46 protein-coding genes and 1 other RNA gene are annotated in these 46,605 nt (G+C 35.3%); 39 read left to right on the top strand and 8 right to left on the bottom strand.

Features of this window, described 5'->3' with window-relative positions; translation table 11 throughout:
• Positions 1–685 precede the first annotated feature (685 nt).
• The gene (locus ACNSTQ_RS14640) at positions 686–2,236 is read left to right on the top strand and encodes an ATP-binding protein (RefSeq protein ID WP_418200553.1); all 1,551 of its coding nucleotides are present in this window, start codon (positions 686–688) and stop codon (positions 2,234–2,236) included.
• 12 nt (positions 2,237–2,248) lie between these two features.
• A complete protein-coding gene (locus tag ACNSTQ_RS14635) occupies positions 2,249–2,686 on the top strand; it encodes a hypothetical protein (protein ID WP_418200552.1) in 438 nt (145 codons plus the stop codon).
• 118 nt (positions 2,687–2,804) lie between these two features.
• Here the strand turns inward: ACNSTQ_RS14635 and ACNSTQ_RS14630 are convergent, their stop codons facing one another.
• Positions 2,805–3,293, bottom strand: coding sequence for a sigma-70 family RNA polymerase sigma factor (locus ACNSTQ_RS14630; RefSeq protein ID WP_418200551.1), 489 nt, complete (start codon positions 3,291–3,293; stop codon positions 2,805–2,807).
• A gap of 364 nt (positions 3,294–3,657) precedes the next feature.
• Complete coding sequence (locus tag ACNSTQ_RS14625) at positions 3,658–3,954, bottom strand: transposase (protein WP_418200550.1); 297 nt, start codon at positions 3,952–3,954, stop codon at positions 3,658–3,660.
• 636 nt (positions 3,955–4,590) lie between these two features.
• Here ACNSTQ_RS14625 and ACNSTQ_RS14620 point away from each other — a divergent pair.
• The 3 genes from ACNSTQ_RS14620 to ACNSTQ_RS14610 all read left to right on the top strand — a co-directional run bounded on the left by ACNSTQ_RS14620 (position 4,591) and on the right by ACNSTQ_RS14610 (position 9,012).
• Positions 4,591–5,664, top strand: coding sequence for a Y-family DNA polymerase (locus ACNSTQ_RS14620; RefSeq protein WP_418200549.1), 1,074 nt, complete (start codon positions 4,591–4,593; stop codon positions 5,662–5,664).
• Between the two features lie 155 nt (positions 5,665–5,819).
• On the top strand, positions 5,820–7,043 hold the full coding sequence (locus ACNSTQ_RS14615) for an SEC-C metal-binding domain-containing protein (protein ID WP_418200548.1): 1,224 nt from the start codon (positions 5,820–5,822) through the stop codon (positions 7,041–7,043).
• 340 nt (positions 7,044–7,383) lie between these two features.
• On the top strand, positions 7,384–9,012 hold the full coding sequence (locus tag ACNSTQ_RS14610) for a ribonuclease J (RefSeq protein WP_418200559.1): 1,629 nt from the start codon (positions 7,384–7,386) through the stop codon (positions 9,010–9,012).
• A gap of 351 nt (positions 9,013–9,363) precedes the next feature.
• On the opposite strand, the gene ffs is transcribed toward ACNSTQ_RS14610, so the two are convergent.
• Positions 9,364–9,629, bottom strand: an RNA gene (gene ffs, locus ACNSTQ_RS14605) — signal recognition particle sRNA large type.
• A gap of 404 nt (positions 9,630–10,033) precedes the next feature.
• Between ffs and ACNSTQ_RS14600 the strand changes: the two genes are divergently transcribed.
• From ACNSTQ_RS14600 to ACNSTQ_RS14580, 5 genes are all read left to right on the top strand, one after another.
• Complete coding sequence (locus ACNSTQ_RS14600; protein WP_418200547.1) at positions 10,034–11,542, top strand: long-chain-fatty-acid--CoA ligase; 1,509 nt, start codon at positions 10,034–10,036, stop codon at positions 11,540–11,542.
• A gap of 184 nt (positions 11,543–11,726) precedes the next feature.
• Positions 11,727–11,909: a hypothetical protein gene (locus ACNSTQ_RS14595; RefSeq protein WP_418200546.1), complete on the top strand. Its 183-nt coding sequence runs from the start codon at positions 11,727–11,729 to the stop codon at positions 11,907–11,909.
• Positions 11,910–11,985: 76 nt separating this feature from the next.
• Positions 11,986–12,609 (top strand): TetR/AcrR family transcriptional regulator, encoded by a 624-nt coding sequence (locus ACNSTQ_RS14590; protein WP_418200545.1) that lies wholly within the window; start codon positions 11,986–11,988, stop codon positions 12,607–12,609.
• A gap of 95 nt (positions 12,610–12,704) precedes the next feature.
• Positions 12,705–13,847, top strand: coding sequence for an acyl-CoA dehydrogenase (locus tag ACNSTQ_RS14585; protein ID WP_418200544.1), 1,143 nt, complete (start codon positions 12,705–12,707; stop codon positions 13,845–13,847).
• A 202-nt stretch (positions 13,848–14,049) separates the two neighbouring features.
• A complete protein-coding gene (locus ACNSTQ_RS14580) occupies positions 14,050–14,244 on the top strand; it encodes a hypothetical protein (RefSeq protein ID WP_418200543.1) in 195 nt (64 codons plus the stop codon).
• Positions 14,245–14,488: 244 nt separating this feature from the next.
• Here ACNSTQ_RS14580 and ACNSTQ_RS14575 read toward each other — a convergent pair whose 3' ends face one another.
• The 3 genes from ACNSTQ_RS14575 to ACNSTQ_RS14565 are packed head-to-tail and all read right to left on the bottom strand — an operon-like array spanning position 14,489 to position 18,222.
• Positions 14,489–15,598 carry a Ger(x)C family spore germination protein gene (locus tag ACNSTQ_RS14575; RefSeq protein WP_418200542.1) on the bottom strand — a complete coding sequence of 370 codons (1,110 nt, stop codon included), beginning with the start codon at positions 15,596–15,598 and terminating at the stop codon, positions 14,489–14,491.
• Between the two features lie 4 nt (positions 15,599–15,602).
• Positions 15,603–16,706: a GerAB/ArcD/ProY family transporter gene (locus tag ACNSTQ_RS14570; RefSeq protein WP_418200541.1), complete on the bottom strand. Its 1,104-nt coding sequence runs from the start codon at positions 16,704–16,706 to the stop codon at positions 15,603–15,605.
• Positions 16,696–18,222: a spore germination protein gene (locus ACNSTQ_RS14565; protein ID WP_418200540.1), complete on the bottom strand. Its 1,527-nt coding sequence runs from the start codon at positions 18,220–18,222 to the stop codon at positions 16,696–16,698. The genes ACNSTQ_RS14570 and ACNSTQ_RS14565 overlap by 11 nt, the downstream gene beginning before the upstream one ends.
• Before the next feature lie 264 nt (positions 18,223–18,486).
• On the opposite strand from ACNSTQ_RS14565, the gene ACNSTQ_RS14560 reads away from it, so the two are divergent.
• The 9 genes from ACNSTQ_RS14560 to ycaC all read left to right on the top strand — a co-directional run bounded on the left by ACNSTQ_RS14560 (position 18,487) and on the right by ycaC (position 27,325).
• Positions 18,487–20,280: a methyl-accepting chemotaxis protein gene (locus ACNSTQ_RS14560; protein ID WP_418200539.1), complete on the top strand. Its 1,794-nt coding sequence runs from the start codon at positions 18,487–18,489 to the stop codon at positions 20,278–20,280.
• 80 nt (positions 20,281–20,360) lie between these two features.
• Entirely contained in the window at positions 20,361–21,041 is a 681-nt protein-coding gene (locus tag ACNSTQ_RS14555; RefSeq protein ID WP_418200538.1) for a LuxR C-terminal-related transcriptional regulator, read from the top strand.
• A gap of 247 nt (positions 21,042–21,288) precedes the next feature.
• The gene (locus ACNSTQ_RS14550; RefSeq protein ID WP_418200537.1) at positions 21,289–22,008 is read left to right on the top strand and encodes an ATP-binding protein; all 720 of its coding nucleotides are present in this window, start codon (positions 21,289–21,291) and stop codon (positions 22,006–22,008) included.
• Between the two features lie 214 nt (positions 22,009–22,222).
• Positions 22,223–22,906, top strand: a complete 684-nt coding sequence (locus tag ACNSTQ_RS14545; protein WP_418200536.1) for a response regulator transcription factor — start codon at positions 22,223–22,225, stop codon at positions 22,904–22,906.
• A gap of 70 nt (positions 22,907–22,976) precedes the next feature.
• Positions 22,977–24,281, top strand: a complete 1,305-nt coding sequence (locus tag ACNSTQ_RS14540) for a protoglobin domain-containing protein (protein ID WP_418200535.1) — start codon at positions 22,977–22,979, stop codon at positions 24,279–24,281.
• 1 nt (position 24,282) lies between these two features.
• Positions 24,283–24,918 (top strand): hypothetical protein, encoded by a 636-nt coding sequence (locus ACNSTQ_RS14535; protein ID WP_418200534.1) that lies wholly within the window; start codon positions 24,283–24,285, stop codon positions 24,916–24,918.
• A gap of 169 nt (positions 24,919–25,087) precedes the next feature.
• Positions 25,088–25,288, top strand: a complete 201-nt coding sequence (locus ACNSTQ_RS14530; protein ID WP_418200533.1) for a YjfB family protein — start codon at positions 25,088–25,090, stop codon at positions 25,286–25,288.
• Between the two features lie 411 nt (positions 25,289–25,699).
• Entirely contained in the window at positions 25,700–25,894 is a 195-nt protein-coding gene (locus ACNSTQ_RS14525) for a GNAT family N-acetyltransferase (protein ID WP_418200558.1), read from the top strand.
• Between the two features lie 792 nt (positions 25,895–26,686).
• Positions 26,687–27,325 (top strand): isochorismate family cysteine hydrolase YcaC, encoded by a 639-nt coding sequence (gene ycaC, locus ACNSTQ_RS14520; protein WP_418200532.1) that lies wholly within the window; start codon positions 26,687–26,689, stop codon positions 27,323–27,325.
• A gap of 102 nt (positions 27,326–27,427) precedes the next feature.
• Here ycaC and ACNSTQ_RS14515 read toward each other — a convergent pair whose 3' ends face one another.
• Positions 27,428–27,892: a MarR family winged helix-turn-helix transcriptional regulator gene (locus ACNSTQ_RS14515; RefSeq protein ID WP_418200531.1), complete on the bottom strand. Its 465-nt coding sequence runs from the start codon at positions 27,890–27,892 to the stop codon at positions 27,428–27,430.
• Between the two features lie 116 nt (positions 27,893–28,008).
• Between ACNSTQ_RS14515 and ACNSTQ_RS14510 the strand changes: the two genes are divergently transcribed.
• The 4 genes from ACNSTQ_RS14510 to ACNSTQ_RS14495 are packed head-to-tail and all read left to right on the top strand — an operon-like array spanning position 28,009 to position 31,227.
• Entirely contained in the window at positions 28,009–28,986 is a 978-nt protein-coding gene (locus ACNSTQ_RS14510) for a ring-cleaving dioxygenase (RefSeq protein ID WP_418200530.1), read from the top strand.
• A 23-nt stretch (positions 28,987–29,009) separates the two neighbouring features.
• On the top strand, positions 29,010–29,633 hold the full coding sequence (locus tag ACNSTQ_RS14505; RefSeq protein ID WP_418200529.1) for an alpha/beta hydrolase: 624 nt from the start codon (positions 29,010–29,012) through the stop codon (positions 29,631–29,633).
• A 4-nt stretch (positions 29,634–29,637) separates the two neighbouring features.
• Complete coding sequence (locus tag ACNSTQ_RS14500) at positions 29,638–30,198, top strand: NADPH-dependent FMN reductase (protein ID WP_418200528.1); 561 nt, start codon at positions 29,638–29,640, stop codon at positions 30,196–30,198.
• 45 nt (positions 30,199–30,243) lie between these two features.
• Positions 30,244–31,227, top strand: a complete 984-nt coding sequence (locus ACNSTQ_RS14495; protein WP_418200527.1) for a ring-cleaving dioxygenase — start codon at positions 30,244–30,246, stop codon at positions 31,225–31,227.
• Between the two features lie 88 nt (positions 31,228–31,315).
• Here ACNSTQ_RS14495 and ACNSTQ_RS14490 read toward each other — a convergent pair whose 3' ends face one another.
• The gene (locus tag ACNSTQ_RS14490) at positions 31,316–32,209 is read right to left on the bottom strand and encodes a LysR family transcriptional regulator (protein ID WP_418200526.1); all 894 of its coding nucleotides are present in this window, start codon (positions 32,207–32,209) and stop codon (positions 31,316–31,318) included.
• A gap of 312 nt (positions 32,210–32,521) precedes the next feature.
• Between ACNSTQ_RS14490 and ACNSTQ_RS14485 the strand changes: the two genes are divergently transcribed.
• The 16 genes from ACNSTQ_RS14485 (at position 32,522) to ACNSTQ_RS14410 (ending at position 46,246) form a co-directional block, all read left to right on the top strand.
• Positions 32,522–33,238 carry an ATP-binding protein gene (locus ACNSTQ_RS14485; RefSeq protein WP_418200525.1) on the top strand — a complete coding sequence of 239 codons (717 nt, stop codon included), beginning with the start codon at positions 32,522–32,524 and terminating at the stop codon, positions 33,236–33,238.
• A 17-nt stretch (positions 33,239–33,255) separates the two neighbouring features.
• Positions 33,256–33,453 carry a hypothetical protein gene (locus ACNSTQ_RS14480; protein ID WP_418200524.1) on the top strand — a complete coding sequence of 66 codons (198 nt, stop codon included), beginning with the start codon at positions 33,256–33,258 and terminating at the stop codon, positions 33,451–33,453.
• Positions 33,450–34,145 carry a response regulator transcription factor gene (locus ACNSTQ_RS14475; protein WP_418200523.1) on the top strand — a complete coding sequence of 232 codons (696 nt, stop codon included), beginning with the start codon at positions 33,450–33,452 and terminating at the stop codon, positions 34,143–34,145. The genes ACNSTQ_RS14480 and ACNSTQ_RS14475 overlap by 4 nt, the downstream gene beginning before the upstream one ends.
• 41 nt (positions 34,146–34,186) lie before the next feature.
• Positions 34,187–34,759, top strand: a complete 573-nt coding sequence (locus ACNSTQ_RS14470; RefSeq protein ID WP_418200522.1) for a hypothetical protein — start codon at positions 34,187–34,189, stop codon at positions 34,757–34,759.
• 116 nt (positions 34,760–34,875) lie between these two features.
• Positions 34,876–35,964 carry a low temperature requirement protein A gene (locus ACNSTQ_RS14465; RefSeq protein WP_418200521.1) on the top strand — a complete coding sequence of 363 codons (1,089 nt, stop codon included), beginning with the start codon at positions 34,876–34,878 and terminating at the stop codon, positions 35,962–35,964.
• Positions 35,965–36,020: 56 nt separating this feature from the next.
• Entirely contained in the window at positions 36,021–36,572 is a 552-nt protein-coding gene (locus tag ACNSTQ_RS14460) for a DM13 domain-containing protein (protein WP_418200520.1), read from the top strand.
• A 433-nt stretch (positions 36,573–37,005) separates the two neighbouring features.
• Positions 37,006–37,494 carry a hypothetical protein gene (locus ACNSTQ_RS14455; protein ID WP_418200519.1) on the top strand — a complete coding sequence of 163 codons (489 nt, stop codon included), beginning with the start codon at positions 37,006–37,008 and terminating at the stop codon, positions 37,492–37,494.
• Complete coding sequence (locus ACNSTQ_RS14450; RefSeq protein ID WP_418200518.1) at positions 37,461–37,724, top strand: hypothetical protein; 264 nt, start codon at positions 37,461–37,463, stop codon at positions 37,722–37,724. The genes ACNSTQ_RS14455 and ACNSTQ_RS14450 overlap by 34 nt, the downstream gene beginning before the upstream one ends.
• 17 nt (positions 37,725–37,741) lie before the next feature.
• Positions 37,742–37,939: a hypothetical protein gene (locus tag ACNSTQ_RS14445; protein ID WP_418200517.1), complete on the top strand. Its 198-nt coding sequence runs from the start codon at positions 37,742–37,744 to the stop codon at positions 37,937–37,939.
• 122 nt (positions 37,940–38,061) lie between these two features.
• Positions 38,062–38,874: a cache domain-containing protein gene (locus ACNSTQ_RS14440; RefSeq protein ID WP_418200516.1), complete on the top strand. Its 813-nt coding sequence runs from the start codon at positions 38,062–38,064 to the stop codon at positions 38,872–38,874.
• A gap of 66 nt (positions 38,875–38,940) precedes the next feature.
• Positions 38,941–40,077 carry a methyl-accepting chemotaxis protein gene (locus tag ACNSTQ_RS14435; RefSeq protein ID WP_418200515.1) on the top strand — a complete coding sequence of 379 codons (1,137 nt, stop codon included), beginning with the start codon at positions 38,941–38,943 and terminating at the stop codon, positions 40,075–40,077.
• Positions 40,078–40,112: 35 nt separating this feature from the next.
• Positions 40,113–41,816, top strand: coding sequence for a HAMP domain-containing methyl-accepting chemotaxis protein (locus tag ACNSTQ_RS14430; RefSeq protein WP_418200514.1), 1,704 nt, complete (start codon positions 40,113–40,115; stop codon positions 41,814–41,816).
• 52 nt (positions 41,817–41,868) lie between these two features.
• Positions 41,869–42,069, top strand: coding sequence for a YjfB family protein (locus ACNSTQ_RS14425; RefSeq protein WP_418200513.1), 201 nt, complete (start codon positions 41,869–41,871; stop codon positions 42,067–42,069).
• A 399-nt stretch (positions 42,070–42,468) separates the two neighbouring features.
• The gene (locus tag ACNSTQ_RS14420) at positions 42,469–43,599 is read left to right on the top strand and encodes an endospore germination permease (RefSeq protein WP_418200512.1); all 1,131 of its coding nucleotides are present in this window, start codon (positions 42,469–42,471) and stop codon (positions 43,597–43,599) included.
• Entirely contained in the window at positions 43,596–45,071 is a 1,476-nt protein-coding gene (locus ACNSTQ_RS14415) for a spore germination protein (protein ID WP_418200511.1), read from the top strand. The genes ACNSTQ_RS14420 and ACNSTQ_RS14415 overlap by 4 nt, the downstream gene beginning before the upstream one ends.
• A gap of 2 nt (positions 45,072–45,073) precedes the next feature.
• Complete coding sequence (locus tag ACNSTQ_RS14410; protein WP_418200510.1) at positions 45,074–46,246, top strand: Ger(x)C family spore germination protein; 1,173 nt, start codon at positions 45,074–45,076, stop codon at positions 46,244–46,246.
• Positions 46,247–46,605: the final 359 nt, after the last annotated feature.

Below are 46,605 nucleotides of genomic sequence, written 5' to 3'. Positions count from 1 at the left end.
TAGATAATTGTGTAATTTCTTTCTCTGTAAATAGCTTTTTACTCATGATTCTCCATCTCCAAGTTATGTCTCAATTTGTAGTTCTTACATTATACAAAAAAGTACCCTACAGAGAGAGCACTTTTTTTAAGTGTCTACTCTATAGGGTACATTTTAGATCGTCATCGACATTGATTTATCCGGTCCTAGTAACCATAAAGATACTGTGTTGACAGTGTTTGAAACGGAAGGTGCTCAATTAAAGTTTTGTAAACAGAGGAGCGTTGCTATTTAAAATCGTGGTTCCATAAGCAGGGGATCCTTGGTTTACCAAACCATATCGAGGAAGAAAGTCATACGATTGACTCCGTTGCATCCGCTTTAGGAGCTTGGCATTGGAAGGATCCTGCATTTCAACCTCAATGGATCTATCCCGCAAACGTACCCTTGCATCCCTATGACTTTTGCTGTTAAAAAATAGACTAATTGTGGAAAAGGGCAAGAAAATCTAAATATTTTAAAATAGATACATATAATTACAATTTAATTATTATCGTGATATGATTAAGACTTGAATAATATTCAATTATGAAGTCTTCAAAAGAACATTGATATAGATACAGCACTCACTTGAGTTTTAAAAAATAATAGCTACTAGCGTTAGTAATTAATTATAATTCAACTTTAAAAGGACGGAAATAAAACTATGGTAAAAGATTATTTTGCTGAGGTCAAAAATCGTTGTCTTGAATTTCGCCTTAACCCGAATGAAATTCCTTCATTTGATAAAGTATCAACTGAAGAATTAACAGAAATTCAAGAGAAATATGCCGATACATTATCTGTCATTAAAGTATTTATTCATAAATTTCTAGAAAAAACAAAAGGTATTCCATTATTCGTGTCCGTGACAGATGACCATGGCACGATTATCGAATATATGGGCGATAAAAGCTTACAGAATACCGTTGTTGAAATGGCAGGACTGCAAAAAGGAATTCAGTTTACAGAAAAGAAAGCAGGAGTTAGTTCAGTCCTTGCTGCGATCGACCTTAGAAGGCCAGTTGGAGTGTTAGGAACAGATCACTACCACCATTTTCTTCATAATGCGGCTTGTTATAGTGTTCCGTTATATGTGAAAGAGAGATTAATAGGGACCGTTTCAATTATGACATTTTTGGATTTTGCCCACCCGATGATACTTACGACACTTGAAACCGTTGTTGATTCCATTCAAAGAGAACTAGATTTACGTGAAGAAAATCGCTACCTAGATCAAATGAATCAAATGATGTTAGAGCAATCCACTATTGGCTATATTGTTATTGACGAGAGCGGAAAAATTGTGAAGGTTAATGCAAAAGCTAATTCCCTATTATCGAATGTCCAAAAAGAGTGTCGCTACATTCAAGAAATTGAGCCGTTAAATGACCTCTATCATCAATTTAAAGAAGGTAAAATGATACAAGATTACGAGGTTGTCCTTCAAAATCATAAATATATCATTTGTTTAGTCGATTATTTTACATTTCTAGAAGGCAGTTTAATTCAGCTTCATGATATTACAGAGTACAAAAAAACAGAATCCTACATTCAAAATGCAGAAAAACTTTCGCTTGTTGGCCAATTAGCCGCAGGGGTTGCGCATGAAATCAAAAATCCTTTAACTACATTGAAGGGCTTTATTCAGCTAATGGCACAAAACCTTTACAAAGAAGCCTATACACCTGTCATGCTTAAAGAAATTGAGCGTATTAATGAAATTGCTAATGAATTTTTAGTACTATCAAGACCAACCGTACTCTCAAAAGAACGGTGTGACATTAGAAAATTGTTTGTAGAAATCGATGTTTTATTATCTAGTCTAGCCATCTCAAAAAATATAGAGTATATAGAGCACTTTAAAGAGATTCCTCGAATTTATTGTGACGGGAACCAATTAAAACAAGTGTTTATTAATCTATTTAAAAATAGTGTTGAAGCGGTAGATCACAATGGACAAATTGAATTGACACTCCAACCCTATGACTCACAAAATATTTTAATTCGTATAGAAGATAATGGCCCGGGGTTCCCTGAGCTAATACTTCATAATTTGGGCCAACCCTTTGTAACAACAAAAGAAAACGGAAATGGTCTAGGGATCATGGTGTGTAAACGAATTATTGAAACGCTTCATATGGGGCAGTTAAATATGTACAATAAAGAACACGGCGGAGCAGTTGTCGATATAATCCTTCCAGTGAGTGGGGAATAAGGAGTAAATACTATGAAACTCTACTCTTCTTTACTATTATTGATAGGTATTATTCTGTTAGGGGGCTGTCAATCACCCCAAGTAGAAACAATGGATTTATTAGATGAGAAAATAGGGACAATCGAGATAACCGAAACGATAGAAACGGGTGTAATTAATGAAGATGTCCTCGCAACGTTAGAAGACGAAAAATCGATAATGATTATTGAAAAAGCGATTCGGTCAGCCGTACAAAAAACTTCTAACGTAGACGTCGAGGAAACACTCCCTAATTTCAATCTCATTGTAAACTATAAAGAAGGGTATCCGAGTCACCCTATTCATATCTGGCTAGGGGAAGAGGATGAAGAAAGTACATTCACGTACATCTTTGGTGATATGGAAACCTACATGACTTCACCAGAACAGACGAATAAATTGCGACAAATCCTCTTGTCCATAGAGCAGTAATCAAAAAAAAGAAAAGCCCCTCACTTTGTTATCTTCGCAAAGTTGGGGCTTTCATCGTTTTCTGAATTCTTCTAGAAGATGTAAAACTCAAATACCCACGTTCCTAACCTATAAGAAATTAAGCAAGTTTTAATTTCAATTTTTTGATCGTAGCTTTCTTCCAGCTCCTTACTGTATGCACACTGACACTATATTCTTTTGCGATTTCAGCTGTCGTTTTTCCTTGTACGATCGACTCTTTTAACCAAGTCTGTTGTCGTTCTGAAAGAGTTTCAATGTAACATTCCATCATCTCAAGTTCGAGCCTTGAGGCTTTATGTTCATCAACAATATAATGAAAACCTTCATCTGTCAGTTGATGTCTAGCTGCATATGTTGTTTCATTCGATAATTCGGTCAGTAATCGCCCGCGAACCGTATGCATCGCAAATGTAGCAAAAGTACCTTTTTCAGGAACAAAACGCATGTACGCTTCCCATAAGGCGATCAGTCCAATTTGGTAATAATCATCATAATCTTTATAAATTTGGAGTTCTTTTAATTGTTTTCTTACAATCGGAGCATAACGCTCAACCACTTCATCTACAGTCCAATGGCTTTCTACCACATTCATTCTCCAATAGAAAACGCGCGTTCTCATCTATTCCGCCGGTACCTTTAATTTAAACGACAGCTAGAATACTGTCATACAGTGGAAATTTAGGTTTTACCGGTGAAAATTAAAAAAACGCCTAGCTAAAATTGAGAAATGGACAGTCGAAATTAAAGAATGGTAGGTTTTTATGATTGAATGGAGTTAAAAATGAATGAAAGAGATAAAGAAAATGCTAAGGATTGAAGCGATCGTACTAATAAACAACAAGCAATCACCAAAGAGGAAATTGATGACTGAAAATGATAGGAAAGGCCAGCCATGAGATACACTGTAATCTGCTAACTAACTTGCAGACCTTTCAAAAACAATAAACTTCTCATGATCGATTTATTTCCTTTAACATACCTAACACAATCACATAAACGAAATAAAGCCCTAAATAAGCACCGGATGTTAGAAATAAAGGATTTAGAAATAGCGCGTGAATGTTCGTCATAAAAACGGTATTATCTCTAAGAACCGTATAGATCGCAAAAGACGCGATATTCCCAAATGTCAATGCAGCAAGTAACGCGAAAGAATGATATAGAATGCGAACCTTTGCCCATTTATTTTGAAAAATCACCATGGCAATCGGCACAACCATACTTACAACTAATATAAGGACCTTCATAAAACGACCACCTCACATTTCATTCTGTACGAATCAACTTAAAAATAAACCAAACGAAACAAGGTGATGCTCACTGCTTTCAGCAAAAGCTTACCGCAGGAATGACATCTATGTGCATACCCTCTATAGTGAACTCAAACAAAGGGTGGTTCAATGTATGAAGCATCATAAACAGAAACTGGTTACTAGTAAAATATAAAAGTAATCTGGATAAATTCTTATCACTACCACTATGCTGGTGTTTCACTTGTTGTATAGCTACGTATTATCATCATGATAGCAACTGCTATCAATTAGCTATTCATTATGACAAAAAGCGACAGAACAAGGACCATCAATGGGACTGACAAAACATAAAATTGTACGATAAATAATGCACTTATTCTGCAGACCAGACAGGGAGTGGAATGAGTTTTCAAGTGGCTGACCCTTCGTCATCTAACGATTGATCAACTTTATTGTATAATAGAGATATCTTTTAGTTCGATAAATATTGTCCAGTTTTTATTTTATTGTCCGAATTCACCTTTTTATTTGCGAAAATGTGAACATTGCCTTCTTACATAGCAGCTAACTAAAATCATGAGCTCATAATGCAAACCTGAGATCACTAAATTTCGAAAGGAAGGGATAAACATGCCTGGTAACCGGACCATTGCTTTAATAGATATGAATGCGTTTTATGCTAGTTGCCATCAAGCAGAAGACCCTTCTCTTCGAAACCAGCCTGTGATCGTTGGTGGCAGTCCAACGAACAAGTACAAAGGAATGGTCATTGCAGCTAGCTATGAAGCGAAAAATAAAGGGGTCTATACGACGATGTCAGTTTATGAAGCGTTAAAAAAAGTCCCAGATGCGATTATCGTTGCACGAAATCATCCGTTGTACGCATCTTACTCGAGCAAAATTATGGAATTTTTAAGGTTAATCGGACCGACGGAAGTGGCTTCGGTCGATGAAGCGTATGTAGATTTGACAGAACGTGTAAAAAAAGGAACATCACCCTATACGATTGCAACTTATATCCAACGAACATTGTGGAAGAAATTGCATTTAGGCTGCAGCATCGGCATCAGTGATACGAAGTGTACAGCTAAGATGGCTGCAGATGTGAAAAAGCCATTCGGATACGTACATTTAGAGCGCCTGCAATTTTGTAGTTATTTTCATCCGCAAAAGCTAAGTAAACTCCATGGTTGTGGGAAGAAGACAGAAGAGAAGCTTAATAAATACGGGATTCACACCATTGGTGATCTAGCCCAAAGCGATCCTATGCAAATGAAGCTCATCCTAGGATTACGAGGAGAAGTCCTACGTAACAATGCATTAGGAATCGGTTCTGATATCGTCGATGCAGATCGTGAAAAAGGCGATAAAACGATTGGTAAAGAAAAAACATTTTCTCAACCTACGTCTGATGCCGATCAACTGCTCGGCATTGCTCGTCCCATGATCGAACTTCTTTGTCGGCGACTCCAGGAGAAAGAGTTACGTGCTAGTACAATTGCTATCGTTTATAAGATTGAGAGAGGTGGCGCGAGTCATTCGAAAAGCCTAACACTCTCTGACTCGACATCAGAACCGGATAAGGTGTATACGATCGTCGAAGATTTATATGACCGGCATTTGGTCGACATTCCTCTTTGGTTATTTGGCGTCCGTTTAAGTAACTTTGAAGATGCAAATTACGTACAATTAAGGCTTTTTTAATCATTCTACGCTTATACCAGCTGAAATGATTTGTGTGAAGAAACCTCTTTTTATGAACCAACTGCTTTAAAAACGACATTATGTTAAAATAAGAACGTAGCTTAATAGAAATACATGGTAAACCACAAAGTATGACTAGAAACTAAGGAGATTGTATGGAAAGTATGGATATTCAAACGAGAGAACATTTATCACCAATTCTAGAACAAGCGAAACCTGACAACGAGCAGCAACAAAAGCGTGCACAAAAACTTTGGAAGAAGACGGAACTCCCGAGCACATTACTGGACACATTAAACAATTTACCTAAAACGGAGCTTGATCCTATTCGTAAAAACCTCCAAGTGAAAAATGCTAGTTCATTAAAGAAATCTGAATTAGCCACACTTCTTGCTAACGAAATTCCTTCGATGTTTAGTGAAGCTGTATTCCCGTTAGATCAAGAACGTTACGATCTACTCCAACAAATTGTAAACGAGGGTGGATCGATACCAAGCCCGGACCTTTCTTTAGAAAAAATGGAATGGCTGAAGGAACGCAGTCTCGTATTTCCTGGTCTTTACAACAAGCAAAAAGTTTTATTTATGCCAACAGAACTAACGGATCTTTTTAACGAAATTAATGGAACAGAACTTGAGAAAACGATTCGCCGCAACACTGAATGGGTTCGACTTACTCAAGGATTGTTATATTATTATGGTGTGATGAGTGAGGATTTTATTATTGAAAAAATACAGAAACTCACTGGTCAGGCAGTTGATCCTGCCGAGTTTAACCATATCATTTCGTCTGCGAGCGATTACTATGGACAAGTTCAAATTACAGAGCACGGACTCCAAGACTACCGTGTAGTTGATCCGAATAGAGTAATTGAGGAACAAAGTAAAAATTCAGATCTCGACTTTTTTGATTTTACAAAAGGTCAACTACTTAGAGCAGGTAAGCCTGGATTCGTTCAAAAAAGCTCAGCGTTAAACGACTTGGTCAACCTTTTACTAAAACAACCGGAGATAACGGCTTTTACCGGAGAGCAATTAGCAGCACAAATTACTTACATGATCAACACAGACGTACAACTAACACTGATCGCTGAATATGTACAGAGCAAGGGTGACCTTCCTGAAAAGGTGGCACAAACATTACCAGAGTCATTGAAAGAGGTAAAAAACCAAACGCGCTTATGGGATTTAAAAGGACATACGATCAATGAAATTACACCACCAGAAGAGAAAAATATAAATCCTTTCCCTACATATACGTTAGAGTCACTGCAACAGAGATCAAATGACATCCATATTAAAAACTTAAAGAAAATCGGCCGTAACTCACCTTGCCCTTGTGGCAGCGGAAAGAAATATAAGAAGTGCTGTATGAAGTAAACCTTTAGAAGAGAAGCAGGCAGTCGATAAAATAGTTTCATATAACGCAAAATTAGTTAATAAAGAATTAATAAATATACGCATGGGTTTTCAGACGAAAATTCATGCTTTTTTTGCTATCATCGTTTGTGCTTCATAGTTTATTGGTTTTATTTTATGGATCGGCTTTAACATTCACCTCCATCTATCAGATAAAGCAAATATGATGTATCGCTTTTACTTAGATATTTCCTAACATGATAAACACCATTAAACTGGGTATACTACCATTAATATTATCGAATAGGGGGTATATAAATTGAGCGCTGAAACTGCATTATCTATTTATGCATTAGGTGGAATGAATGAGATCGGTAAAAATATGTATGTTGTTCAGTATGGAGACGACCTCATAGTCATTGACTGCGGGAATAAGTTCCCAGATGAAAGTCTATTAGGCATTGACTTAATCATTCCTGATATTTCGTACTTGGAAGAACATAAAGAAAAAGTACGCGCGTTAATTGTTACACATGGACATGAAGATCATATTGGCGGGATTCCATTTTTCTTAAAAAAATTGAATGTTCCTGTCTATGGCACTCGCTTTACACTCGGACTCATAGAATTAAAATTAAAAGAACATAAAATTCTTAGAGAAACTGAACTACATGAAATCAACTCGAATTCTAATCTCAACTTTGGAGAGATGAATGTAGAATTTTTCAGAGTAACTCATAGTATTCCAGATTGCTTAGGGATTCTTTTCCGTACACCTGAAGGAAATGTTGTACATACTGGAGACTTCAAATTTGATTTAACTCCTGCGAGCAATGAGCATTCAGACCTTCATAAAATGGCAGAAATTGGTCAAGAAGGTGTCCTGCTTTTATTATCAGAAAGTACGAATGCTGAGCGTTCTGGGTCAACACCTACTGAGCAATTGGTTGGGGAACATGTCCTAGAAGCGTTTATGAAAGCAGAACGTAAGGTAATCCTGTCGACATTTGCCTCCAATGTAAGTCGACTTCAACAAACAGTCGATGCCGCGATCAAAACAAACCGTAAAATTGCATTGCTTGGACGAAGTATGGTGAATGTCGTAGAAGTAGCGATGGAACGGGGCTATTTGAATATTCCGGACGGGATGCTCATTGATCCAAAGCAAATTAATGAATTACCACCTGAAAAAGTCGCAATGCTTTGTACCGGTAGTCAAGGGGAGCAGATGGCAGCATTATCTCGCTTATCAACGGGTGACTTTCGAGGTGTTGAACTATTGCCTGGCGATACCGTCATCTTAGCTGCAGGACCAATACCGGGAAATGAAAAAGCGGTAACAAAGATCGTAGATAATTTATTTACCCTTGGAGCAAATGTCATCTATGGACCTGGAAGTTCCTCTGGCATGCATGTTTCAGGGCACGGGTATCAAGAAGATTTAAAACTCATGTTAACCTTAATGAAACCAAAATATCTGATCCCAGTTCACGGGGAGTACCGGATGTTACATCACCACCGGTTATTAGCGGAAGCAGTTGGCGTAGAAGAAGGGAATACATTTATTTTAAAAAATGGCGATGTCGTTGATATTAAAGACGGTATCGCTAAGCACACCCGGAAAATTCCCACTGGTAATACGTATGTCGATGGAATTGGCGTCGGGGATGTGGGTGAAATCGTGCTTCGCGATCGCAGACAGCTTTCGGAAGACGGGATGCTTGTCATTGTGTTGACGATGAGTAAATCAGACAAAAAACTGATTTCTGGTCCAGATACAATTTCACGCGGCTTCGTGTTCGTCAAAAATTCAGAAGAACTATTAAAGGATGTAAATGGACTGATTAAGAGAACAATTAATAACATGGATGACTCCGATAAAAAAGAATGGGGCATCATCAAAAAGCATCTCAAAAAAGAAGTGGGGCAATACCTATTCAATCAAACCAAGAAGAAGCCAATGATCTTGCCGATTATTATTGAGGTTTAAAAAAATACGACAAAAACAGAAGGTTGACTAGTTTTTGTTTAATCTCGTATGACTACATCGTGCTAAGCCGCAAATTTAGTAGACAAATGAGGGAAACAGAGATTAACGTCAACCTTTTTTTCATTTAATAATTTAGCTTTGTTATTTTGTGATCACATGGAAAGTTCACAGTATGATTGCATGCACCTGGAACACTAAATACTGCAGTAGCCGTCAGGGCTTTAGGTTACTCAATTCTCCTGATTTTTCCCTCTACCGCTCACTATTCAGTACTTTTAGTTATTCGATACGCTTCATTTTCAATAAAACACTAAAAAGACCGCCCAAAAGGCAGTCTTTTGATTATGTAAATCGCAAACCTATTTACGAGCTAATCATCCATGCGTTACTTTTTCATCGGCTCAGAAAAAGTGACCTTTTACACAAGAAATAGGGTTCTCCTTATGGCTGCTTCTTTCCAGATCTGACCCGTTCGGAGATTATTCTTTGCAAAAGACTTTTTCCTCAACACCCAATCCAAAGCACTGACCACACATCATTAGACCTTCAATAGGAATTCGACCCTGCTATAGCGGATTGCAGGTTACAAGGCACCGCTACCTCCCCGTCTATTGCGATATGTTTCATGTGAATAACTATATCATACATTGAATCCAACACCTTGTATATGCCATATGTTTGGTAGAGAAGGAGGATTATACCAAATAATTTATACTTCTACAAAATCTTGTAACTAATCGATAAACTAATTATCCGATCGAGCTATACAGTCCAAAACACAAAACATTATAATAACAATTGATATGACCGTTCTTCGATGTACAATCCAGTTAATTGACGAAAATTAATATACTTCAAAAGATATTCAAATAAACTAAAATTCAGATTATTCGTTGACAAGTTAACTAAATGCCCATAAAATGAACCTAGACTGAACGCTAATTCAGTCTTCTTACCTAACCACGCGAGCAACACTTTAAAGTAGATATACATAAAATTAGGAATGAAAGGGAGAGGCCACATGAATCTTTATTCGAATCTAACAAACGCTTTAAACCTTAATCCAGACAAAGAAGCTTATATCTTTTTAAATGAGAGTACGACTTATCGTGAGTTGCACCAAAAAGTAAATCAATTTGCGCATAGCTTATCGCAACAAGGAATTCAAAAAGGCGATTCAGTTGCATTACTTTTAGGCAACACGCCTGAATTTGTAATCGCTTACTACGGAACGATTTGTGCAGGGGCTACAGTAGTACCTGTAAACCCAACGTTCACAGCTCGTGAAATCGAATATATTTTAACGAACAGTAAAGCTAAAGGTGTTATAGCAGACGCGAGTTTACATACACCATTAACAGAAGTAAGACAAAACGTTTCCTCGCTAGCATTTGTAGTTTACTCCAAACCAGTTGAAAGTGAACTAGCTTTTGCATCATTTATTGATAATGATGTCCAAAATTTTAACGGACCGGTTGTCGAAGAAGATGATGTAGCTGTTATTTTATATACATCTGGTACAACAGGATCTCCTAAAGGAGTTATGTTGACACATAAAAACTTACAATCGAATGCTGAAGCGGTTCGAGATCTTTTTGAAATGACAGCTGAAGATCGCGTCGTTACCGTATTACCGATTTTCCATGTATTTTGTATGACGGTTTGTTTCAATGCTCCTATTTTATCTGGCTCAACAATGATCTTATTACCAAAATTTAGCCCTCAAGAAGTAGTAGAAACGTTTGTAAAAGAACAAGCAACAGTCTTTGCTGGCGTTCCAACGATGTATAATTTCTTACTGCAAATCCCAACAACTAAAGAACAATTTAGTTCATTACGAATTTGTATTTCAGGTGGTTCTTCTTTACCTGTAGCCGTTTTAAACAAATTCAAAGAGCACACAGATATCCAAATCCAAGAAGGTTACGGTTTAAGTGAAGCAGCACCAGTTACGGCTTTCAATCCTTTAAGAGGGGTATGTAAACCAGGTTCAATCGGCGTAAACATTCCTTATGTTGAAAACAAAGTCGTTGATCCAGAAGGTGTTGAAGTGCCTCGTGGTGAGATAGGCGAACTGATAGTAAAAGGACCAAACGTAATGAAAGGTTACCTCGGTATGCCTGAAGAAACAGCTCGTACGATTAAAGACGGCTGGTTATATACTGGTGACATGGCGACAATGGATGAAGAAGGCTACATTTATATCGTCGACCGTAAAAAAGACATGATCATCGTTGGGGGCTATAATGTATATCCACGTGAAATTGAGGAAGTACTATATGACCATCCAGAAATCGTCGAAGTGGCTGTTATCGGAGTCCCAGATGAAAGTTACGGGGAATCCGTTAAAGCGTTTGTTGTTTCTAAAAATGAAACATTAACAGAAAGCGACTTAAAAAATTACTTAGCTGATAAACTCGTTAAATATAAACGACCGCAATTTATTGAATTTCTTTCAGAATTACCAAAAAACACAACTGGGAAGATCTTACGCAAAAACTTAAGAAACCTTGAGGAATCAACTATGTAATTGAACGAATACAAACAACGAATGGACCTTCCAAAGATCCATTCGTTGTTTTAGTTTATGGAACATATAGAAAAAAATAGTTAGTAGTTGACAAATACGGTGAATATTCTTAATATTAACATAAACCGACCGATTGATCGGTCGCGTGCAAAATACAAAATAATATTTGAGGTGAATGAACCATATGGATAGAGTAATTCAGCTCCTAGATGGCTCTATTAATGAGTTAAGTAAATTAGAGGAAGAATTGAAAAACTTGAATGAGGACGAACTAGGACAAATTGCCGCTTCGTATCCATTTAATGATTATTTCCATGAACTCGTCTCAAAATTAAATCGTTGGAAGAACGAGCTTGAACGTAATTGAATGTTTAAAGGGAAGTAGTAACCTAACACTACCAATCTTCTAAAAATAAAAGGTTACTTATAGGAGGAAGTAAGTTGTGTCGGAAAGTACAAAGAAGAGAATTATTGACTCAGCATTAACTTTATTTAAAGAAAAAGGTTTTCATGAAGTTTCTGTCCGGATGATAGCTAAAGAAGCTGGTGTTTCCAACGGTGGTTTCTATCATCACTTTCAATCCAAAGATGAGCTTTTATATCAAATAAATGATTTTATCCTTACCTATGTTATGGATACCGGAAAAGCTGCAGCTATTGAAAGAGAGAGCCCAATCGAAAAGTTGGAAGCAATGATTCGTGCGTTTATAACCGCTTTTGATGTTTATAATTTTGAAATATCAGTTATGTACCGTGAAACACATTACCTTGCTCCTGAGTATTTCGAGAAAATTAAGCTAAAACGAGACGAGTATCAAGATTATATTTTTACGATATTAGAAGAGGGTATAAAAGCTGGTGAAATTCGTTCAAACACCCCACTTTTACTAAACGGAATGGCGATGTTCGGAATGGTTAACTGGACGTATCAATGGTATGAAAAAAACCGCAGCATTTCCATCGATCAAATCGCCGATGTTTATATCGATTTTATAATGAATGCATTACTTACAAAAAAAGCAAAACAAAACCCAAGATATCAAGAGTATTTTCTTGATGATGAATAAGGTTTCAACGTTTTCACATAGATGAAGAATGTTAAAACAAATGGTATCTTTTAGAAATAGCCTAAAAAATAAAGGGTATGGGGAGAGAACAGAAGATGAATTTTCAATTATCAGATGAACAACAAATGATTAAAAAAATGGTACGTGACTTTGCTGAAAATGAAGTAGGTCCTACAGCACACGAACGTGATGAAGAAGAGCGTTTTGACCGTGAATTATTTAATAAAATGGCCGAACTCGGTTTAACCGGTATTCCTTGGCCTGAAGAATACGGTGGAATCGGTGCTGATTATTTAAGCTATTGTATCGCAGTGGAAGAATTATCTAGAGTAGATGCAGCGATGGGAACTACATTATCTGCACATACTTCATTAGCCGGCTGGCCCTTGTATAAGTTTGGTACAGAAGAGCAAAAACAAAAGTATCTTCGTCCACTGGCAGAAGGAAAAAAGATAGGTGCATATGGTTTAACTGAGCCTAGTTCTGGATCAGATGCAGCTGCAATGAAAACGACAGCTAGACGTGATGGCGACGATTACATTTTAAACGGTTCAAAGATTTTCATTACAAACGGCGGTGAAGCTGATATTTACGTCGTATTTGCCTTAACAGATCCTGAACAAAAACATAGAGGAACGAGTGCATTTATCGTTGAAAGTGATATGCCAGGTTTTTCAGTAGGAAAAAAAGAAAAGAAATTAGGAATTCGTTCGTCACCGACAACTGAAATCATTTTTGAAGATGTCCGTGTACCAAAAGAAAACCTTCTCGGTAAAGAAGGAGAAGGCTTTAAGATTGCGATGATGACATTAGATGGTGGACGTAACGGAATCGCAGCTCAAGCAGTGGGAATTGCTCAAGGTGCACTTGATGCGTCGGTTGCCTATGCAAAAGAACGTAAGCAATTCGGAAAATCAATTGCCTCACAACAAGGAGTTGCTTTTAAATTAGCGAACATGGCGACAAAAGTAGAAGCTTCCCGTTTACTCACGTATCAAGCTGCATGGAGAGAAAGCGAAGGCCTTTCATATGGGAAAGAATCAGCCATCTCTAAATTAATGGCTGGTGATACAGCGATGGAAGTTGCGATTGAAGCGGTTCAAGTATTTGGCGGGTACGGCTATACAAAAGAATATCCTGTTGAGCGCTACATGCGTGATGCTAAAATTACTCAAATTTACGAAGGAACACAAGAAGTTCAACGTCTCGTTATTTCAAAAATGCTTTTAGCAGACTAAATCAATGTTAGGCGTTCACTTTTTTATCAATCTTTTTTCGTTCGGGGATGAATGAATAAGTCGTTCGGGAGTATGCTGTATTATTACGACTCGCTCGTATGGCAGGTAAAGGACCTCCATTAATAATTACAGAAGCAGTCGTATAAATAATCAATGGTTGGAAAATCTACGGATATAATTTTGTTCAAAGGAGAGATGAGTAATGAAAAAGCGCCAAAATTTAAAAGAAGTACAAGAGCAGCAACAAGTTGTCCAAAATCAAAATAACGCTGAACAATTTGATCATACAGATACTGAGTTCTCCCTGGATGAAAATGTCCAAGATGCTATAGCGAAAAGTCACCAATACGAAGCACAGAATCAACAGCCGACGTATCAACCGAATAAACCTTTCTAAGAATAAAGAAGAAATTCTTCCAAAACATGTTACGAAGGATAATTCGTAAAACTTACGTGTTAAAAAGAACTGGCACCTTTTCAAGTGTCAGTTCTTTTTTTGTGTGTTTTTATAACTAATTTACAAGCACGGGACTTAATAGAACAGGATATAAAGTTTAATACTTTTCTATCATTCTTTTCTCTACATTTTTAACTAAAATATTGTAATCTCAAAAGAAGTTCGGAAAGTCATTAGATATAAATTATTTTAAAATCCCTGTCCCTATGATTTCTACATCGGCTTTAGTAGAAAAATTAATCTGCGGAAAATCAACTTTCCAATCGAGTTGCTTCCATACCTCTGGATGAAAAGCGATTAATTCTCTTCCAATACCTAAAGCATCACAATTAGCCTCTTGTAATATTTGAGTAACAAGATTTGCCTTTTCGGTTAACTTTTCTGAAAGTTTTTGATTTAACTCCTCAATTGCTTTTTCATCTAACTCTTCTTTAGGATATTCAACAACATTTATTTTAAGTTTCAAGTCGAGATCAACTGAAATTTCCTTCTCGTTAATAATGTTTATTTTTCTTTTTGAGGTATAATCATTAACGATAAATGATACCATTTGCTTGCGACTATCCTCTTCTTCTGGATGTATTATAAGAGAAAATTTTATAGTCTTTCCTGCTTGGTTTTTTAATAGCAGTAAAACAGTAGCATCATCCCTCGTAATATCTATGCCAGAATATTTTCTGTCATTAAATAAGGCCATACCCATAATGTTTGTCTGTCCTTCTTCACTTATTGTAATTAATGGCAAGTGGAAATCTTCACCCGGATCATACATGATCGGAAAAATGGACTGTATGGTTTCTTTTGAAACATAAGTATTGTTTTCCGCTTGTTGAACCAGCTTCAAGATTTCCTCACTAATAAACATTTCTTGAATTTTATCAAGATGTAAAATATTTTCGCCACGCCCTTTGGCAACAACAAGTAATGCTCTTATGGAAAACCTTGGGTCACGGTATAGAATGTCTAATAATGAATATATATCCGTTTTCGCTAGTTCTTCTCCAAGGATAAATACACGAGTTTTATTAGATGCAAATTCACCGGCAAGTTCTCTCTCAAGTGACATTCTTGTATCACGTAATGTATTTCCTTTTGCACTTAGTACCACATTGGCACCTTCGTGTTGGGTCCCGCTAATGGTTTCAGGACTCAAGGAACGAATGGCTATAGTCGTTTGCATGGAATTATCTTCATTTAAATCAAAGCTGGCTCCATAAATTAGTCTAGCATCTTTTAATAAATGCTGATCCCAACAACTTGTCAAAAGAATGAGACTAATTAGTGCAATAATCACTAGTTTACATCTCATACGTTTTCCCTTTACTGACTTTTTGTTTCAATTTAACAATACTCAATAAAATCAAAGGAATTCCTCCTACAAAAATGTAGCTTGCAATTGCAATTAATTCCGCAAATTGTTTTGTGGCATCTGGAGTGCTGGGAATAATTAAAGATAAAAGAAAAATAAAACCACCAATAACGAAGCTAGAAATTTTGTGATCTTTCTGACGACATAATTTACTTAGACCGATACTTGATAAATGTATATATATTGCAATTGAAGTTGTCATGGGTACTATCCAAATGACTAAAAAGATGAGATCTAACCTTTCAATAACTTCATAATCTACCGCTTTTAGCATATATAGAAGAGGTTCTGGAATGATGGTAAGTTGGTCAGGACTAAAGTATATATAGCTTGAAAACACAAAAAAACTATAAAGGATAGTTACAGCCATTATGGCCAAAATAGAGTACTTTATCTTTTGTTTATGACTAGATTTTACGAATGGATAAATGATCAACAGTAGTTCAAATCCTAACATGGCTACTATTGCGTCATGAATGCCTAACATCATATTTTCAAATCCACTTTGACCAACAGGAAAAAGATATTTAAGATTAACATCACCATAGGTACTAAGAATTAATACGATTAGAACTATAACTAATAGCGATACAATTACATAAACCCTAGCAATAATTCTTATACTTTCTTTAGCTAAATAAACGGTAACAATGATAAAACTTAAAAAGAGTATCCATTTAGGTGTTAAAGGGAGAAGCCATTTTTTAATTACACCAGTAGATAGTTGAATGATTAAAATGCTTACACTGAAAAAGTATAGAACATATAAGCAAGAAATGAAATTACCGAAAAATCTCCCTGTTATTTTTGAGGAAAATTCGTATAACGTATCTTGGGGATACTGTTTAGTTAATGTGAGTATAATTAATACCAAAAATAAAGTGGCCATGCCTGCAATTATGATTGAAATCCAGCCATCTGTACCTGCATTTAAATAGATTTCATGTGCTAAAGAAAGTACACCAACCCCAATTTGAGATTGGAAGATTAAAAAAAGTAACTGATTCGTTGAAATATGAGTATTAGTTGTCACTGTTATCCCATCCTCTAGCATTATGCTGTCTTTCTACATTGTCTGGTTGAGGTGTAGTAGGCCTTTGATTCATTTTCCATAAAGGGGTACGAATAAAGGTATCCTTAAGATCTTTAAATCGTACCGGTGCAAGAGGTGCAAAGTAAGGAGATCCAAACGATTCTAACTTGCATAAATGAATTAATAAAATCAATAGTCCAAATACAATTCCAATAAGCCCTAGTAAATAAGCTGATAGCATTAAAGGGAATCCCAATAGTCTAACGGTAGTCCCCATTTCATTGATGGGTACAACAAAAGATGCGATAGCAGTCAATGCTATAATAACCACCATTGTGTTTGAGACTAAGCTAGCTTCCACGATTGCCGTGCCTATAACTAAACCACCAACTATACCGATGGTTTGTGCAATTGGATTAGGAAGGCGGATGGATGCTTCTTTTAATAACTCTAAAACAATTTGCATAAATATAGCTTCGACTAAAGGGTGAAAAGGGACGTCATCCACGGACGCTTTGACATTAAATAATAAATCGAATGGGATAATCTCATAATGATAAGAGACAAGTGAAATATATAAAGCAGGCAATGAAATCGCTAGAAAAAAACAAAAAATCCTTATTAAACGAAAGAATGAACCGATAAACCACCTGTTATTGTAATCGTCAGGGGTTTGGTAAAAAGCAAAAAACGTAATTGGCATTATGAGTGCTGAGGGACTTCCATCGGTTATTACAGCTACTCTTCCTTCCATTAGATTAAATACAGTCCGGTCAACTCTTTCTGTACTTAAAATTTGTTGAAAAGGAGACCAAGAAGTGTCTTCAATATACGCTTCCAAATGCCCAGGTGATTGAACGATATCTGTATTTATACTTGATATTCTGCGTTCGACTTCTTGTACGACCTCATCATTAGCAATTGAAGGTATGTATACTAGTGCAACACGAGTATTAGATTCCTTCCCTAAAATCCAATCTTTTATGACTATGTTTCTAGTTTTAACCCTATTTCTAATCATATTAATATTGACATCTAGATGCTCAACAAATCCATCATGAGGACCTTTTACGACTTGCTCACTAGATGGTTCTTCGATCGCTCTTTTTTCAAACGAAGATGTACCTAAAATAAACGCATACGTTTCTCCTTCTAAAAAAATGACGGTATTCCCTTGTACAACTTTAGAAACCACTTGGTCCAATGATTCCGTTTTACTAATCTCTTTGACCGTAACTGTATCTATAATCGAAGTCGCCGGATGATTGATTAATTGTTGGATTACTTTCGTCTCTAGTGTTTCACTATTTACAACAGTATTAATAAAGACAATTGAAATTAGTTTGTTGTTAAAAGTTAACTCCCTAACTGATAAATCACTGGTATGGTGAAGGGAAGATTTAATTAATTTTATATTTGCTAATACATTACTGAGAATAGGTTGAGGTGCTCTCGAAAGTTGTCTTATATTTTGAATATGAGATTGTTCCCATCTTTTCTTCTTTAGAAAATACATACACTATTCCTCCATAGGCAATAAAACTAGCTTTACCTAGTATTTAACAATCATGCGAAACTATACCACGTGTAAAGTTAAAGTTCTTGGAATTCTAAATACTTTTCTAACATTTTTTTAGATAACTTCCCTAACATTTATCGAATATTCTGAGTTTATAAAACAATATAAAAGTCATAGGTATTAAATCCTGAATACAAAAAAACTTATGAAAAAGGTATTACAGTTCATCAATTCATTTATTTCAGAGGGGATTGTATTGGTATGGGTCAAGAAAAATCAACATCTAGAAAACGGTTTTCAAGAGGAATAATGTTTGAGTTAGTTTTAATTGTGATTATTATTATGGTAATAAGCAGCAGTGTCATCGGGGTGATTACATTTCATTACTCTAAGCAGGAGTTTATCAATACTAATAAAGCAGATCTATATCATATTGCGAGCGCTGCGAAAACTACATTGATCTACCTAGAGGATGAGGTGCAAGCTGGGAACCTGACTTTGGAAGAAGCGCAGGAGAGGGCACGACTGCTTCTTAATGGTCCGGAGGTCGTGCGGGAAGATGGCACGACTACAAGAGATTATAGTCAATCTGGTTTTCGGTATGGGGTAGACGGGTACATGTTTGCTTTTGACAGTGGAGGTACGGCTCAAGTTCACCCTGCTTTACAAATCGGGAAAAACTATATAGGAATTGAAACAGCTGATGGCATGTTGCTCATACAGAAGGCAATTGATTTATCCAGACTGGGCGAGGTAGACGAACGGTACTTCTTTTACGCTTGGATGAATCCTGGAGAAACCGCTGAACGCGAAAAAATCATGTATACTGACTACTTTGAACCTTGGGATTGGACGATTGGAATAGGGGCTTACACAGAAGAGTTTTTTGAGTCACTTGAGGCATTACGGTATATCATTTTTACCCTGATTATTTTTACTATCGTCCTAGCTGTTGTTTTGTTTTATATCCTTAACCATAAGCGCATATTTACCATTAAGCAAATTCAGCAAGTTGCGTCCAAGATTGCAGAAGGAGATGTAACAGTCGAACAAGTCCAGACAAAATCACAGGATGAAGTTGGACAATTAGCGAAAGCGGTGAATACGATGTCAGAAAACATCCGAAATCTAATTCGAGAATCAGCACGTATTTCCGAGCAGGTAGCCGCTTCAAGTGAAGAATTGACAGCTTCATCTCATGAAATGACCAATGGTGTTGAGCAAGTCTCTGCTACCACCGAGGAGTTATCCGGTGGTGCCACAACACAAGCATTCCATACGGCAGAGACGTTGGACAAGATTACCGAAGTGAATTATGAAGCCAAACAGATCGCCCAATATTCGATCAGCATGTTAGAAAGCTCTCAAAAAGCGAATGAGGTTTCGAATAATGGGCTAGAAAGCATGAAACAGACCATTGAACAAATGAAGGCCATAGAAGGAAGAGTAACCTCCACTGCAAGTGTTGTCAAAACATTGGGAGAAAAATCACACGAAATCTATCAAATTTTAGGTGTTATTTCTAATATTGCCGAGCAGACTAATTTGCTAGCCTTAAATGCAGCGATTGAAGCAGCCCGTGCTGGTGAACAGGGCAAAGGTTTTGCCGTGGTGGCGGATGAAGTGCGCAAGCTGGCAGAACAGTCGTCTAAGTCCACTGGTCAAATCGCCGATATTATTCATTCTTTGCAGCAAGAAACCGATCAGGTTGGACAATCTATGAACGAAGTGGTTCGTGAAGTTCAGGTAGGATCAGAAGTGATAGATGGAAACCGCAAATCATTTAACGATATAGCCAAAATGATTGAAGAAATGGACATCCTAATTAAAGAAGTGAGCACGGCGTCGCAACAAATCCACGACCGAACGGATCAAGCACTAAAAGAAGTTGAAAATATCGCATCCATTAGTGAACAGTCAGCAGCTGGAACAAAAGAATTGGCATCTACCATGGAGCAACAGAATGCTTCCATGGAGGAGGTTAATAGCATGGCGAGTCATCTGGCCGATATGGCTGAAAAACTCAATAAATCTCTAGCGAAATTTAAATACTAATGTTGATACAGAGAAACCGGCAATGTGCTCGGTTTCTCTGTATCAAAAAGAGTTTGAAAATAAAGGGGGGAATATTGTCGATGTTAAATGCAAAAATATTTAATTACATTAATAGTTTACAAACGATAGAAGATCCAATGAAAAGGGTTGAATGGATCATGCGAGGTTGTACTGTTTTCTTTCGGGTCAATAGGGCGGGAATCTATACATACTCACCTTTAAATTATCTTGGACAAGGAATCATCCTCATTGAAGATGATACAATAGAACCCTTGAACATGATAAAAGGAGATGTTCGAGACTTCCCTCCCATATATTATGCGTTATCCAAAAAAAGACCCCATCAAACGAATATCGGACCAAGAAATTGGCCCATCCAATACATAGAACAATTTCAATTAACTTCACTCGTTATCATACCGATATGCTATAGCGGAACCGTAATAGGAACAGCGTTAATCGACCGTTTTATTGATGAGAACGAAGCCACTGAAGAAGTAATTGAAGCCCTTTTTCAATATTTTCAACTATCTGCTCAATGGCTTTACCCACACTCAAGTGTGAGACAGAAGCTTAGTAAGCGCGAAAAAGAAGTACTCCAAAAATTATCGTACGGTTACAGTCTAAAAGAAATGGCAGATTTTATGGGGATCAGCGAGTTTACCGTACGTGATTACATAACATCGGCAAGCCGAAAGCTCGGTACAAAACACCGAACAGAGACTGTTGCTGTAGCGATGCGAAATGGTCTTATTATCTAGTCTCACACAATCGAATAACTTCTCTTTTTATTTCCTCAGGTTAAACTATAATTCCCACTTAGTTCCATATTTCCCCATAAACTACGTAGAAAGCTAAAAGACTTATGGAAATTCAAATACTTTTCTAACATTTTTTTGACAACTTTTCTAACAATTATTAAATATTCTGATTGTATAAAATATTTAAAAAGTCATAGGTATTATTTCCTGAATACAAAAACTTTTAAGAAGAAAAGGGTGAGAGAAAATGAGAGTTATAAGGGAAAAAAATTTAAATAGTTCATATGAGGGTTGGGAAAGGAAAATTTTAGTTCCTTTTACTAATATCGAAAGGCACCAAGCGATTATTGCACAAATAACACATGAAGTGAATAATGCACTAACCGTTATTCAAGGAACCTTACAACTTTATAAGGCAGAAACTAAAGATCCTACAACACGCACATTAATCGAATTATCAGAGTTAAATGCCCAAGAAATAAGTAAAGTTTTGGAAGAATACAAGTCTTATTTAGGACGTCCATCCAAGCTAGATGATATAAACCTAGTCACTTTGGTTGAAGACTTATTATTAGAGTATAAAGAGAAATTAAGTATTTTCAATGTAGTTACTTTGTTCGAAAATAGATTATCGGTGGTTAGAGGAGAGTTTAATCGATTAAACGTTTGTTTTAGTAATGTTATACGCAATAGTATTGAAGCGATGTCAGAAGGCGGTACATTACGTATTAGTGTAGTCCAAGTACCTTCCGGTTATAAAATTATTTTTGAAGATAATGGGTGTGGAATGTGTGAATTGGAACTATATAGATTTGGCAACCCAGTATATCAACTCTCTTCTAAAAGTAAAGAGAGAGGGCAACTGAGTTTGTTGGGTTTAATTTCTAATTTTCCATCAAACATTTCAATTTTTAGTAAAAAAGATAGTGGAACTTCTGTTGAAATAGTTTTTCCCATTCATCAATAAATTTAGGAGATGAGGGTATGGTATCAAGTACTTTTCTAAACAGAGTTAAACAATGTGAAAAAATGGATGTAATAATTAATGAAATGTCTATTATAACTAGGATCATCATTGACAAAAGTTATAAGGAAGGTGACCTCTTAGAATTGTTATACAAACTATATATTTTAAGTAAAAGAGCAAAAGAACTGCATGGAATGGCAGAGTGTGTTAAAAAATGAAAAAAGTTTTAATCATTGAAGAGAATAAAACAATGGGACAAATGATGAGTTTCTACCTTGAAGAAATGGAATATCATGTCGATTGGTACGTCAATGGAGAAAGTGCACTGCATAAACTTACCCATTATAAACCAGATATCATCATTTTTAATCTAATCCTTCCAGATTTGAATCGCCATGAACTAATAATTGAGATACAAAAGCATTATCAAGGACCAATGATAATAATCTCCAACAAAAGAAATACCTCTGATGTTGTACAAGCGTTAGAAGCAGGGGTGGATGACTTTCTATATGTACCCTTCAACATGAGGGAGCTAAAGGCGAGAATTGAAGCGGTATTAAGAAGGGGAATGACCAACATGGTCTCTCCATTGCCTGGCAGCAACCACCAAACTACTCAACTAGAAAAGAAAAAAGGAACTGTATATCTTGATAATCAGCTGATTACCTTAACAGATTTAGAATTTAAACTCCTATGCTTTTTTCGGAAAAACCCAAACCGTGTTATCAGTCGTGAAACTTTAATTAGGCATCTCAATTACGAAAGAAAACGTGAACAATCTATTAATCAACTTATTTTTAACCTTAGAAAAAAGATAGAAAGAAATCCTAAACTACCCAATCGAATAACAACGGTTAGGGGAATAGGATACCAATGGAACGACCTTTCATTTTAAATTAAATTCAGAATTTGACAGTTGACTAGCTTTTCAAGAGAAGAAAAGAACTCGACGGTAGGAGGAAATAGTGATTTTTAAGTACATTAAGAAAGCAGAAGAAAAGGATGAAGTTTTAGAAGGGATTGAATTAAAAGTTGGCAACCATGTAGAGATAACAAGGCAACTTGAAATGATATCTTTAAATGAAGGAGATTTAATTCATCTAAAAAGAATACAACCTTTTATTAATCAGAATATAGATACTTTAGTAGAAAACTTTTATAAGAGTTTAGAAGAGGAACCTACTTTACTATCAATTATCAATCAAAATAGTTCAACAGAAAAGCTAAAAAATACGTTAAAATCCCATATTAGTGAAATGTTTGATGGCCGTATCAATGAGGAATTTTTTAAGAAAAGAAATCGTATAGCTCTTGTTCATGTGAAGATTGGCTTGAAAACCAAGTGGTACATTTCTGCTTTTCAACAATTATATAATTCGATCTTACTAATCATTAAAGAAAAAATTAATTCTGAAAATCAATTCCAGACCATTAGCGCGGTCTCAAAAATTTTTAATTTGGAACAACAATTGGTCTTAGAGGCCTACGAATTGGAGACTGAGCGGTTAGAAACTCAAATAATGCAACAAAAAGAAAAGGGTAGTAGTGATGTTGCATTATCAGCTCATAGGCTAGCTTCACTTTCGGAGGAAACAAATATATCTTTACAAGAACTGACCAACAATTCAAATGAAATTTTAACCCTTGCCAAAAAAGGTAGTGAATCGTCGTCCATAGCAGAAGAACGATCGATACAAGGCAAAGAACAGTTAATTAAACAAAGCTTAAACTTATCAAAGATCAATACGCTGATCAATCAAGTGATAGAGGATGTAAAAATCTTAAAACATTTTACAAAGGAAATGGAAGAGATTATAAAATTAATTACTACTATTGCAGATCAAACCAACTTACTTTCCTTAAATTCAGCTATAGAAGCAGCTAGGGCAGGTGAACATGGTCGTGGATTTTCAGTTGTCTCAAATGAAGTTAGGAAGTTATCGGTAGCTACTAAAGATTCAGTGAATAATGTATCAGGTTTAATTCATAACACAAATGCTCAAGTAGACCGGTTTGTTGATTCATTAGATACCATTATGAAGGAAATAGAAGAAGGAAACCTGAGGATGGAGGATACAAAAGAACAATTTGAACAAATCTTTCTTACAATGAAACAAACCAAAGTTCATAATAAGCAAATTGAATCTGAAACTTTATCATTTATCACTGGATTAAAGGGGCTTGCTGAAGCGTTTGAAGAAGTTTCAACTTCATCGGACAATTTGTCTCTCATCAGTCAAAGCTTAAATTATTCTACTTTAGGTGATTAGTTTGAATAGAACAAAGTGGACAGAAGAAGAAGTCTTTTACTTAACTGAAAGTGTTGGGAAGTATACATTATCAACTATTGCACAAAAATTAGGACGGTCTGAAACCGCAGTTTTAATGAAAATGAAACGGTTGGGGATTGCGAACACTAGATCACAAACAGGACTATTAACTACCTTAGAATTAGCAAATCTATTAAAAATTAATTCCTCGTCTGTGAGAAGGTGGATCAATGAGCATGGTTTAAAGTGTACGAAGAAAAAAACGAGAACGAAGAGGTCTTATTATTTTATAGATCCCGAGGACTTTTGGGAATTTGCATTTCAACATCGCGAGAAAATTAATTTTTCTAACATAGAACCTCGCACCATTCTTCCCGAACCAGATTGGGTGGCACAAGAACGGAAGAAACCCCAAAAATCTAAACAAGTTAAAGGATACAAAAGATGGACACCACAAGAAGAAGAACTGCTGAAGAAGTACCTTTTTGAAGAGGGGTATTCTATCGCAAAAGCAGCAAAAACGTTAGATCGATCTATTCTTAGTGTGTATCGAAAATTCATTCGTGCAAGTTCATATGAGAGTAATTCGATTGGAATTGAGGAGGGCAAGATAAATGGCAAAACCAGTTACAGGTGAAAACACTCCCTTAACAAAAGAAGAAATTGATGCTTTGTTAGAAGAATTTTCGGATACATTGATTGAATTAGAGCAGCGGAAAAATACTTCTTTCTAACCGCCTTACTATAAAAAATAACTATAGTATCAGAAAAAGAATATTCCTTCCCTTGTGAAAGGAGGTGTATCCATGGATATAGCATTGGCATCAATGGCACTCAGCCAAGGAAAAATACAGCAACAGGCATCAATTTCTGTAATGAAAAAAGCGATAGGAAGCGCAGAACAACAGGAAGAAGCATTACAAAAACTAATGAGTACTGCGAGTTCAGTACAAATTCAACATTCAGCACAACCACATTTGGGTGGAAATATTGATATTAAATTGTAATATTCAACTAGGTGGGGATATAGTGGGTTGGAGGAATATATGTATCGCCCCATCAACGAATATCATAGAACTTATATTTTGGTCCCAAGTAGTGGATGGATTATTAATAATCAATTGATTAATGTTTTTTCACTTGAATTCTCCAGAGTAGGAATTCGTGTAACGGATTCCCGACTTTCTAAAACATCTACGTACCACAAGACTTAGGGACTTGCGAGTTGTTTTACACCCAATCTCAATTCTATCTTTTTATTAAAACCTTAACCTTAACCTTTCCTAACATTTTAGCACTATTATTTATATATTAAATGATAGTATTTACAAGCTTAGTTAAAAGGGCATTCGTTTTGTGGTTTTTTCAGGTAGATTAAAGAATATTACTACTTTTTTTGATTAAAAAGTTATTGGTAGATAGGGCTTCACGATAGAAAACCGGATCATAATCTTGTCAGATTAAAGCAAAAGGAAATAGGATACGTGCTAAATCCTGAATATTGGGGAAGGGGGATTATTCCAGAGGCAGTAAAAAGTTTGATTAAATATGGTTTTAATGAACTCAATTTGGATTTAATTTGGTGTGCTCATTTTAATTTTAATCATAACTAAAAAATAGTAAGCGAAAAATGTGGATTTAAATATAGATTTCAAAAAAAAGAAAAATTAAGGCTATTAGATAATAAAGAAGTTACTACTTTATATTATTGTATGTTTAAACCTAATTATATTAAAAGTAATTTATAAACCACAATTTGTTTCTTATTACGAGGAATGATTTTGCAGCTTATATTTCGATTGTATTACTCTTATTGATTTTAAAAAATAGATTTATTTGATATGGACATTCGAAGCACGGGTTAGTCAGTAAATGAAAAGGTTGGACGAAGGAATTTTGGAGCATTGACTCTGTGAGACATGAGAGGGTTGACCTCCATGAGAAATATGGACATCCACCTGTGCGATCATAAATTAGCAAGATATCCACTTTTTTGGATTAAAGTGGATATCTTGCTATGGTTCTTTTTGCTCTTCGACTCCAGAATTAACGTCTAATGTGACTTTATTCCAATGATTTAACTAAAAGTTAACTATCATTGAAATAAGTTGAATTTACATAAACTAAAATAAAACGTAAAATTAGAAGTGCTTCAATATGACGATTGTAATTAATCGGTCAAAAACTACTGAGTCTAATGCAGCAAATCCTTAGACGATTACTAAATTCATAGATAACTAACTTCTTGTTTTGGTTAATGATATGAAGGCTTAATACATTAAGATCGTATATTGACAAGTTATCAGTTTAGTTATAAACTGATAATCGATTGATAATCATTCAACTAAAAAATCTATTGTTTTCTGAGTGATTATCACTTAAAAAATTTGAGGAGGAATTTTATTATGTCTGATTTATATTCAAGAATTAACAAAGACGATGCAGCAGTACTTTTAGTGGACCATCAAACGGGGTTGATCTCCAGTTTAGTGAGGGATTATGGGGTAGATGAATTTAAGAATAATGTAATGGCTTTATCTAATACGGCTAAGTTTTTCGATTTGCCTGTCATATTGACTACAAGCTTCGAGAACGGACCAAACGGACCATTGATGCAGGAATTGACTGAACTTTTCCCAGATGAGCCTAATATTGCAAGACCTGGACAAATTAACGCTTGGGATAATGAAGATTTTGTTAAAGCGGTAGAAGCAACGGGGAAGAAACAATTAATAATTGCAGGGGTTGTAACTGATGTATGTGTTACATTCCCAGCACTCTCTGCTATCAATGCTGGTTATGAGGTATTTGTGGTGACAGACGCATCTGGTACGACAAGCAAACAAGTAGCTGATGCAGCCCTTAGTAGAATGGCACATGGGGGAGTTCAATTAATGAACTGGTTCAGTGTTGCAGCAGAACTGCAAAGAGATTGGAGAAATGATGTGGAAGGGTTTGGAAACTTACTTTCAAAGCATCTTCCTAGTTACCAAAACGTCATTGGCAGCTATCTATCTGCTCAAAGTGACGTCAGCAAAAAATAAGCCTTTTCTTTACAAAGTTTCAGCCTGGGCAACCCTATGTGGAGTTGCCCGGCTTCTAAAAAACAAAAAACTACCAATATTAATTAATCAATATTGGCACTTTTATACTTCATCTTCAGTTTCCATATGCTTTTGTAATTTTTTTAAAAGGGTCACCAACTGCAATTGCTCTTCTTGATCAAGACCATAAAATTGAGAAGCTTGAAAGTCTTCTTGATCAGGTACAACTTCATTATATAATTGTTCACCTTTATCTGTTAGAGAAATCGTTTTCGTTTTCCAGTCTTGTTTTCGCTGTACAAGTCCTAATTTCTCCATTTTACTTATAAGCTGTGTAATATTTCCTTTTGTGACAAACAGCTTTTGGGCAAGCTCTTTTTGAGTGATTTCCTTGCTAATCCCAACCTGGATAAGAACATCAAACTGGGCACTTGTGAGGTCCCACTTTTTTAAATGCTCATTATTCCGACGAATACTGTTGTTATAAACGCGGGAGAGTCGAAACCAAATCATCAGTCCAACACGCTTGTCTCTTTTTGATAAACTCCAATCGCTTTCATTGCTCATATTATATTCTCCTAGAATGTCATTATGTCTAGTTTAGAAATAAACACCGCTTTATGTCAAATAATACAAGACATGACTTGATCATTAACATCATACGAACATTGGAGGAAAAAGCCATGAATTTAAAAGGTATACATCACGTATCTTCGCTAACAGCAAACGCTGAAAAGAACTTAGATTTTTACACAAGAATTTTAGGATTACGGCTAGTCAAAAAAACCGTTAACCAAGATAACACAGCTTATTATCATTTGTTTTACGGCGATGAAGAAGGAAAACCGGGAACAGAACTAACTTTTTTTGAAATTCCTAACCTGGCTGAAAAGCACCCTGGGACAAATAGTATTTCAAGCATTTCTTTACGAGTGAAGAACGATGAGGCTCTCGTCTACTGGCAGAAACGCTTTGAAGCACTTGGAGTAGACCATCACCAGATTACCGAACGTTTTGGAAACGCAATCCTTCCTTTTATTGATTTAGAAGGGCATCAAATGCGCCTCATTTCTGATCAACAAAATAAAGGGGAGCCTGGAGGGAAGGCTTGGACAGGAGGCGGTATTCCTGAACAGTACGGCATTATCGGTCTAGGACCAGTGCAATTGACAGTGAGATATATGGAGCCTACTGAACAGGTCCTTACAGAAGTAATGGGATTTAGCAAAATAGGAACCTATCAAACAGATGAATATCCAATAAGAGAAATCCATGTTTTTGAAACAGGTGAGGGCGGAACTGGAACACAAATCCATGTGGAACAAAGGAAAGATCTCCCAGAAGAAAGGCAGGGACGAGGGAGTGTTCATCACGTAGCTTTCAGGGTTGATACGGAAGAGGCACTACGAAAATCGATTGAGGAAATAGAAAGGGAAGGGTTTAAAACCTCTGGTTTTGTAGATCGCTTTTATTTCCGTTCACTCTATTTTACTGAACCCAACGGAATTTTATATGAAGTAGCCACTGATGGACCTGGTTTTGACCTAGATGAAAACAAAGACCATTTAGGCCAACACTTATCATTACCCACTTTCTTAGAGCATCAACGTTCTGAAATTGAAGCGAAGCTGAAACCTTTACCTACTCCTAAGCAACCGTAAAGGAAAAAGAAAGGAGCCTTACATTGAAGCATTTTTTTCATAACAGCAAAGAATCCGATGATGTCTTTATTCTATTGCACGGAACAGGTGGTAGGGAAACAGATTTACTGCCAGTTGCGGGTCAAGTAGACCTTTCCCTTTCTGTCTTAGGAATTAGGGGAGATGTAATTGACAATGGACATTTCCGGTATTTTAAACGAAATGCAGATGGTTCCATGGATGAAGGTTCTTTACTATTAAAAACAAGTGATGTTATTCATTTTATAGAAAATGCAGCCTCAACATACGAATTTGAAAAGAAGGCCCTTCACCTTATTGGTTATTCAAATGGAGCGAACATGGCTGTCAGTTTATTGATGCATAAACCTGAACTCTTTAGAAGTGGTTTGTTGTTACATCCAAGCCACCCTCTAAAATCATTTGATGATACCCAATTGAATGGGTTAGATATCTTTATGACTGCCGGAGCCTTAGATCAAATCGTACTCCCGAGTGAAGCTGTACAACTAAAGCAACACCTTAGCCAATTAGGGGCTAGTGTATCGTTTTTTATGACAGACCATGGGCATGAGTTAAGAACCACTGAATTTACCGAAGCTGCAAAATGGTGGAAAGAGAAAATCAAACAAGAAAAGAAAGGAAAGTAGATAAATGATAAAAATTGTATCAATTTGTGGGAGCCTGAGAAGAAATTCGTTCAACAAAAAACTACTAGAGGCTATTGAACAAGAGTCAAAAGGAAAATGGGATATGACGCTTGCGGCAATTGATAATTTACCATTATTTAATGAAGATCTTGAAATGGGAGGAGACCCTGAAGAGGTGACTGTTTTTAAAAAGAAGCTAGCAGATGCAGATGCGATCCTAATAGTCACGCCGGAATACAACTCCGGAATTCCGGGCGGCCTTAAAAATGCGTTGGATTGGGCTTCTCGTCCCGTAAAATCCTCAGCATTCAGTAACCGTCCGGTAGCTATTGCTGGTGCTACACCAGGTAGCGCAGGCACAGCTCTTTCCCAAATGCAGCTAAGACAAATCCTCGTTGCAATGAACGCAAATGTATTGAGTGGTCCTAAGGTACTGGTAGGAGAAGTGCACAAGAAACTAGAAGCTGATACCAAGCAGATCAACGACCTTAGAACCCTGGATCATCTACAATCATTTATTCATAGTTTCACAGATTTTGTAGAGATGTACAAGAAGGCGGAGTAGGTAAGATATTCTGTTTTATCTAATTTAATTAAAAGGAGAATTGCTATGAATGATCTGTTAGGAATACACCATGTAACGGCTATTACAAGCAGCGCAGAAAAAAACTATGATTTTTTCACTTATGTTCTAGGTATGCGTTTAGTCAAGAAGACAGTCAATCAAGATGATATTCAGACGTATCATTTATTTTTTGCCGATGATAAAGGAAATGCGGGGACAGACATGACTTTCTTTGATTTTCCGGGTATTCCCAAAGGTGCCCATGGAACAAATGAAATCTCAAAAACATCATTCCGTGTACCAAGTGATGCCGCATTAGATTATTGGGTTAAACGTTTTGATCGTCTGGAAGTTGCGCACTCAGGCATTAAAGAACAGTTTGGTAAAAAAACTCTTTCTTTCGTGGATTTTGATAACCAACAGTATCAATTCATTTCAGATGAATTGAATGTAGGAGTTAAATCGGGAACACCGTGGCAAAATGGTCCAATTCCTTTAGAATATGCGATTACTGGTTTAGGGCCTGTTTACATCCGGACAGCTCATTTTGATTATTTCAAGGAAGTGTTAGAAAAAGTATTTCATATGCGCGAAGTTGCAGTAGAAGGCTCACAACACTTATTCGAAATGGGGGAAGGTGGAAACGGTGCACAACTAATTGTTGAATACAATAATGTTTTACCTCAAGCTAGGCAAGGCTTTGGGACCGTACACCATGTAGCCTTTCGTGTAAAAAATAAAGAAGAATTAGAACAATGGAAACAACGCTTAGATGACTTTAACTTGCCTAACTCAGGTTACGTTGAACGTTACTACTTTGGATCTTTATATTCTAACGTTGTCCCGAAAATTTTATTTGAATTCGCTACAGATGGTCCTGGATTTATGGGGGATGAACCGTACGAAACACTAGGTGAAAAACTTTCATTACCGCCTTTCTTAGAACCAAATCGTGAAGCCATCGAAAAAGCGGTGCGGCACATAGACACAGTGAGAAGTGGGAAAGAATTCCCAAAAGAATATGAATAATATTGCTGTACCATTTAGGTGTTTGAACATAGAGCATCCATTGAACTTACTCAAAGGGTGCTCGTATTCTAATGTAACTGTAGGAAAGCTATTGACCAATTACATTTAAAACAATCTGTAGAAATTCTTTTGCTTCAGGGTTGGCGGAACCTGTTTTGGACCAGATCCCCCAAAAGCTATATTGATCTATACCAGGTTTCCTCAAGGGGATTATCGCTAAGTTTCCATTTAAAACATCAGGATGATTGGCAAAAGTACGGTTATGAACGATTACAATTGCATGTCCACTTAAGACTGCGAATTTTAAGACTTCAATATTATTTGAAGTGAAGAAGAGTTTCATATCGCTGACATACTGCTCATTAACGGCTTTGACATGCTCAGAATTATGAACAACAAACTTCTCATCTTTTATATCCTCGACTGTTAAAAAATCTTTGTGATACAGGTGTGAATGTTTGCTTACACATACACATGGATAACCGGTAAAAAGGAATTCATATTCGATTGTATTAATGATATCCGATCGCTGTAATTCGTTTATGTCTTGTTGAGAAAACCCTATGTCTATTTTATCGTCTTTTATGGCTTCAATGATATCGTCTTTTTCCATTTCCACGATTTCTACTTCAATATTCGGATTTTCTTTATAAAAAAGTAAAAAGGCATCATAGACCACATAGGTCAAGGCCAGCCCGCAACCTATCTTCAAAGTCTTATATTTACTGTCTGGACTAAATTCATTATAGAGATCCTCTGTTTTTTTTAAAATATCAGAAGCACTCTTAATTATTTTTTTTCCTTCTAATGTCGGTATGGCACCTTCACGCGTACGATTAAAAATCGTAATACCAAATTCCTTTTCAAGTTGAGTGATGGCCTTACTTATAGCCGGCGTTGTAACATGAAGTTTTTTAGCCGCCTTGGTTAAAGATCTTTCTTTTGAAACTTTTATAATATATTTTAATTGATCAAAGTTCATTAATTCGGGAGCTCCTTTATGATGTTCAGACGTATTCATAAAAAATGCTATCTATTATTTGACATTAAACGATTATATATTATTTTACATGCTTTAACCACTTGTAGAACTAGTGGACATGCTTACTTTAGTGTTAATTTCCCTTTTAGAAACTAGAACATTTTGGAACTCTAAATACTTTTCTAACATTAACTAAAAAACATTTCTAACAAATATTAAATATTCTGGTCATATGAACTTGAGAAAAGTCATGGGGATATTCCTCGAGATATGGCGAAAAGAGAAACCTAACAAAAGTTAAGGGAGAGGAAAATGGAAAATAGAATGAGAGAGCAGTTAGTCAATCTCAATGAGGGATGGAAAGAGAAAAATTTAGGTCCTATAAATGATATTGAAAGACTCCAAACAATTATTGCCCAGCTTTCACACGAAATTAATAATTCACTAACGATCATTAAAGGAACCTTACAACTTTATAAAGCAGAGACTAAAGACCAAACAACAAACGCATTTATTGAATTATCAGAGTCGAACATATTAAAAATTAGTGAGGTTTTGGATGAATATAATTTCTATTTAGGACCGCATTCAAAGTTAGAAGATATAAACCTAGCCGGTATGATTGAAGAATTATTAATAGAATATAGACACCAATTAGATTATGTCGATGTAATTACTTACTTCGATAGAGTACCAGTTGTTAAAGGGGATTTTAATCGATTAAGAGTTTGTTTTAGTCACATTATTCGAAATAGTATCGAAGCCATGTCAGCAGGCGGAACATTACGTATTAGTGTAGTCCAAGCGACTTCTGGTTATAAAATAACTTTTGAAGATAACGGTTGCGGAATGTGTGAACGCGAACTTTATAGATTTGGCAAACCATTATATTACCTCTCTTCTAAAGGTAAAGAAAGAGGCCAATTGAGTTTATTAGGCTTTATTTCTAATTATCCGATCAATATTTCAGTTCGCAGTAAAAAAGGTAGTGGAACGTCTATAGAAATTGATTATCCCATTCATTACTAAATATAGGAGATGTGGATATGGCATCAAGTATTTTCCTAAACAGAGTCAAACGATGTGAAAAATTAGAAGTATTAATGGATGAAATTAATACTATAGCAAATATCATCATTAAGGAACATTATAGAGAAAGAGAAATCTCAGAACTGATATTCAAAATGTACATTTTAAGTAAAAGAGCGAAAGAGCTTCATGAAATAGAAGTGAATGACAAATGATGAAAATAGTACTAATTGAAGAAAATGATGCGTTAGGAGAAATGTTAAGTTTCTATCTTGAAGAAGTAGGTTACGATGTCGATTGGTACACGTATGGAGAAAGTGCACTCCTTAGTCTTTTGAATATAAAACCAGATTTGATCATTTTTAATCTATCCCTTCCAGATTTCAATGGTCATGAACTAAGGATCGAGATGCAAAAGTATTATCGAGGACCAATGATAATGTTATCTGAAGACAAAAATACCACAGATATTGTCCAGGCGTTAGAAGCAGGGCTGGATGATTTTTTTTATGCACCATTCAATATGAAGGAGTTACAGGCGAGAATAGAAGCGGTATTAAGAAGGGGATTGACTAAATCCGTCTCTACATTGCTAGAACAAAAGCAAATAAGTGACCAAATTGAACTAAATAAGGAGAAAAAAGCCGTTTTTATTGATGAGCAACTGATCTCCTTAACAGATTCTGAGTTTAAGATACTATCTCTCATTCAGGGAAATCCGAACATTGTATTTAGCCGAGAAAATTTAATTAGGTCGATAAACGATGGAAAGAAACTTGTATATGACCGAACTATTGACGTACATATTTTTAACCTTAGAAAAAAGATAGAAAAAAACCCTAAAATACCTAAACGAATAGTAACGGTAAGAGGAATAGGGTACGTATGGAAAGAAATTATATCTTAATATAAATTATGGCTTAAATTATTCTACTATGGGTGATTAGGTTGAATAAAAAAAAATGGACAGAAGAAGAAGTTTTCTACTTAACTGAAAGTGTTGGTAAGTATACATTATCAACTATTTCAGAACGTTTAGGGCGTTCTGAAACCTCAGTATTAATGAAAATGAAACGGTTAGGCATTGCAAATACTAGATCACAAACAGGGTTATTAACTACCTTGGAGTTAGCAAAACTATTAAAGATTAATACCTCTTCTGTACGAAGGTGGATCACTGAGCATGGTTTAAAGTGTACACAGAAAAAAACCAGATCAAAAAGGTTTTATTATTTTATAGACCCTGAGGATTTTTGGGAGTTTGCATTTCAAAATCGTGAGAAAATTGATTTTTCTAAAATAGAACCTCGCACCATTCTTCCAGAACCAGATTGGCTGGCTCAAGAACGTAAAAAAAGCCAACAATCTAAAAAAATTAAAAAGTACAAAAGATGGACTACACAAGAAGAAGAGTTGTTGAAGAGGTTAGTTAATGAGGATGAATATTCTATTAGAAAAGCAGCAAAAAAATTAGATCGATCTATTATTAGTGTGTATCGTAAGCTAATTCGTATAAGTTAAAATGAGTAGCTAACCATTCCCAAGCATCGATCTTAATTTGAGCACAGTCCACAAGTTGGGTAACTGTTTTATCCAACGTTAAAATATATGTATTAGAAAGGAGAAATTTTAATTCTATGAAAGTCAAAAAAGCTACTTGGGTAGAGAAGTTTTACGATATCATATCTGTTTCGGCTATTGGTGGATCTGCCCTTTTATTACTACATGTGGAACAAGGTGTCATACCCCTAGAGCATTTAGTAAAATTTGTTTTAATTCTTATTCCTGTCTGGTGGGCATGGGTTGGCCAAACGCTATTCTATAATCGGTTTGCTGAAGATTTTTCAGCTCATCGTTCGTTGATGATTATTCAAATATTGTTCATTTTGTTAATGACAGCTAGTTTATCTGTGAATTTTGATCCTTATTATATACCTTTTCTAATTGGGTATGCCGGAGTTCGCCTTTTAACCCTTTTACAATATTTGTGGGTTAGTAGGGTTACAAGTGGAGATCGCCAACGAGTAGCTAAGTTCTTGGGATATAGCTTTTTAATTGGCCTTTCCATCTCCTTGTCTTCTGTTTTTTTCGATTCTTGGGTTAGGTACTTGGTTTTATATCTTGGTATATTTATTGATATGCTAGCACCTATAATTGGACGTAAAATTCTGATCAAGATACCTACAGACCTTTCACATTTACTAGAAAGATTTGGCCTTCTAACTTTTATTTTAATTGGAACCTCTATAGTTCGTATTATCGCTACTTTACAACCTGAACAAGGAAACTTGGAATCTATTAGTTTTGCGCTTCTCTCATTCACAATCTTAATTACGATATGGTGGCAATACTTCGGTAACGTGGAAAAGAAATTAAATAAGGGAAAAGAAAGTACGGGCCAGCCAATCATATATGGCCATTTATTACTTTTTATATCTATAAATACAATAGTAGCAACAATCCAATTAGCTTTCTTGAACGATATTGACTACCAGTTTTTACTAATTATTTCTTTAGTAGCTGTTATCATCTATATCTTGTCGGTCACTCTTATTTTTTATCAATATCGGCTTACTGATCGTAGGTTGAACATCTATCATCTAGCACTTATATTGGTTGTTTTAATCGTTGTTTTTCTTTTTAATCTATTTATAACCGTGCCTAATATTGTAATTTTCATCCAATTAGTTATCTTTTTAATTATTCACACGAAAATTTCTACGTAATACGAAATAATGATTACTTTAATCCAATTGTGTGGGGCAAAAAAGGAGTGCACGACTTGAAAAAAATTACTTTGTTGTTTTTCTCTGCTGTCAGTCTTACTTTTTTATGTGTAGTTGTCTGGTGGTTAATTTCACCAATGTTTTTGGATCAGGTTGTCGATGAGGCTCTTCCTAAAGAAGAACATGCATCTGAACTGGTTTTAGATGGCGCTGGACCTAAACTCGATACTGATAAAGATAAAGATGAAAAAAATCAAGAGCTTTTAGAGTACGAACCTGTGCTACAGTTTATTGGATCGTTTGTTGATGGCGAGCGAAACTATAAAGCATCTGGAATAGCTAAAACAATTGAAGCTTCCGGAACTCGTTATTTAAGATTTGAGGACTTTAATGTTACCAATGGTCCAGATTTGTTCGTTTATCTTGTTAAGTCTGGAAAAGATACAACTGATGGTATTAATTTAGGTAAACTAGGTGGAAACATCGGAAATCAGAATTATGAACTTCCTATAGATATAGATTTGATTGAATATAGTTCGGTTGTTATCTACTGTCGAGCGTTTAGTCGTATATTTGGCACGGCTGATTTAAGTTTATCTCAGGATTGAATTAATTCCTGAGAGCTTGAATTATATTAGCAATACGAGGTTAACTATTCTATTTACTTATTAAGTCTTACGATAGAGCCATATTAAAATCTGATGAAAGAATGAGAAAGAAGTAACTCTTAATTAATGGGTATAATCGTTTAACAGTATCATAGTTAATAAAAAAACCTTAATCAAATGATTAAGGTTTTTTTGATTCAGCAACTGAACATTTGAAGATTAAACTAGACCAATTTCATCTTTAAGTTTTCTATTTTTTCCTCTAGCGATTTAGAAAGCAAATAGATTTTCGAATTCTAAATAAATTTTAACATTTTTTGAAGAACATTCCTAACATATATAAAATAATCTGAATACATGAAGCATTAGGAAAGTCATAGGTATTATATCCTGATCTTGAGAATGGAGCTACTAAAGTAAAGGGGTGAGAGAAATGGTAATTATAAGGAGAGAAAAATTAATTAGTAAAAATGAGGGATGGGAAAAAGAGATTTTAATTCCTTTAAGCGATAATGAAAGACACCAAGCAATCCTTTCTGAACTAACACATGAAATTAATAATGCACTAACAATTGTTAAAGAAACCTTACAACTTTATAAAGCAGAAACTAAAGACCAAACAACAAACACAATTATTGAATTATCTGAGTTAAACATCATTAAAATTAGTGAGATTTTGGAAGAATATAATTCTTATTTAGGCCGGACTTCAAAGATAGAAGATATTAACCTAGTCGCTTTGATCGAAGAATTATTAATAGAATATAAAGATCAATTAAAATTTGTCAACGTAATTACTTATTTCGAAAGTAGAGCACCAGTTGTTAAAGGTGAGTTAAATCGATTAAAGTTTGTTTTAGTCACATTATTCACAATAGTATTAAAGCGATGTCATCTGGAGGAACATTACGTATTAGTGTAGTGCGAGAGACATCTAGTTTTATAGTACCCTTTGAAGATAATGGATGCGGAATGTGTGAATTGGAACTTTATAGATTTGGCAACCCACTATTTCAACTTTCCTCTAAAGGTAAAGAAAGAGGTCAATTGAGTTTACTGGGTTTAATTTCTAATTATCCGATCAATATTACAGTTTTTAGTAAAAAAGCTAGTGGAACTTCTGTAGAAATTGTTTATCCCATTCAACAATAAATATAGGAGATGAGGATATGGTATCGAGTATTTTTCTAAACAGAGTTAAACGATGTGAAAAAATAGAAGTACTAATTGATGAAATGTATATTTTAGCGAGGATAATCATTGAGGAAAATTATAAGGAAGGAGAACTCTTAGAACTATTATCCAAAGTATATCTCTTAAGTCAAAGAGCGAAAGAACTTCATGAGACGAAAGTTATACTAAAATGAAGAAAGTGAATAATGTTTCAGGTTTTAATTCACTGTATTAAAGCGGCTAGATGAAAAATTTGAAGATGTTTCAAATTCATCGGATCTAAAAAAGTTAGAGGGTACAAAAGGAGAAGATTTTATTGTTCAGCAAAATACAAAGTAAGATGATGATTTTAATGGTTAGTATGTTAATTGTAACTATAGCCATAGTTTCTTATGTTACCTACAAGGAAACAACTCAGTTAATCCAAAGCAGTACAAAAAATGAGGCCTTTAATGCTGTTTATGAAATCACCAGATATTCAAATCAATATTTTGAAAACTTTGGAGATCAACTACTGTTAAATAGTTCTAATGAAAGAATAATAAATTATATTAAAGGAATCAATCAAGAAGATGAACAGATGATTTCATCATCACAGCAACCCGTTGTGGACAGTTTTGATCATTTTATGAAGTTAAATGAAAGTATTCAGCTAACATACATAGGAACAAAAAGTAAGGAAATGGAAGTCACTCCACCTGTTAATTTGCCAGAAGGGTTTGATCCAACGAGCCGGCCTTGGTACATAGATGCTGAAAACAATCCTCACGAAGTGGTTTGGACTGATCCCTACATAACCGAAGATGAGAGTGGAGAGGTTGTGGTAACTGCTGCAAAAGCAGTACTGGAGCCTGAAACAAGTGAAGTTATAGGTGTTATAGGATATGATATATCGCTTAATGCATTAACAGCTATTATTAATCAGGTAGAAGTAAACTATCAAGGATACACATCTCTTTTTGATGCAAACGGTATAGCACTGGTTCATCCTACTCTGACTGGGGAAGACCTTTCGGAAAATGAAACAGTTAAACAAATGTACTTAGGTGAACCCAGTGGTATTATTGAATATCGTTTTGATGATCAAGATCGTTTTATGTATTACAGTACGATCCCTGAAACAGGATGAAAGGTTAGTGCCATTTACATTATAGATCATATGTTCGCCGAGTTATATGACCTAAGAACTAAAATCATGCTGATCTCTATAATTATGATAACGTGCTCAATTGGTGTAGCGTACGTCGTTTCACGTAATATAACTTCACCGATAAAGACATTACAAGCACATATGCAGAAAGTGGCATCGGGTGATTTAACGATAGTAGCAACACATAAATCACGTGATGAAATTGCTGATTTAACAAAAAATTTCAACATCATGATAAATAAGATGAAGACATTAATTAATGCAGTCCAAACATCTGCAGGGGAAGTAAGCGCTTCCGCTCAAAGTTTAAGTGCAATTTCTGAGCAAACCATCGCGTCTAGCGAAGAAGTCTCTTTAGCAGTGACAGAAATTGCAAATGGAACAGTACAACAAGTGGATGATGTGGAAGAAACAAAATATCAAACGATTTTATTATCTGAACAAATCGAAAAGGTCACAAAAGAAACATATCTTATAGAACAGGTTTCGATCAATACTAAAGGTGCAAGCGAAACCGGTAGATCCAGAGTTGAACTACTACAGGAAAAATCGGTCGAGACGAATGATGTTCTTCATAATGTAGAGGACGTAGTAATGGGACTGTCCGAAAAAATATCTGAAGTTCAACATGTGATAGGAATCATTCAAGGCATCTCTGAACAAACCAACTTATTAGCGTTGAATGCAAGTATTGAAGCAGCAAGAGCGGGAGAGCAAGGGAAAGGGTTTGCAGTTGTAGCCAATGAAGTGAGGAAACTAGCTGAGGAGTCTTCCAAGGCGACTGTACGAGTAAATGATACGATAAATGGTATTGTTACCCAATCTGAAAAAGTAAAATCAGAAATTAATCAATCAAAAGAAATATTTCTCTTACAGACCAAGTCCGTGGACGATACAGAAGCCGCTTTCAAACAAGTAGAAGCTTCTATTGAAGAAATTGTAACTTCTTTAACTGCAATTCGAACTGAAGTTGAGACGATGACAAACCAAAAAAATAAAGTTATGGATAGTATTCATAATATTGCTGCAGTAGCTGAGGAAGCCGCAGCGTCAGTGGAAGAGGTTAGTTCAGCAAGTGAACAACAAGTAGATAGCTTAACACAAGTTGCTAATGCAGCAGAACAGCTTAACCAGGCAAGTTCCAATTTATTAGATCTAGTAAGACAATTCAAGGTGAAATAGTTACAACTTGGGACATCATGAAGGGGATGATTAGCGTGACAAAAACGATAGGGAGAAAATTAGGAACCGCACTATTTATTATCTTAATTTTGGTTTTAGGAGTTGGTTTATTATCCAATTGGAGTGCTAGGCAATTAAATGCCAATGTTGAACTTTATTCATCTAGTGTTACTCCTAAGATTGAATATTTAGGGGATTTCAATTACCATTCTGAACGTGTTTTAACTTTAATGCAAAGGCACATCTTATCTAAAGATAGACCTTTCAAGATTAGGTATGAGGAAGAGTTAAACGATAACTTGGCAGAAATAGATGAAATAATATTATTATATGGGGACTTACTTCATACTGAACATGAAAAAGACTTGTTCTATTTATTAATCACAGAGTGGAATAAATTCCAATCAAGTCTTTCAAAAATCCTTCAATACAGTAAAAATTACAAAAGTGATGAAGCTGTCCTTTTATCCTATGATTCTAACGTTATTTTTGATAGAATGCAGGTTCCGTTAGATACTCTATTGGAACTACATAAGGATAAAGGTAAAAATTTGGCTGATAGGAGTCAATGGACTTATCGAATGGTTGTTAGTAATTCAATCATTATGATAAGCATTGTACTCATTGTTTCTATTTTAATCCTATTGTGGTTAATTAAGACCATTAGAGATCCAATACTAGTAATATCAAATCAAGTTCGAGAAGTGGCCAAGGGTAATTTGAACCTGCAACCTTTAGCAATAAGGTCCAAAGATGAAATTGGTACTTTGGGACAAGATATTAATCAGATGACACAAGAGTTAACTACATTAATTTCCAAGATAACAGACACTACACAGCTAGTTGCATCAACATCAGAACAATTATCTGCCGGTACTGAAGAATCTAGTAAAGCTATTTCTCAAGTGACAGAGTCGATCATGGCCATGACTGCTGGATCAGAGGAGCAAGTGAGAGCGAATAAAGACTTAGTAGATGTAATTCAAGAAATAACAAAGGGAATGGAAGAAGGTTCCGCCTCTATTCAGAGAGTGTCCCATTTAGCACAATCAACAAATGAGGAAGCCTTACAGGGAGAGGCAACAATTAAAGAAACGGTGGAGCAAATAGAAAATATCGTATTAACTGTTCAGTCTGTTTCAAACTCTATTCATAATTTAGGTCAAAAAAGCCATGAAATTGTGAAGATCGTGGATATGATAACGGATATTTCAGAACAAACCAATCTATTAGCTCTCAATGCTGCGATTGAAGCAGCTCGTGCAGGTGAGGCTGGAAAAGGTTTTGCTGTTGTAGCTGATGAAGTAAGAAAATTAGCTGAACAGTCAAAGCAATCGGGTATTAATATCAATAACATTGTAGAAACCATTCAAAGGGATGTCCGTGAGGTGACATCGAAGATGGTCGAAGGTGAGAGGGTTACGTTGCTCGGGAAAGACTCAGTTCATACTTCAGGACAAGCATTTCATAAAATAGTAACGATGATTGAAGAGGTTTCATCACAAACACAAGAGGTATCCGCTATTGTAGAAGAGGTAACGGCTAGCACTGTCTCCATAAATAATACTATTGAAACCGTCTCTAACATTTCTCTTCAAAATTCAGCGGGAACTCAAACCATTGCCGCTTCTGCAGAAGAGCAAAATGCATCGATAGAAGAAATCGCTTCTTCTGCAACCGTTTTAAGTGAGATGGCAACCGAGCTACAGGATATGGTTTCTAAGTTTAAAACATCTTAACTATAATATCAGAAAAAGTACATTCTATAGCCGTGTGAAAGGAGGTGTACCCATGGATATAGCCTTAGTATCAATGGCACTCAGCCAAGGAAAAGTACAGCAACAAGCTTCCATTTCTGTAATGAAAAAAGCGATGGGAAGTGCAGAACAACAGGGAGAAGCATTACAAAAATTGATGAGTACTACAAATTCAGTAAACATCCAACATGCAGCACAACCACATTTAGGTAGAAGTATTGATTTGAAATTGTGAAATTCAACGCGGCAGGAATAATATTCTAGATTTCTACTGTTGCTTAAAATTATTTAGGTGTAGGAACTCAGATTGCTAAATAGCCAGTATTATGTTAATGCTAATACTGGCTATTCTTTCACAAAATGATTTAACCAGGACAAAACATTAAGATTGTCAACCAGTAAATATAAAAAAGAGTGTGGTTTGGAGGAAATCTCTTAATCGCACATAAATGAAAAACATGAAACTTATGTTTTAATTCAAACAAGTGGATAAAGTATCCTTAATCAATTGATTAAGGATTATTTTGACTCTGCAAGTGAACTCTCTCAAATGTTTAAGTGTTTATGTACCTTTAGAACCCGGCAACCATTATCAATTCATCTGATACCCTGAATAATAGAACCCTTAGAGGAAATGCTAAAACAAAAACATAAAACAACTAAGGCAGGTTTTGCATTGATGTTTTCACGCCTACAGATGTCTTTTTTAATTATTATGTATACATCTATATCAAATCATGTGTTTATTATTCCTCATTTGCTCACGATTGCCAAGCGCGACTCTTGGATCTGTATCCTAATCGCCTATTTCATTTTTACTCTATGGGGTTTAATACTACTATTTATATTGCGAAGATTAAACCGTCAAAAATTATTTGATTGGTTAACAATAAGAGTAGGGAAAGCTATCGCTACTTTAGTCATTTTCCTTTTTGCTTTATTTCTTTTTATATCTGGACTCGTTTCATTTTACGATGTAATCCAAGTAATGAATATCTATTTTGTACCACAAACGTCCTTATGGTTAATTTCGGCGGTATATCTACTTCTGATAATTCCTTCGTGTATAAAGTCAGGTGTTAAAACAGCCGTTTATCTATCAGCTTTATTCTTGCCTATAGTGTGGCTTTTAGGGATGTTCGTTGCAGTGATTACAATACCAGATAAGTCATATGGATTATTATTACCTGTTTTTTTTAATGGGTATGAACCCATCCTCAAAGGAACTTTACTTGTTTTAGGAGGGAGTGTAGAGCTTATAGTTATATTATTATTACAACACAAATTAGAAAAATCATTTAGTGTTGGTCAATTCCTTATTTTAATAACTATTATAATTTGGCTTACTCTTGGGCCTACAGTAGGTTCACTGACCTCATTTGGCCCAAATTTAGCAAGTAATTTACGGTTTCCAGCATTTGAGCAATGGAGATTGGTTACTTTAGGACCAAAAATTACACATGTGGACTTTTTAGCAGTCTTTCAACTTCTTGTAGGAGCAACAATAAAGATTATCTTGTGTTTCAGTTTATTCATGGAACATTTAGAGATAAATTCAAATCGAGTAAAAAAGATGACTTTAGGATTCATTGCAATTATTTATGCAGTGATTTCATCCCTCCCTGTCAGCGATATAATTATGGAGCAATTTATAACATATAACATATATTTAAATTTTATATTATTTGGTATAGTTGTTTTTCTTTTCATACTTATCTTATGTTTTATACCTCAAAACCAAGAGAAAGGTGTTAATTCAAATTGAAGCATGTAAAAGTTCCAAAACAAATTAACCAACTTCAACACTCTTTAGAAAATGGAACATTAAAAGTAAATGAATTAAAGCAATCTTTTCAAAAGCATTCTGACATAAACTTTATTATTAAAGAAAATCGTAATATTTGTGCTTTTTATTGTGCTGGTATGATAGATCGATCAGAATTGAATGAGTATTTGAATGTCGCTTTTGAATATGCAACAAGACACTATGAGAAGATGGAAAATTGTACAGAATGTAAGGGCGCCCATGAAGAGGAAGAGCCTACTATTAATTCAGTATGTACCATTTCAGAGATGGTTGAAGCTTTATTTTCCGGATATGTTTTATTGTACACCTCTAATCAAAATTATTTTTATAGCCTCGATATTTCAAAGGTTCCACAACGAACACCTGAACAATCAACAACAGATGTTGCTTTAAAAGGTCCAAAGGATGCTTTTACTGAGGATATAAATATAAATATTTCTCTTATTAGAAAACGGATTAAATCTCTTGATCTCCTTAATGAGACCTTTACGTTAGGGACTATTACAAAAACTAAGGTTTCCATGTTATATCTTGATAAAAAAATAAATGAACAAATCGTAAAAGAAGTGATACACCGGTTAGAAAATTTTAAAGGAGTATCTTTAATTAGTGGCGGACAGTTAGAACAATGGATATCAGATAAAACCTTATCTTTGTTTCCTCTTTTCGATTATATTACTAGAGCTGATTTTGTGGTTGAGTGTCTATTAAAAGGCCGATTTGTATTAGTTGTAGACGGATCACCTATAGTTATTATTGGGCCAGCCAATCTATTTCTTTTATTAAAGTCTCCTGAAGATCTTCATTTTCCTTATTACTTTACTGCGTTTCAACGTATTTTGAGGGTTTTTGGTATTATAATAGCGATATTTTTACCAGCATTCTGGGTAGCTGTATCAAGTGTTAATTTATCACAAATACCTTTCGCGTTTTTAATGACAGTAGTGCTATCAAGGGCAGGAGTACCTTTACCACTCGCTGTAGAAACTTTATTAGTTTTAGGGCTTTTTGAATTACTTCGGGAAGCAGGAGTAAGAATGCCAGCTGCGGTTGGACAGACAGTTTCAATCGTTGGTGGACTTATAATCGGTGATGCGGCAATTAGAGCAGGTATTACATCGCCAGCATTAGTAGTAATAATAGCACTAACTGCAGTATGTACATATACATTGGTTAATCAATCTCTTACAGGTACAGTTTCTTTACTGAGAGTCTTTATGATCATACCTTCAGCTTTTTTAGGTGTATTCGGTTTTTTTATTGGAGTCATAGCAATTGCAATCTATCTTTGTCAACTTGAGTCCTATAAAATGAATTATTTAGAACCAGTTGTTACCTTGAAAATAAAAGATTTATTAGCTACACTTCTGATTAATCCTTTTAAAACCAAAGTTTTGACATGGAACGAACTTACAAAGAGGAGAGAATAGGGATGAAACTAACCTCTTTCATATCAACATTAATTATTATTTTCAATTTAATGTTACTAACAGCGTGTGGTGATATTAAAAACATTGAAGATCTAAATTACGTAACCGCAATAGGAATTGACTTTAGGGATGGAAAGTATATTGGGTATGTACAAATGGTTGGATTTCCAAGTGAAGCAGGAAGTGCTGGTGAAGGAGGTGGAGAAGAGGTTACTATGTATGTAGCTTCAGGTGAAGGGAGTACTTTTAATGAATCTCTATTCCAGATCTATCGAACGGCTCAAGAGAGGATTATATGGGCTCATGTAACTTCGATAGTTATTACGGAAGAGGCATTAGCAGAAGGGTTTGAGAATATATTCGATGGGATTACAAGGTATGAGGAGTTTAGATTGACTCCATGGATTTTTGCAACAAAAGAACCTATCGAAGATATCTTTACTACATCTGGTTTCTTTAATCAGGCACTCAATACTATCTTGCATAATCCTACTGATATACACGAACAAAGCTCTATCCTAGCACCCCAAAAGCTTTTTGAATTTGCAAGTAATGTATACGAGCCAAACTATACAGTAAATATCCCCACAATTAAAGTGAATGACACCCAATGGAAAAAAAATAAAAATAGAGAACTGAAACTAGAATATGATGGCGCATTTTTCATGCAAGGAGAGGAGCTTAAAGCTTATTTTCCAATAGACACAATCAAAGGGTACCGTTGGATTTCACCGGATTCTGTTCGTTTAGGAATACCTGTATCAAATCCAGAAGACCCATATTTTTTACTCGTTGTTAAAGACCCTTCAATTTCAACTGATATAATTGGCACAAATGAGAATATTGAATTTGAGTTTAACCTTAGAGCTAAAGGCTATATTGTAGTTAGAGATAAGAATAAGGTGCTTAATTATGAAGAGATGGTTAAAGTCTCCGAAGAAGCCATAAAGAAAGAAATAGAAGATTTATATAAATTAGGTCTTGAGGAAAATATAGATTTCTTCAATCTAGAACACACACTTTATCGTAAAAAACCCTATGTATGGAAAGATTTATCAAAGAGTGGACAAAAGGACAATTTAAAAGAGTTAAAGTTAACAAATATTAACGTTACAATAAATATAAAACACACAAGTGCATCTAAAAATAAGCAATTAAGAACAAAAAATAAATAAAAAGATTAAAGGATAACGCTTCTCAGTGTGATCCCGTTACACCCATCCCTCTAATTAAAGTGGGGATGAGTGTAACATTGAAGTATTGACGCACCTCTTCTTTTAGAAAAGATTTTATAGTACTATAAGACACTAACACTACTGTACAGTTCTTCTAAAATCATCTAATAGGCGACAGCATTTTTACCATCTACATTCACTTATTTATTAAAATTCCTAGAGAAATAAAAAAAACTAAATCTTTCCTAACATCTTGGTACTATTATTAATGCGTTGTGGTAGAAAAATTTTATGAAAACGTCATTCGTTTTATAATTTTTCCTATATTAAATAGATTCAGCTAAATAACTATTTGTTAA

Source organism: Alkalihalobacterium sp. APHAB7, assembly GCF_048323755.1.
Taxonomy (GTDB): Bacteria; Bacillota; Bacilli; order Bacillales; family Bacillaceae_F; genus Alkalihalobacterium.
This window is presented reverse-complemented; position numbering and strand designations above follow the sequence as displayed.

Excerpts from the sequence above, each read along its gene's own strand:
- ACNSTQ_RS14640 (WP_418200553.1), top strand. The coding sequence starts at position 686 with ATGGTAAAAGATTATTTTGCTGAGGTCAAAAATCGTTGTCTTGAATTT.
- ACNSTQ_RS14635 (WP_418200552.1), top strand. The coding sequence starts at position 2,249 with ATGAAACTCTACTCTTCTTTACTATTATTGATAGGTATTATTCTGTTA.
- ACNSTQ_RS14625 (WP_418200550.1), bottom strand. The coding sequence starts at position 3,954 with ATGAAGGTCCTTATATTAGTTGTAAGTATGGTTGTGCCGATTGCCATG.
- ACNSTQ_RS14620 (WP_418200549.1), top strand. The coding sequence starts at position 4,591 with ATGCCTGGTAACCGGACCATTGCTTTAATAGATATGAATGCGTTTTAT.
- ACNSTQ_RS14615 (WP_418200548.1), top strand. The coding sequence starts at position 5,820 with ATGGAAAGTATGGATATTCAAACGAGAGAACATTTATCACCAATTCTA.
- ACNSTQ_RS14610 (WP_418200559.1), top strand. The coding sequence starts at position 7,384 with ATGAATGAGATCGGTAAAAATATGTATGTTGTTCAGTATGGAGACGAC.
- ACNSTQ_RS14600 (WP_418200547.1), top strand. The coding sequence starts at position 10,034 with ATGAATCTTTATTCGAATCTAACAAACGCTTTAAACCTTAATCCAGAC.
- ACNSTQ_RS14595 (WP_418200546.1), top strand. The coding sequence starts at position 11,727 with ATGGATAGAGTAATTCAGCTCCTAGATGGCTCTATTAATGAGTTAAGT.
- ACNSTQ_RS14585 (WP_418200544.1), top strand. The coding sequence starts at position 12,705 with ATGAATTTTCAATTATCAGATGAACAACAAATGATTAAAAAAATGGTA.
- ACNSTQ_RS14580 (WP_418200543.1), top strand. The coding sequence starts at position 14,050 with ATGAAAAAGCGCCAAAATTTAAAAGAAGTACAAGAGCAGCAACAAGTT.
- ACNSTQ_RS14565 (WP_418200540.1), bottom strand. The coding sequence starts at position 18,222 with ATGTATTTTCTAAAGAAGAAAAGATGGGAACAATCTCATATTCAAAAT.
- ACNSTQ_RS14560 (WP_418200539.1), top strand. The coding sequence starts at position 18,487 with ATGGGTCAAGAAAAATCAACATCTAGAAAACGGTTTTCAAGAGGAATA.
- ACNSTQ_RS14555 (WP_418200538.1), top strand. The coding sequence starts at position 20,361 with ATGTTAAATGCAAAAATATTTAATTACATTAATAGTTTACAAACGATA.
- ACNSTQ_RS14550 (WP_418200537.1), top strand. The coding sequence starts at position 21,289 with ATGAGAGTTATAAGGGAAAAAAATTTAAATAGTTCATATGAGGGTTGG.
- ACNSTQ_RS14545 (WP_418200536.1), top strand. The coding sequence starts at position 22,223 with ATGAAAAAAGTTTTAATCATTGAAGAGAATAAAACAATGGGACAAATG.
- ACNSTQ_RS14530 (WP_418200533.1), top strand. The coding sequence starts at position 25,088 with ATGGATATAGCATTGGCATCAATGGCACTCAGCCAAGGAAAAATACAG.
- ycaC (WP_418200532.1), top strand. The coding sequence starts at position 26,687 with ATGTCTGATTTATATTCAAGAATTAACAAAGACGATGCAGCAGTACTT.
- ACNSTQ_RS14515 (WP_418200531.1), bottom strand. The coding sequence starts at position 27,892 with ATGAGCAATGAAAGCGATTGGAGTTTATCAAAAAGAGACAAGCGTGTT.
- ACNSTQ_RS14510 (WP_418200530.1), top strand. The coding sequence starts at position 28,009 with ATGAATTTAAAAGGTATACATCACGTATCTTCGCTAACAGCAAACGCT.
- ACNSTQ_RS14500 (WP_418200528.1), top strand. The coding sequence starts at position 29,638 with ATGATAAAAATTGTATCAATTTGTGGGAGCCTGAGAAGAAATTCGTTC.
- ACNSTQ_RS14495 (WP_418200527.1), top strand. The coding sequence starts at position 30,244 with ATGAATGATCTGTTAGGAATACACCATGTAACGGCTATTACAAGCAGC.
- ACNSTQ_RS14490 (WP_418200526.1), bottom strand. The coding sequence starts at position 32,209 with ATGAACTTTGATCAATTAAAATATATTATAAAAGTTTCAAAAGAAAGA.
- ACNSTQ_RS14485 (WP_418200525.1), top strand. The coding sequence starts at position 32,522 with ATGGAAAATAGAATGAGAGAGCAGTTAGTCAATCTCAATGAGGGATGG.
- ACNSTQ_RS14480 (WP_418200524.1), top strand. The coding sequence starts at position 33,256 with ATGGCATCAAGTATTTTCCTAAACAGAGTCAAACGATGTGAAAAATTA.
- ACNSTQ_RS14475 (WP_418200523.1), top strand. The coding sequence starts at position 33,450 with ATGATGAAAATAGTACTAATTGAAGAAAATGATGCGTTAGGAGAAATG.
- ACNSTQ_RS14465 (WP_418200521.1), top strand. The coding sequence starts at position 34,876 with ATGAAAGTCAAAAAAGCTACTTGGGTAGAGAAGTTTTACGATATCATA.
- ACNSTQ_RS14455 (WP_418200519.1), top strand. The coding sequence starts at position 37,006 with ATGGTAATTATAAGGAGAGAAAAATTAATTAGTAAAAATGAGGGATGG.
- ACNSTQ_RS14450 (WP_418200518.1), top strand. The coding sequence starts at position 37,461 with ATGTCATCTGGAGGAACATTACGTATTAGTGTAGTGCGAGAGACATCT.
- ACNSTQ_RS14445 (WP_418200517.1), top strand. The coding sequence starts at position 37,742 with ATGGTATCGAGTATTTTTCTAAACAGAGTTAAACGATGTGAAAAAATA.
- ACNSTQ_RS14435 (WP_418200515.1), top strand. The coding sequence starts at position 38,941 with ATGCTGATCTCTATAATTATGATAACGTGCTCAATTGGTGTAGCGTAC.
- ACNSTQ_RS14425 (WP_418200513.1), top strand. The coding sequence starts at position 41,869 with ATGGATATAGCCTTAGTATCAATGGCACTCAGCCAAGGAAAAGTACAG.
- ACNSTQ_RS14420 (WP_418200512.1), top strand. The coding sequence starts at position 42,469 with ATGCTAAAACAAAAACATAAAACAACTAAGGCAGGTTTTGCATTGATG.
- ACNSTQ_RS14410 (WP_418200510.1), top strand. The coding sequence starts at position 45,074 with ATGAAACTAACCTCTTTCATATCAACATTAATTATTATTTTCAATTTA.